Origin of the sequence: Mesorhizobium sp. B2-3-11, from assembly GCF_006442215.1 — a bacterium.
Classification (GTDB): domain Bacteria; phylum Pseudomonadota; class Alphaproteobacteria; order Rhizobiales; family Rhizobiaceae; genus Mesorhizobium; species Mesorhizobium salmacidum.
Genome location: NZ_VFVS01000019.1, coordinates 56,584 through 113,342 on the forward strand (window position 1 = coordinate 56,584; position 56,759 = coordinate 113,342).

51 protein-coding genes, 1 tRNA gene and 1 pseudogene (2 of these 53 only partly in view) are annotated in these 56,759 nt (G+C 62.9%); 26 read left to right on the forward strand and 27 right to left on the reverse strand.

Going from position 1 to position 56,759, the window contains the following annotated elements; all coding sequences use genetic code 11:
- The 3 genes from FJ960_RS23315 to FJ960_RS23325 form a co-directional block, all read right to left on the reverse strand.
- Positions 1-435 carry the 5' portion of a penicillin-binding protein 1A gene (locus tag FJ960_RS23315; protein ID WP_140506084.1) on the reverse strand. 1,719 nt of this gene lie to the left of the window's left edge, so the window shows 435 of its 2,154 coding nt (coding positions 1-435); the start codon lies at positions 433-435; its stop codon lies off the left edge, out of view.
- A gap of 221 nt (positions 436-656) precedes the next feature.
- Positions 657-1,589, reverse strand: a complete 933-nt coding sequence (locus FJ960_RS23320) for a dimethylarginine dimethylaminohydrolase family protein (RefSeq protein WP_140506082.1) — start codon at positions 1,587-1,589, stop codon at positions 657-659.
- 23 nt (positions 1,590-1,612) lie between these two features.
- Complete coding sequence (locus FJ960_RS23325; RefSeq protein WP_181166638.1) at positions 1,613-3,214, reverse strand: amidohydrolase; 1,602 nt, start codon at positions 3,212-3,214, stop codon at positions 1,613-1,615.
- A gap of 76 nt (positions 3,215-3,290) precedes the next feature.
- On the opposite strand from FJ960_RS23325, the gene FJ960_RS23330 reads away from it, so the two are divergent.
- The 5 genes from FJ960_RS23330 to FJ960_RS23350 all read left to right on the forward strand — a co-directional run bounded on the left by FJ960_RS23330 (position 3,291) and on the right by FJ960_RS23350 (position 8,255).
- Positions 3,291-4,187, forward strand: coding sequence for a LysR substrate-binding domain-containing protein (locus FJ960_RS23330; protein ID WP_140717055.1), 897 nt, complete (start codon positions 3,291-3,293; stop codon positions 4,185-4,187).
- A gap of 122 nt (positions 4,188-4,309) precedes the next feature.
- On the forward strand, positions 4,310-5,404 hold the full coding sequence (locus FJ960_RS23335; RefSeq protein ID WP_140717057.1) for an ABC transporter ATP-binding protein: 1,095 nt from the start codon (positions 4,310-4,312) through the stop codon (positions 5,402-5,404).
- 76 nt (positions 5,405-5,480) lie between these two features.
- The gene (locus FJ960_RS23340) at positions 5,481-6,593 is read left to right on the forward strand and encodes an ABC transporter substrate-binding protein (protein ID WP_140717178.1); all 1,113 of its coding nucleotides are present in this window, start codon (positions 5,481-5,483) and stop codon (positions 6,591-6,593) included.
- A 22-nt stretch (positions 6,594-6,615) separates the two neighbouring features.
- A complete protein-coding gene (locus FJ960_RS23345) occupies positions 6,616-7,449 on the forward strand; it encodes an ABC transporter permease (protein WP_140717059.1) in 834 nt (277 codons plus the stop codon).
- Positions 7,449-8,255, forward strand: a complete 807-nt coding sequence (locus FJ960_RS23350; protein WP_140506075.1) for an ABC transporter permease — start codon at positions 7,449-7,451, stop codon at positions 8,253-8,255. The genes FJ960_RS23345 and FJ960_RS23350 overlap by 1 nt, the downstream gene beginning before the upstream one ends.
- Here the strand turns inward: FJ960_RS23350 and FJ960_RS23355 are convergent.
- Complete coding sequence (locus tag FJ960_RS23355) at positions 8,252-9,040, reverse strand: fumarylacetoacetate hydrolase family protein (protein ID WP_140717061.1); 789 nt, start codon at positions 9,038-9,040, stop codon at positions 8,252-8,254. The two genes, FJ960_RS23350 and FJ960_RS23355, sit on opposite strands and share 4 nt — an antisense overlap.
- 308 nt (positions 9,041-9,348) lie before the next feature.
- Here FJ960_RS23355 and FJ960_RS23360 point away from each other — a divergent pair, with 308 nt between their 5' ends.
- The 10 genes from FJ960_RS23360 to FJ960_RS23405 all read left to right on the forward strand — a co-directional run bounded on the left by FJ960_RS23360 (position 9,349) and on the right by FJ960_RS23405 (position 18,906).
- Positions 9,349-9,756 (forward strand): DUF3168 domain-containing protein, encoded by a 408-nt coding sequence (locus FJ960_RS23360; protein WP_027143935.1) that lies wholly within the window; start codon positions 9,349-9,351, stop codon positions 9,754-9,756.
- 170 nt (positions 9,757-9,926) lie between these two features.
- Complete coding sequence (locus FJ960_RS23365) at positions 9,927-10,226, forward strand: hypothetical protein (protein ID WP_140506072.1); 300 nt, start codon at positions 9,927-9,929, stop codon at positions 10,224-10,226.
- 86 nt (positions 10,227-10,312) lie between these two features.
- On the forward strand, positions 10,313-10,978 hold the full coding sequence (locus tag FJ960_RS23370) for a response regulator transcription factor (RefSeq protein WP_140717063.1): 666 nt from the start codon (positions 10,313-10,315) through the stop codon (positions 10,976-10,978).
- Positions 10,979-11,006: 28 nt separating this feature from the next.
- Entirely contained in the window at positions 11,007-12,395 is a 1,389-nt protein-coding gene (locus FJ960_RS23375) for an ATP-binding protein (RefSeq protein WP_051442678.1), read from the forward strand.
- 184 nt (positions 12,396-12,579) lie between these two features.
- Complete coding sequence (locus FJ960_RS23380; RefSeq protein ID WP_140506068.1) at positions 12,580-13,020, forward strand: hypothetical protein; 441 nt, start codon at positions 12,580-12,582, stop codon at positions 13,018-13,020.
- Positions 13,021-13,144: 124 nt separating this feature from the next.
- Positions 13,145-14,284, forward strand: coding sequence for a c-type cytochrome biogenesis protein CcmI (gene ccmI, locus FJ960_RS23385; RefSeq protein ID WP_140717065.1), 1,140 nt, complete (start codon positions 13,145-13,147; stop codon positions 14,282-14,284).
- Positions 14,285-14,292: 8 nt separating this feature from the next.
- Entirely contained in the window at positions 14,293-14,736 is a 444-nt protein-coding gene (ccmE, locus tag FJ960_RS23390) for a cytochrome c maturation protein CcmE (protein WP_140717067.1), read from the forward strand.
- Between the two features lie 32 nt (positions 14,737-14,768).
- Entirely contained in the window at positions 14,769-16,754 is a 1,986-nt protein-coding gene (locus tag FJ960_RS23395) for a heme lyase CcmF/NrfE family subunit (protein ID WP_140506062.1), read from the forward strand.
- Positions 16,751-17,218 carry a cytochrome c-type biogenesis protein gene (locus FJ960_RS23400; RefSeq protein WP_140506060.1) on the forward strand — a complete coding sequence of 156 codons (468 nt, stop codon included), beginning with the start codon at positions 16,751-16,753 and terminating at the stop codon, positions 17,216-17,218. Before FJ960_RS23395 ends, FJ960_RS23400 begins: the two co-directional genes overlap by 4 nt.
- Before the next feature lie 131 nt (positions 17,219-17,349).
- Entirely contained in the window at positions 17,350-18,906 is a 1,557-nt protein-coding gene (locus FJ960_RS23405) for a Do family serine endopeptidase (RefSeq protein WP_140506059.1), read from the forward strand.
- Between the two features lie 70 nt (positions 18,907-18,976).
- Here FJ960_RS23405 and FJ960_RS30195 read toward each other — a convergent pair whose 3' ends face one another.
- Positions 18,977-19,105 carry a hypothetical protein gene (locus FJ960_RS30195; protein WP_281405565.1) on the reverse strand — a complete coding sequence of 43 codons (129 nt, stop codon included), beginning with the start codon at positions 19,103-19,105 and terminating at the stop codon, positions 18,977-18,979.
- A 154-nt stretch (positions 19,106-19,259) separates the two neighbouring features.
- On the opposite strand from FJ960_RS30195, the gene FJ960_RS23410 reads away from it, so the two are divergent.
- Genes FJ960_RS23410 through FJ960_RS23425 form a run of 4 tightly spaced genes read left to right on the forward strand, consistent with a single transcriptional unit; the run spans position 19,260 to position 24,906 of the window.
- The gene (locus FJ960_RS23410) at positions 19,260-19,934 is read left to right on the forward strand and encodes a response regulator transcription factor (protein WP_023771592.1); all 675 of its coding nucleotides are present in this window, start codon (positions 19,260-19,262) and stop codon (positions 19,932-19,934) included.
- A gap of 8 nt (positions 19,935-19,942) precedes the next feature.
- A complete protein-coding gene (locus FJ960_RS23415) occupies positions 19,943-21,424 on the forward strand; it encodes an ATP-binding protein (protein ID WP_140506057.1) in 1,482 nt (493 codons plus the stop codon).
- On the forward strand, positions 21,424-24,384 hold the full coding sequence (locus FJ960_RS23420; RefSeq protein ID WP_140717069.1) for a bifunctional [glutamine synthetase] adenylyltransferase/[glutamine synthetase]-adenylyl-L-tyrosine phosphorylase: 2,961 nt from the start codon (positions 21,424-21,426) through the stop codon (positions 24,382-24,384). Before FJ960_RS23415 ends, FJ960_RS23420 begins: the two co-directional genes overlap by 1 nt.
- 48 nt (positions 24,385-24,432) lie before the next feature.
- Entirely contained in the window at positions 24,433-24,906 is a 474-nt protein-coding gene (locus tag FJ960_RS23425) for a hypothetical protein (protein ID WP_140717071.1), read from the forward strand.
- 44 nt (positions 24,907-24,950) lie between these two features.
- On the opposite strand, the gene FJ960_RS23430 is transcribed toward FJ960_RS23425, so the two are convergent.
- Together FJ960_RS23430 and pepN are read right to left on the reverse strand one after the other, a co-directional pair.
- Complete coding sequence (locus FJ960_RS23430; protein WP_140717073.1) at positions 24,951-27,272, reverse strand: PAS domain-containing sensor histidine kinase; 2,322 nt, start codon at positions 27,270-27,272, stop codon at positions 24,951-24,953.
- A 206-nt stretch (positions 27,273-27,478) separates the two neighbouring features.
- Entirely contained in the window at positions 27,479-30,124 is a 2,646-nt protein-coding gene (pepN, locus tag FJ960_RS23435) for an aminopeptidase N (RefSeq protein WP_140717075.1), read from the reverse strand.
- Between the two features lie 272 nt (positions 30,125-30,396).
- Here pepN and FJ960_RS23440 point away from each other — a divergent pair, with 272 nt between their 5' ends.
- Positions 30,397-31,362, forward strand: coding sequence for a DMT family transporter (locus FJ960_RS23440; RefSeq protein ID WP_140717088.1), 966 nt, complete (start codon positions 30,397-30,399; stop codon positions 31,360-31,362).
- On the opposite strand, the gene FJ960_RS23445 is transcribed toward FJ960_RS23440, so the two are convergent.
- The 3 genes from FJ960_RS23445 to FJ960_RS23455 form a co-directional block, all read right to left on the reverse strand.
- Positions 31,363-32,175, reverse strand: a complete 813-nt coding sequence (locus tag FJ960_RS23445; RefSeq protein ID WP_140717090.1) for a helix-turn-helix transcriptional regulator — start codon at positions 32,173-32,175, stop codon at positions 31,363-31,365.
- Positions 32,176-32,229: 54 nt separating this feature from the next.
- On the reverse strand, positions 32,230-33,102 hold the full coding sequence (locus FJ960_RS23450; RefSeq protein WP_140717092.1) for a uracil-DNA glycosylase: 873 nt from the start codon (positions 33,100-33,102) through the stop codon (positions 32,230-32,232).
- Positions 33,103-33,190: 88 nt separating this feature from the next.
- The gene (locus FJ960_RS23455; RefSeq protein ID WP_140717094.1) at positions 33,191-33,835 is read right to left on the reverse strand and encodes a hypothetical protein; all 645 of its coding nucleotides are present in this window, start codon (positions 33,833-33,835) and stop codon (positions 33,191-33,193) included.
- Between the two features lie 220 nt (positions 33,836-34,055).
- Between FJ960_RS23455 and FJ960_RS23460 the strand changes: the two genes are divergently transcribed.
- Positions 34,056-35,735 (forward strand): electron transfer flavoprotein-ubiquinone oxidoreductase, encoded by a 1,680-nt coding sequence (locus FJ960_RS23460; protein WP_140717096.1) that lies wholly within the window; start codon positions 34,056-34,058, stop codon positions 35,733-35,735.
- A 104-nt stretch (positions 35,736-35,839) separates the two neighbouring features.
- Positions 35,840-36,436 (forward strand): DUF922 domain-containing protein, encoded by a 597-nt coding sequence (locus tag FJ960_RS23465; protein WP_140717098.1) that lies wholly within the window; start codon positions 35,840-35,842, stop codon positions 36,434-36,436.
- A 180-nt stretch (positions 36,437-36,616) separates the two neighbouring features.
- On the opposite strand, the gene FJ960_RS23470 is transcribed toward FJ960_RS23465, so the two are convergent.
- The 5 genes from FJ960_RS23470 to FJ960_RS23485 all read right to left on the reverse strand — a co-directional run bounded on the left by FJ960_RS23470 (position 36,617) and on the right by FJ960_RS23485 (position 40,300).
- A complete protein-coding gene (locus FJ960_RS23470; protein ID WP_181166639.1) occupies positions 36,617-37,627 on the reverse strand; it encodes an endonuclease/exonuclease/phosphatase family protein in 1,011 nt (336 codons plus the stop codon).
- Positions 37,628-37,774: 147 nt separating this feature from the next.
- Entirely contained in the window at positions 37,775-39,235 is a 1,461-nt protein-coding gene (locus FJ960_RS23475; protein WP_246672913.1) for an AMP nucleosidase, read from the reverse strand.
- Positions 39,236-39,353: 118 nt separating this feature from the next.
- Positions 39,354-39,548, reverse strand: a complete 195-nt coding sequence (locus FJ960_RS23480) for a hypothetical protein (protein ID WP_140717102.1) — start codon at positions 39,546-39,548, stop codon at positions 39,354-39,356.
- 41 nt (positions 39,549-39,589) lie between these two features.
- Complete coding sequence (locus FJ960_RS29575) at positions 39,590-39,745, reverse strand: hypothetical protein (RefSeq protein WP_181165876.1); 156 nt, start codon at positions 39,743-39,745, stop codon at positions 39,590-39,592.
- A 213-nt stretch (positions 39,746-39,958) separates the two neighbouring features.
- Entirely contained in the window at positions 39,959-40,300 is a 342-nt protein-coding gene (locus FJ960_RS23485) for a DUF2147 domain-containing protein (RefSeq protein WP_027143911.1), read from the reverse strand.
- Positions 40,301-40,738: 438 nt separating this feature from the next.
- Between FJ960_RS23485 and FJ960_RS23490 the strand changes: the two genes are divergently transcribed.
- Together FJ960_RS23490 and FJ960_RS23495 are read left to right on the forward strand one after the other, a co-directional pair.
- Positions 40,739-41,005, forward strand: coding sequence for a sel1 repeat family protein (locus tag FJ960_RS23490; RefSeq protein ID WP_140717104.1), 267 nt, complete (start codon positions 40,739-40,741; stop codon positions 41,003-41,005).
- Between the two features lie 433 nt (positions 41,006-41,438).
- Positions 41,439-42,560 (forward strand): branched-chain amino acid ABC transporter substrate-binding protein, encoded by a 1,122-nt coding sequence (locus FJ960_RS23495; RefSeq protein WP_027143910.1) that lies wholly within the window; start codon positions 41,439-41,441, stop codon positions 42,558-42,560.
- A gap of 75 nt (positions 42,561-42,635) precedes the next feature.
- On the opposite strand, the gene FJ960_RS23500 is transcribed toward FJ960_RS23495, so the two are convergent.
- The 7 genes from FJ960_RS23500 to FJ960_RS23530 form a co-directional block, all read right to left on the reverse strand.
- Complete coding sequence (locus tag FJ960_RS23500) at positions 42,636-44,618, reverse strand: acetyl/propionyl/methylcrotonyl-CoA carboxylase subunit alpha (RefSeq protein WP_140717106.1); 1,983 nt, start codon at positions 44,616-44,618, stop codon at positions 42,636-42,638.
- Between the two features lie 49 nt (positions 44,619-44,667).
- Positions 44,668-44,964, reverse strand: a complete 297-nt coding sequence (locus FJ960_RS23505) for a hypothetical protein (protein ID WP_140717108.1) — start codon at positions 44,962-44,964, stop codon at positions 44,668-44,670.
- A 198-nt stretch (positions 44,965-45,162) separates the two neighbouring features.
- The gene (locus tag FJ960_RS23510) at positions 45,163-45,693 is read right to left on the reverse strand and encodes an O-acetyl-ADP-ribose deacetylase (protein WP_140717110.1); all 531 of its coding nucleotides are present in this window, start codon (positions 45,691-45,693) and stop codon (positions 45,163-45,165) included.
- A 2-nt stretch (positions 45,694-45,695) separates the two neighbouring features.
- Positions 45,696-47,303, reverse strand: coding sequence for a carboxyl transferase domain-containing protein (locus FJ960_RS23515; RefSeq protein WP_140717112.1), 1,608 nt, complete (start codon positions 47,301-47,303; stop codon positions 45,696-45,698).
- A gap of 1 nt (position 47,304) precedes the next feature.
- Positions 47,305-48,468 (reverse strand): isovaleryl-CoA dehydrogenase, encoded by a 1,164-nt coding sequence (locus FJ960_RS23520; protein WP_140717114.1) that lies wholly within the window; start codon positions 48,466-48,468, stop codon positions 47,305-47,307.
- A gap of 75 nt (positions 48,469-48,543) precedes the next feature.
- A complete protein-coding gene (locus FJ960_RS23525) occupies positions 48,544-49,191 on the reverse strand; it encodes a TetR/AcrR family transcriptional regulator (protein ID WP_140717116.1) in 648 nt (215 codons plus the stop codon).
- A gap of 65 nt (positions 49,192-49,256) precedes the next feature.
- Positions 49,257-49,541: an acylphosphatase gene (locus FJ960_RS23530; RefSeq protein WP_140717118.1), complete on the reverse strand. Its 285-nt coding sequence runs from the start codon at positions 49,539-49,541 to the stop codon at positions 49,257-49,259.
- Positions 49,542-49,723: 182 nt separating this feature from the next.
- Between FJ960_RS23530 and FJ960_RS23535 the strand changes: the two genes are divergently transcribed.
- Positions 49,724-50,251, forward strand: coding sequence for a MarR family winged helix-turn-helix transcriptional regulator (locus FJ960_RS23535; RefSeq protein WP_140717120.1), 528 nt, complete (start codon positions 49,724-49,726; stop codon positions 50,249-50,251).
- Here the strand turns inward: FJ960_RS23535 and FJ960_RS23540 are convergent.
- The 5 genes and pseudogenes from FJ960_RS23540 to FJ960_RS23570 form a co-directional block, all read right to left on the reverse strand.
- Positions 50,248-51,360 (reverse strand): pyridoxal phosphate-dependent aminotransferase, encoded by a 1,113-nt coding sequence (locus FJ960_RS23540; protein WP_140506017.1) that lies wholly within the window; start codon positions 51,358-51,360, stop codon positions 50,248-50,250. The genes FJ960_RS23535 and FJ960_RS23540 overlap by 4 nt on opposite strands.
- A gap of 351 nt (positions 51,361-51,711) precedes the next feature.
- Positions 51,712-51,912 (reverse strand): annotated as a pseudogene (locus FJ960_RS23550) (porin); the annotation flags it as partial.
- Positions 51,913-52,048: 136 nt separating this feature from the next.
- A tRNA-Ser gene (locus FJ960_RS23555) sits at positions 52,049-52,139 on the reverse strand.
- Between the two features lie 902 nt (positions 52,140-53,041).
- On the reverse strand, positions 53,042-53,932 hold the full coding sequence (locus FJ960_RS23565) for an alpha/beta hydrolase (protein WP_140717122.1): 891 nt from the start codon (positions 53,930-53,932) through the stop codon (positions 53,042-53,044).
- Positions 53,933-54,040: 108 nt separating this feature from the next.
- Complete coding sequence (locus FJ960_RS23570) at positions 54,041-56,071, reverse strand: lytic transglycosylase domain-containing protein (RefSeq protein WP_140717124.1); 2,031 nt, start codon at positions 56,069-56,071, stop codon at positions 54,041-54,043.
- A 350-nt stretch (positions 56,072-56,421) separates the two neighbouring features.
- Between FJ960_RS23570 and dapA the strand changes: the two genes are divergently transcribed.
- Positions 56,422-56,759, forward strand: partial view of a 4-hydroxy-tetrahydrodipicolinate synthase gene (dapA, locus tag FJ960_RS23575; protein WP_140717180.1) — the start only. 544 nt of this gene lie beyond the right edge of the window; 338 of the gene's 882 nt are visible here — the first part of the coding sequence; it begins with the start codon at positions 56,422-56,424; the stop codon falls past the right edge of the window.

Sequence of the window (56,759 nt, forward strand, 5' to 3'; positions counted from 1 at the left end):
GTAATGATCGAAAAACCTGCGATCCTCGGTGGCGAGCACCGCCTTGATGACGTGGTCCGGCATCTCGTCGACCGGCACGGAATCGCGCTGGATGATGCCGCGCTGGCCGATCTCGTTGCCGTACCGGTCAAGGAAGGTGACGGCGAAGTCGCCCTGGGCACGCCAGTCACCGGTGGTGTCCTGGAAAGCGGGTATCGCCAGCGCCAGCATCACCACCATGCCGCCGGCGCCGAGTGTAAAACCTTCGCTCAAAAGTTCGATGAAGCCACGGCGCCAGCCCTTGAGACGGAAGCGCCGCGAGAAGATCGTCGCGGCCTCCCAGAACTGGCGCGCCTTGAACCCGATCTCATAGAGAGAGGAATCGAGCCACGCGTCCAGCGCCAGAAGGCGGGAGGCGATCGGACCTCTTCTCTTGCGTGGTTCAGGGTTGACCATTCAAAAACCCGGCTCGGCTCTGGCCCGACCTGAAAACCGCAAGCGGGCAATTTCAGGGCGGCGACCTGTTGGACTATTCATCCATTTTACCGACACCCACAAGGGCGGCGAGGACACAGCCGCAAGGTTTGTCGATGGAAGGCCAGGTAGCCGGCGGGCCGGTTCCTCGCCCGCCAGATTCTGCGACCGGCGAGCGAGGGGAGATTTGCTTCCCCGAGCTATCAGGCCGCTTCGCGCTTCAGCGCCTGCGCCATGCAATGGATTCCGCCGCCGGTCTTGGAGATTTCGCTCATGTCGACGGCCGCCACCTCAAAGCCGCGCGCCTTGAGTTTTTCGATCAGTGTCTTGCTGGATGTCGGCGCGATCACCCGGTCCTTGCCCAGCGACATGAAGTTGCAGCCTAGCGCCATCGTGTCCTGGAAGGGGACGTCGATGATCTCGTGACCCTTGCCCTTCAGCCAGTCGACGATGCCGGGCTCGGTGCAGGCGAGGCAGACGGCAGTGAGCTTTTCGGCGATCGGCACCACCATCAGGTCGATGTGGACGTAATATTCGTCGATGAATGCGATGCGCGTCTCCCAGCCTTCCTTCTCGAACCAGGCCTGCACCTGGCGGGCGCCTTCCTCCTGCGTGCGCGCGCCGCCGCAGCCGATCAGCACCACGCCGTCCTCGATGACGTTGAAGTCGCCGCCCTCGAAGGTGCCTGCGGTCACCATGTCGTAGATCGGGATGCCGAGCTTTTCATAGGTGCGGATGGCCGCGTAGTTTTCGCCGCGCCGCCACCAATTGGCCATGGCGGTGATGATCGCGCCATAAGGCGTCATGACGCTGGAATCACGGGAATAGACCTGCATCGGCAGTTCCGGCATCGGCTCGTGCCAATGGATGTTGACGCCGAAATGCTCGTAAGCCGCGACCAGATCCTTATGCTGCGCCTGCGCGATCTGGACGTTGCAGGGCGCCTCGCGCAGATGTTTTCGCGAGAGCGAGCTGGTCGACAGGTGACGCAGGAAATTCGGCGAGCCGAGCAGCACGTCGGTCAACACGTCGGTCTCGTTGGCGAAACCCCAAACGGTCAGCGGCTTGGTGCCGCCGGAGGGATTGCGGCGCTGCAGCGAAAACGGCTCGGCGATGATGCGGTCATGAACGGTCATGCGGTTCTCCTCGTTGCTTGTTCTCAAGAATTGGTCGGTCGCGCATTGTTTGGTATCCACCAGTCGCGCCCGCGCGGCGTGGTGACATATTCCGGCCAGCGGAAATTGATCGGCGGCTCGTAGTCGCAGAGCGGGGCGATCCAGTTGGAGCCGCCAACGCCGCCGCCGGTACGGGTGGTGAACTCGCTCATCGCCTCCTCGCGGGCGATTTTGTCCTCGAGCAGGCGCAGCGCCGCCAGCGCGACCGTCTTGGCAGCGCAGATGACCATCGGATCGATCGTCGCGGGAATGCCGCCCAGCGCATTCATCACCCATGCCGGAAAAGCGTGGCCGTTTGCCGAGCGGAGCGCTGGGCGAGCGACATAGAAGCGCGCGGTCGGCGCGTGCCAGCTCATGTCGGTGTAGTCGTCGGAAGTCGAATTCACCTGCGACGGCGGCAAGTCGCGGCGCAAGATCGCCTCGGCCTCTTGCGGCGAAATCAGCCGTTCCAGTTCGTCGATAAAGGGGTTTTCGGTCGTGGTGCCGCCGGCATTGACCTGGATTTCCCGCGCGATCGTCTTGGCGGCTTCGTCCCAGCGAGGTGGTCCGACAATTGACAGGGCTTCGTAGGCAATCCCGGCCATGGCGTGGTTGGCGAGCCCCGGCCGCGACTTCGACACCCAGTGCCGTTCGTAGCGGCAGCCGCTGATCGCGGCCGCGGCCGCGGCGTTGCGGTCGAGCACCGCCGTCACCTGCTCGGCCATACGAAGCGTCGGCACGCGGATCATGTACTGGATCTCGGCAAGGCCTGCCGGCAGATTGTCGGCCGTGGCCTGGCCAGCCGTCAGGATCGCCTCGCTGATCGACCAGCCGCCCTGGTGCGGGAGCATGGAATCGCGCAACGCCTTGGAGGTCATGAACATGGTCATCAGCGCATCGTTGGCGCCCGGTGCCCTGACCGCCGAATGCGCCTGCGGGATCGGTGCGCCGTCGCCTGCGCGAACCCAATTTTCGGGTTCGTCGCAGACGAAGCGATAGATCATCGCGTAGGCCGCACCGCAATGCGTGTCCCAGCGCGCGGTGTTGCAGAGCGGCAGCATATAGAAGGGATGGAAGGAGATCATGCCGGCAAGGCCGTCATAATAGCCTTTGGCGGCATGGATCGGCTTCGAGCCGCGTACCTTTTCGGCCGGTTCGCCGGTGAAGCGCAGCGTGCCTTGAATACCGTCGCGCTGCATGGCGGCCTTGGTCGCGAGCAGCCCGCCGAGACTTGCTATGCCAAGCCCCGAATGCGGATCGGTATGGCCGCCGGCCTCGTCGCCAAGGCCAGGCCGCGGCTGCCTCACCGTCACGGCGTCCTGGCAGTTGCCGGGCACTGCGTCATATTCGGCATACATGCCGACGGTCGGTCCGGCGCCGTTTGTCCAGTGGGCGCAGAAGGCGGTCGGCATGCCGCCCGAGCCTTCCTCGACCGAAAATCCCTCGCGCTTGAGCCGATCGACATACCAGGCGGCCGATTGGTACTCGCGCCACGCGGTCTCGCCGAAATCGAAGATGGTGCGTGTCCAGGCCGACAGCAGGGGCTGGATGCCGTCGAGGCAGGCAAGCGCGGTCTCTTGCGCCGATGTCGTCACCGGTTTGTCCATGCTCTAAAAGAAAGCAGTGAAGCGGCTCGCCAAAAAGTGATATGTTTTCCCGGTTCGTGCAAATTCGGTTCACCTCTTGAGAATTCCATCCACACAGGCGCTGCGCGCCCTCGACAGTTTCGCCAGGCATGGCAGCGTCTGGCGCGCAGCCGACGAACTGCACCTGACGCGCAGCGCGGTAAGCCATCAGCTGCGGCTGCTAGAACGCGACCTTGGCTTCGATCTGCTGGAACGCATCGGCAAGGGCGTGGCGCTCACCCCGCGTGGCCAGCGCTATGCCAGCGACGTGCGCAAGGCGCTGACAGTGCTGGGCGATGCGGTCACGCGCGATGCCGGCACTGGCGTCGGCGGCTCGTTCGCCGTCTCTTGTACGCCAGGCTTCGCCTCGCTGTTCTTGTGCACCCATATCGGCGAGTTCCGGCAGATGTATCCCGATGTGGCGCTGCGCATCCTGACGCCCAGGCGGCTCGACGACGTCAGCAATGCCGATGCCGACGCCTTCATCGCGTTTGGCGTCGGCAACTGGCCGAACCGCATGGCCGAACTGTTGTGCGAAATCTCGTTCACGCCGCTTTGCAGCCCGACGCTGCTCAACAAGGTCGGCGGCTTTTCCCGGCCGGCGGACGTGCTGCGCGCCAATCTGCTCCATCTCGACGACACCGAGGACTGGGCACGCTGGCTGGCGCTGTCCAAGGTCGAAAACCCGGACACCGAAGGCGGTATCTTCTTTTCCGACATGAACCTCGTCTTCTCCGCGGCGATCGCCGGCCAGGGGATTGCCATGGGTGACGAACTGACCAGCCGCCGCGCGCTGAGCGAAGGCCGTCTGGTCAGGCCGTTCGACATCGCGATCAAGTCGCCGCGCTCCTATTTCCTGGTCTCCGAGCACGCCAAGGCCTCGCACCCGGTCCTGGAAGCGTTCGCGGGATGGCTGAGGTCGACGCTCTCCGAGAACCGCATTCAGCCTCATTGAGGGGCAGGGTGGCGTCGGCCCGCCATAGATGAATGAAATTTGCCGATCAGGCGAAAACTATTCGGTTGCGGTGAGCTTCGGCCCTGCCTACGATTTGGCTTAACGGTAAGGATAGAGGCAGGATGCAGCAACCCGGCCGGGCCGCAGAGATCAAGGCAATCGGGATCGGCAAGAGCTTCGGCTCGTTCCGTGCGCTGGACAATCTGACGCTCGATATTGGTCGCGGCGAGTTCCTGACGCTGCTTGGCCCTTCCGGATCCGGCAAGACCACCTTCCTGATGATCCTGGCCGGCTTCGTGCAGCCGACCGAGGGCAGGCTTTTCAGCGACGGCGCCGACATCACCGACCGCCCGGCCGAGCAGCGTGCCGCCGGCATGGTGTTCCAGGGCTATGCATTGTTCCCGCATATGAGCGTCGAGGCCAACATCGCCTTCCCGCTCAAGGTCCGCAAGAAATCGGCCACCGAGATCAAGAAGCGCGTCGGTGAGATGATCGAGCGCGTCGGTCTGATCGGGCACGAGAAGAAATTGCCGTCGCAACTTTCCGGCGGCCAGCAGCAGCGCGTCGCACTTGCCCGCGCGCTGGTGTTCGAGCCGGGCGTGCTTTTGCTCGACGAGCCGTTTTCAGCGCTGGACAAGAGCCTGCGCGGCCAGATGCAGGCCGAGATGAAGCGCCTGCACCAGGAGACCGGCACCACCTTCGTCTTCGTCACCCACGACCAGAGCGAGGCCTTGGCGCTGTCGTCTCGCGTCGCCATCTTCAACCATGGCAAACTGCTGCAGGTCGGGGCGCCGGACGAGGTCTACGATCGGCCGGCCAATCGCTTCGTCGCCGAATTTCTGGGCGAGATCAACATGCTGCCGCTGAAAGGCGTGCGCAGCGCCGATGACGGGGCCACCGGCCTTTGCGAGGACCGCGCCGTCAGCCTGCGCGGCAATTCGGCGACTGTCGGTGCCAACGCCATCCTGGCAATCCGGCCCGAACACATGTCGATAGCGCGCGAGGCCGCCGCCGGAGAGAACGGCATTGCCGCGACGGCGATCGCCTCGACCTATCTGGGGGCGGCAACCAAGCTCGACCTCACCACCCGCCAGGGTGCCAAAGTAACCGTCTCGGTGCCCAACGAGGTCGCGGCGGCTGCTCTCAGCAAGGGCAATTCCGTCTGGCTGACATGGCCGGCGGAAAAGGGTTTCCTCCTTCCGGACGGAGGACAATGAGCGCCAGTGGGGCCTGATCCGCCGCACCGGCTTCCGTAATTAAAATCAACAAAAACAAAGGGGAACTGACATGAACATGAACGACACCAAAAAACAGGCCATCGAAACGCTGTCCGAAAGGACGAGACGCGGCGAGATTTCGCGCCGCCAGTTCACACAGTTGGCGGCGCTCGTGCTCGCTGGCACGCCAATGCTGCTGCGTTCGAGCGGCGCATTCGCCGCTGCGAAGGAACTTGTGCTGGTCAACTGGGGCGGCGACGCCATCACGGCCTATGACGCGGCCTATGGCCAGGCTTTCACCAAGGAAACCGGCATCACCGTCAAGATGGACGGCTCGGGCCCGACCGAAGGCGCGATCGCCGCGCAGTTTAAAAGCGGCGCCCCGACCTGGGACCTGGTCGACGTCGACCCGTTCTCGGCCATTACGCTCGGCGCGCAAGGCATGCTCGAGCCGATCGACTACAACATCGTCGACAAGAAGAAGATGCGGCCGGGCTTCGGCTGGGACTATGCCGCCTCGACCTATTTCTTCTCCTATGTCATCGCCTACGATTCCGAGAAATACGGCAAGGATGCACCGACCGGCATGGCCGATTTCTTCGATGTGAAGAAATTCCCGGGCAAGCGTTCCCTCTACAAATGGGGCGTCTCGAGCTGGGAAGCGGCCCTTCTGGCCGACGGTATCGCGCCGGCTTCGCTCTATCCGCTCGACTTGAAGCGGGCGCACGACAAGATATCAGCCTTCAAGGAAAACGTCGTCGCCTATTGGGGCGGCGGCGCCGAGAGCCAGAGCGTGCTGCTCAATGGCGAAGCCTCGATGGCGATCGTCTGGTCGACGCGCGCCTCGTTGATCGAGCAGGATTCCGGCGGCAAGATCAAGTTCATCTGGGACCAGGGCCTGATCTCGCCCGGCGCGCTGGCCGTGCTCAAGAACAACCCCGGCGGCAAGGATGCTGCGATGAAGTTCATCGCCAGCGCACAGGATCCGGAAAAGCAGTTGGTGATGTTCGACAAGCTCGGCCAGGGTCCGGCCAATCCGGCGGCCGATTCGCTGATCCCTGCCGACAAGAGGCGCATCAACCCCGTCGATCCCGAGAACATGAAGAAGCAGATCGCACTCGACATGGATTGGTACGCGAAGAACTACGGTGCGGCACTCGACGAATACACCAAGATCATCTCCGCCTGATCGGCGGCGATGCTGAACTGACATGAGAGGCGTTCTCTCCGACAGGATGGGCGCGGCGCTGTTGATGGCGCCGCTGCTCCTGTTTCTCAGCCTTGCCTATGCCTGGCCGTTTCTCGGCGTGGTGAAGTGGAGCTTCACCTTGCCGACGCCCGGGCTTGGCCAATACAAGGCGTTGCTCACCGACGATCTGGTGCAGTCGGTGTTCATCCGCACGCTGCGCATCGCCGCCATTGTCACAGTTGTGTCAGTCGCCGCCGCCTATGCCATCACGGTGGTCTGGGTGCGCGGCAGCCCGGCGCAGCGCCTCATCGCCGAATTCTGTATCCTGGTGCCGTTCTGGATCTCGGTGCTGACGCGAGCCTTCGGCTGGGTGGCGCTGCTGTCCAATCGCGGCCTGATCAACACCTGGCTGCAGTCGATCGGTTTCATCTCCGAACCGCTGACTTTGGTGCGCAACGAGTTCGGCGTCATTGTCGGTATGACCCATTTCCTCATTCCGTTCGCCGTCTTTCCGCTGGCTTCGGCCATGCGCAGCCTGGACGACCGTGTGCTGCTGGCAGCGCGCGGCCTCGGCTCCAGCCGCATGCGCACCTTCTGGACGGTGTTCGTGCCGATGACGCGCTCCGGTATTATCGGCTCCGCGATGATCGTGTTCGTCTTCTCGCTCGGCTTCTTCGTAACGCCGGCGATTCTCGGTGGCGGCCGCAGCGTCATGATCGCCGAGCTGATCTATCTCAGGATATTCCAGAGCCCGGACTGGGGGCTGGGAGCTGCGATCAGCGTAGTGCTGGTGCTGTTCGTCGGCGCGCTGATGGCGCTCTTGTTCCGTTATGTCAGACCGAAGCAGCTTATCTGATGCCGACTTATCGCCCCGGTCCTGTCTCGCTGGTTATCGCCGCCCTGGTGGCGCTGTTCCTGCTTATGCCGCTGCTCGCCGTCATTCCGGTATCGCTGACGCCTAGCCGCATGCTGGCGATGCCGACGGGTGAATTGTCGCTGCGCCATTATCGGTCGTTGATTGAGGATCCGCGCTGGCTCCAGTCGATTCTGCTTTCGATCCGCATCGGCATTGTCAGCAGCGCCATTTCAACTGTACTGGCGCTTTGTTTCAGCCTTGGTGTATGGATGTTCCAGCCGCGCTTTACGGCAGCCCTGGTCGGCTTTGTGCTTTTGCCGATGGTGGTGCCACCCGTGGTTTCGGCGATCACGCTCTACTTCCTGCTCACCTCGATCTCCGGCGTCAGTTCCTTCTTCGGCTACGACACCTGGCTCGGCGTTGCCATGGCGCATTCGGTGATGACGGTGCCGTTCGCGACCGTGCTGATCCTGGTCTCGCTCAGCCAGCTCGACCGCCGCATCGACCTTGCCGCGCGCGGCCTTGGCGCAAGCGTGGGGGAACGCGCCACGCGCATCATCATGCCTAACATCAAGTTCGGCATCGTCACCGCGGCACTGCTCTCCTTCGTGCTCTCCTGGGAAGAGATCGGCGTCACCCTGTTCATCACCTCGGTCAATGCCATCACGCTGCCGCGCCTGATGTGGATGGGCCTGCGCGACAACATCGACCCGGCGATCGCGGCGCTTTCGGTGATTTTGATCATCATCACGGTGCTGGTTCTGGCGGTGAGGAGCCTCGCGGTCAGGCAGCGCGGCGAGCATTAGACAAACCGCACCGAGACTTTGCCAAACCTGCCCAGATCGCCGATCACTTCGTCACCGGCCTCGACGCGTATCGGCGTCAAGCAAGTGCCGGTGATCACCACCTGGCCCGGCTGAAGCGCTATACCGAGACCCGACAGCTCATTGACCAGCCATGTGAGCGCAATACGGGGATCGCCGAGGACAGCCGCGCCGGTTCCGTCGTGCCGCGACTTGCCCGAAACAAGACCGGTCACCGGGTACTCCGCGAGATTCACGTCGCGCCATTCGTCTTGCGTGGGCTGGCCGATGACAAAGAGATTGGCGCAGGCATTGTCCGCTATCAGCTGCGGCGCGCCGACGGCGCAGAAATCGTCATAGCGTGAATCCGGTATTTCGATTGCCGGGTGCAAGGTCGCCACGGCATCCATCACTTCAGCGATTTCATAAGGTGCCGGGCGAGGTGGGACCTGGCGGCCGAATCGGAAAGCGAATTCGACCTCGGCGACCCGCATCTTGCTTGTCGCCAGCGAGACGGTGCCGCCAACCTCGACCGCTTTCTCTGCCAGCAGGCGCCCGGCCATAGGGCCGTCGACATTGATATGCCTTTGACCGGCAAGGCTGGTTGCCGCGATCTTCCAGCCGAAAAGCGGGGCCGCCGAACGATCCATGACATGGGCCTGGATGGCATAGCCTTCGGCCCGCGTCTTCGGCCGCAGCTCCTCAGGTATGGTGGCGAGATGGGTGCCCTTGTCCCAATGACTTACCAGCAGATGCGACGCGGCCCTGGCCTTTTCTGGATCGAGCATGGTCAACTCCCGAAAATCGGGAACATGCCCTCTGTCCGGCCACGCCTGCAAGGAACATTCCATCGTAGGCACCAGCCTATATATGGCAAGACCACGTGACCACGCTCATGATTCATTTGCGAGGCTCTACCGCGCCGGCTGACGAGATTGTCGGCAAGTCGTATTTTCGAGATCATAGGCGTTCATCATTCCGATGACGAATCGCCATCGTCTTTGCGTGGCGAACCGCTATATCTGCGAAGGGATGCGGACACGGACAGGCTTTGGGAAAGCATTGCCAGTCGCGCAACGGCTTGAGGAAATGGACGATGACCGCGCCCGGTGATTTGCAGCAGGCCCTGTTCCTCAGGTTGAAAAGCGATGCTTCGCTGTCGGCGCTGCTGGGCGGCGCCGGACTGCTCGAGCGGCCAACCGACAACGTCGCCTTTCCCTATGTGACTTCAGGACAGACCTCGGCCTTCGACTGGCATACTGGCGCTGAGAACAACGATGACCAACTGATCACGCTGCATGTCTGGTCGAAGGCCCATGGTGAAGCCGAAACGCTTGCCATCATGGCTGCCATCGAAGCACGCCTTGCCGACGCGGTGCTGGTGATCGGCCCGCGTGGCCAGACGCGGCTGTCGCTGGAATTCAGCGAGGCGCGTTATGATGAGGAACTGCTTGTCCATCATGGTCTGCTGCGATTCCGAGCGCTGACGCAGGAAAACGCCTGACGCGCTTTCAATCTCACCGAAACGGAGTCTAAACTGGTTTTCGCGGGTTTCACTGGTGGGGCGGTGAAATCCAGATTGTCTGTCTCGCGTTGCAGGGGTGTGGCGAGCATGGTTTCAGGGCCGTTCACCGTTCATTTCACGTTCAGCACCGACGCGTTAGAACGCCGGTCATGAAAACGCTTCGCTCCCATTTCCGAACCGCGACCCTGGCGCTTGGTGCCGCCGGGCTGTTTGCGTCGCAGGCAATGGCGATACCGGTGATCGGGCCCGACCAGCCCAGCCCGATCGTCCTGGCCGCATCCGACTGTTATGCGATCGGTCAGCAGGTGGCCCAGCAGAATGGCGGAACACTCGCCAAGGCTTCGGCGTCGACGCGTGGTGGCCAGCCGGTCTGCGTCATCGTCGTGCTCGTGCCCGGCAAGGACGGGCAGCGTCCGCGCCGCTCCGAAATCGTCGTTCCACAGAACTGACGCAGTCTTCCCTTCCTACAGGGCTCCGTTTCCCAGGCCGGCGGAATCGGCCTATATCTGAAACCTCAACAGGCATTGGTCCCCGCATGCGCGTACTCGTTGTCGAGGATGACAAGGATCTCAACCGGCAGATTTCGGATGCGCTGGTCGATGCCGGCTATGTCGTCGACCGTGCCTTCGACGGCGAGGAAGGCCATTTCCTCGGCGACACAGAGCCTTACGATGCCGTCGTCCTCGACATCGGCCTGCCGCAGATGGACGGCATCAGCGTGGTCGAGCGCTGGCGTCGCGGCGGCCGCAAGATGCCGGTGCTGATCCTGACCGCGCGTGACCGCTGGAGCGACAAGGTGTCCGGCATCGATGCCGGTGCCGACGATTACGTCACCAAACCGTTCCACATCGAGGAGGTGCTGGCGCGGGTCAGGGCCCTGATCCGCCGCGCCGCCGGCCACGCCTCGTCGGAACTGACCTGTGGGCCGCTGCGTCTCGACACCAAGGCTTCGAAGGCCGATGTCGCCGGCATGCCGCTGAAATTGACCTCGCACGAATTCCGGCTGCTTGCCTATCTGATGCACCACATGGGCGAGGTCGTTTCGCGCACCGAACTGGTCGAGCATCTCTACGACCAGGATTTCGATCGCGACTCCAATACCATCGAAGTCTTTGTCGGGCGGCTGCGCAAGAAGATGGGCATCGACATGATCGAAACCGTGCGCGGCATGGGCTACCGCATGCGTGAGCCGGAGGCGTAAGGCGGAACCGCTCGCTACCAACTCAACCGTGGGCAGACGGCTTTCGCTGCGCGCTTGGCCGCGTTCGCTGACGTTCCGCGTCATCGCCTTCTCCACCGTGTGGGCGATCCTGACCCTGGTCGTCATCTTCACCCTGATCACCACGCTCTACCGCCAGGCCAGCGAGCGGGGCTTCGACAGTTTGCTGTCGGCGCATTTGTTCAACCTGATCGGCTCCATCGGCATTTCCGACAGCGGTGCGCTGACCGGTTCCCCCGATCTTGGCGACCTCCGTTTCTCGGAACCGAATTCGGGCTGGTACTGGTCCGTCGAGCCCGCCTCGGAAGGCGTGCATGGCGATCTTCATTCTTCGTCCATGACCCGGACCATCCCGTCGCCCGACGTGGCGGATGTTCCCTTCAACGCCAATTTCCAGCGCAGCTATGCCGCGCAAGGCATTAATGGCGAGGAACTGGTAGTGTTCGAGAGCGAATTCGTTCTCGATGCCAAGAACCGCGCCGCGCGCTTCCGCGTCATGGGCAACAAGACCGAGTTGGAGCAGGAAATAGGAACCTTCCAGCGCCGCTTGCTGACCTATCTCAGCCTGTTCGGCATCGGCATGATCGCCATCAACGCCATCGCCATCCTGCTCGGGCTGCAGCCGCTGCGCAGGGTCCGGAACGCACTTGCCATGGTGCGCGAGGGCACCGCGCAGAGGCTCGACGGCCGCTTCCCGGCCGAGATCGAACCATTAGCCAACGAAACCAACGCGTTGATTGAAAACAACAAACGCATTGTCGAGCGCTCGCGGACGCAGGTCGGCAATCTCGCCCATTCGCTGAAGACACCGCTTGCCGTTCTGCTCAACGAGGGCCGGGCGCTTGGCGGCGCCAAGGGACAGTTGATCGCCGAGCAGGCCGCGTCCATGCAAAAGCAGATCGACCATTATTTGCAGCGCGCCCGCGTCGCGGCGCAGCGCGACAGCGTCGTCTACCGCACGCCGGTGGCACCGCTGGTGCAGCGCATGGTGCGCGTATTGCAGAAGCTCAACCCGCAGACCAGTCTGTCGCTGTCGTTGCCCGCGGCCGAGCTCATCTTTGCCGGCGAACGCGAGGACCTCGAGGAACTGCTTGGCAACCTTCTCGAAAATGCGATGAAGTGGGCAAAGAGCGCGGTGTCGGTTACGGTTGCGCCCTTGGCCAGCAGCGGTGACAACCTGTTCGAGATCAGCATCGACGACGACGGCCCTGGCATTCCCGAAGACAAGGCGCGCGAAGCCATGAAGCGTGGACGCCGCCTGGACGAGACAAAGCCTGGAACGGGTCTGGGCCTCGCCATCGTCGCCGACCTCGTCAACGAATATGGAGGCGGGCTGGTGCTGGAACGGTCCGGCATGGGTGGATTAAAGGCAGTGGTGCGATTGCGGAGCCTTCAGTGACGTTTCCCCAGGCCAATCGACACCGACGGGCGGCCCATGCTATGGCGGCATATCGATTGACCTCGGACTGGCCGGCGGCGGCCAAATTTCCGGCAAATATCAACACTATGGCCACGCCCACTTCTCAGATGATGCTCCCCGCGCATCCATGGCAGGCTCCAACTCAGGAATACCGGTTGTTGGCATGAAGATTCGCGTCGCGCTTGTTTCCGCCTTGCTGGCCGTATCGGGCTGCACCACCTTGAGCGGCAAGGGCCCGACCGTGCCGGCGACACCGGCCTCGACGCCTCCGGCCAGCGGCAAGGTTGTCACCAAGTCCATCATTTCCGCCATGGGCGGTGGTCTCATTGGCGGGTCGATCGGCAATGGCCTGAACGATACCGAAAAGCGCAGCGCGCTCGAGGCCGAATACAAGGCGCTTGAATATACGACGAGCGGCCAGAAGGTGGCGTGGAAGGGCGATCAGGCGTCGCGCCATGGCGAGGTGGTTCCAGCCCAGCCTTACCGCGTTGGTTCGCAGGATTGCCGCCAGTACACGCAGACGGTATTCACCGGCAGCGCCAGTGTCACGGCGCACGGAACGGCCTGCCGCAATGCCGACGGCAGTTGGACGCCATTGACCTAGCCAACCGGGTCCGGTTGCGATCCGGTCAGTTGATGTCGATCAAGGACATTCGGCGTGCCTGCCGTCAAAGCGTCGCAGGATGCCTGTGTTGGCAGGGCAGGGCTCTGCCGTTATTGGAAGAACCATGCTGTTCTGGGTCATAGCCGCAATTCTCACGCTGGGCGCTAGCCTGGCGGTGCTTTTGCCGCTGGCCGGGGCCTCCAAGGGCGCGCCATCGAGCGGCGATCACGATCTGGAAGTCTATCGCGACCAATTGGCCGAACTCGACCGCGACGCCGCACGTGGCCTGATCGGGCCCGCTGAAGCGGCCGAGGCGCGCGCCGAGATCGCCCGCCGCATCCTTCGCCTGGGCAATGCTGATCCGGCCGGCGAGACGTCCGGCAGGTCGGCATCGGTCACGGCACGACTTGTTGCGACCGTCGCCGTGCTGGCGGTGCCGTTGGTCAGTTGGGGGCTCTACAGCCAGATCGGCTCGCCTGACCTGCCGTCGCAGCCGCTCAGCGACCGGCTGGCCAAGAACCCCGCCGACAGTTCGGTCGATGAGCTGGTAGCGCGCGCCGAAGCCCATCTTGCTGCCAATCCTTCCGATGGGAGAGGCTGGGACGTGCTGGCGCCGGTCTATCTGCGCATGCAGCGCTTTGCCGACGCCGCGGCGGCCTACCGCAACGCCATACGCCTCGACGGCGACAGCGCCATCCGCCAGGCCGGCCTCGGCGAGGCGATCGCCGGTGCCGCGGGCGGTATTGTTTCGGCCGATGCCCAGGATGCCTTCGAGGCGGCCTTGAAGCTTGACCCGGCCAATGCGAAAGCCAGCTTCTATCTGGCCATGGCGTTGGCGCAGGAGGGCCGCGGCAAGGAAGCGGCCGCGGCCTGGCAGGCGATGCTTGGTACGCTGCCGCCGGATTCGCCATGGCGCGGCGCAGTCGAACAGGCATTGGCCAAATCCGGCGGCCCCGAAGTCGCTCCCGGCGCGGCCGCGAAAGGCCCTGATGCCGCCGGTGTCGATGCGGCATCCTCCATGTCGCCGCAGGACAGGGAAGCCATGATCAACACCATGGTCGCCGGCCTCGACGACAAACTTCGTCAAAATCCGCGCGACCCGGAAGGATGGATGCGGCTGGTTCGTTCCTATGTCGTGCTGGGCAAGACCGATCAGGCGCGCGATGCGCTGGGCCGCGCCATTGCGGTCTTTGGGGCCGACAGTGACGAAGCCAGGAAATTCACCGCCTTTGCCGCCTCGCTCGGCTTGACGGCGACGGAGTAGAACTTGACATGACGCGCAAGCAGAAACGATTGTCGGTGATTGTGGGCGGCTTGGCTTTCCTCGCCGCCGCCACCGGCCTGACCTTCTACGCGCTTGGCCAGAAGGCGTCCTATTTCTACATGCCGGCCGATCTGACCTCGGCCAGTGTGCAGCCCGGCCAGCGCATCAGGCTCGGCGGTTTGGTCGAAAAAGGCACTATCCAGCGTGGCGAGGGCGCGACGGTTGCCTTTTCGGTCACCGATACCCACAAATCGGTCAAGGTTACCTATACCGGCATTCTGCCCGATCTTTTCCGCGAAGAGCAGGGTGTCATCACCGAGGGCACCTTCGGCACCGACGGTGTCTTTGTCGCCGACAGCGTCCTGGCCAAGCATGATGAGCGCTACATGCCCAAGGAAGTTGCCGACGGGCTGAAGGCCAAGGGTGTCTGGCAGGAGAGCAAGAGTGAGTAACTCTGGCGGGAGAGCAAGGGTGAGTAGCGGGAATGGTTGAAACCGGACATTTCGCCCTGGTTCTGGCGTTCGCGCTTTCGCTGGTGCAGACCGTCGTGCCGCTGTTTGGCGCGCGGTTGAATAACCAGCGCCTGATGGCAGTCGGCGGTCCGGTCGCGGTGACCGGTTTTGCCCTGACGGCGCTGTCGTTCGCCGCACTTGCGAGCGCTTATGCAAGCTCCGATTTCTCGCTGGCGACCGTCTGGGAGAACTCGCATTCGCTGCAGCCGCTGATTTACAAGATCACCGGAACCTGGGGCAACCATGAGGGCTCGATGCTGCTCTGGGTGCTGATCCTGACCTTCTTCGGCGCGCTTGTCGCCGCTTTCGGCTCCAACCTGCCGGCGACGCTGCGTGCCAACGTCCTTGCGGTGCAGGGCGCCATTGGCGCTACCTTTTTCCTGTTCATCCTGGCGACGTCCAATCCTTTCATCCGGCTCAATCCGGCGCCCATCGAAGGCCGTGATCTCAACCCGATCCTGCAGGATCTTGGCCTCGCCATTCATCCGCCGCTGCTTTATCTCGGCTATGTCGGCTTCTCGATCTGCTTTTCCTTCTCGGTCGCGGCCCTCATCGAGGGGCGCATCGATGCCTCCTGGGCGCGCTGGGTGCGGCCATGGACGCTGGTCGCCTGGATGTTTCTGACCGGCGGCATCGCGATGGGATCGTACTGGGCCTATTACGAGCTCGGCTGGGGCGGTTTCTGGTTCTGGGATCCGGTCGAAAACGCTTCCTTCATGCCGTGGCTGGCGGGCACCGCGCTGCTGCATTCGGCCATCGTCATGGAAAAGCGCTCAGCGTTGAAGATCTGGACGCTGCTGCTTGCCATTTTGACCTTCTCGCTGTCGCTGCTTGGCACCTTCCTGGTGCGTTCGGGCGTCCTGACTTCCGTCCACGCCTTTGCCACCGATCCGACGCGCGGCGTCTTCATCCTGTGCATCCTGACGTTGTTCATCGGCGGCTCGCTGGCACTGTTTGCGCTGCGCGCCTCGAAATTGACGGCAGGCGGCCTGTTCCATCCGATTTCGCGCGAAGGGGCGCTCGTCCTCAACAATCTGTTCCTGACCACGGCGACCGCCACCGTGCTGGTCGGTACGCTCTATCCGTTGGCGGTCGAGGCTTTTTCGGCCGACAAGATTTCGGTCGGAGCGCCATTCTTCAACCTCACCTTCGCCCCGCTCATGGTGCCGCTGCTGGTGATGGTTCCCTTTGGGCCGCTGCTGGCCTGGAAACGCGGCGATGTCTTTGGCGTCGCGCAGCGTCTGATGGTGGCGTTTGCGGCCGCCCTTCTGGCAACGCTGGTCACGGCCTTGTTCATCGACGGCGCTTCGGTGCTTGCCGCGCTTGGCGTCGGCCTTGCCGTCTGGCTGATCCTTGGCGCGCTGACCGACCTCGCCGTCAAGGCGGGGTTAGGCAATGCCGCCGCGCCGATCATGGTCAGGCGCCTGGTTGGTTTGCCGCGCTCGGTCTTCGGGACCGCTTTCGCGCATCTTGGCCTCGGCCTGACCGTGCTCGGCATCGTCGGCACGCTCTGCTTCGGCACGGAGAAGATACTGTCCATGCATGCCGGTGAAATCGTCGAAATCTCCGGCCGCACGGTGCGTTTCGTCGGGCTCTACCCCGCGCAGGGACCGAACTACAGCGAGGATCGCGGCCGCTTCGAGCTGATCGGCGTCAGCGGCAGCCCAATCGGCGAAATCAGCTCCGCCAAGCGTTTCTATCCCGTGCGACAGATGACGACGACGGAGTCCGGCATCAAGACCATCGGCCTCTCCCAGCTCTACCTTTCGCTCGGCGACGAGGGCAAGGACGGCTCGGTCGTGGTGCGTCTGTGGTGGAAGCCGCTGGTGACGCTGATCTGGGGCGGCGGCCTGGTGATGATGGCGGGTGCGGCCATGTCGCTGATGGACAGACGCCTGCGTGTCGGCGCGCCATCGCGCCGTCGCAAGCAGGCGGTGGCGCCGGCGGGCCTGCCATGAGGGCGAGGTTTTCACTGACATCGATTGTCCTGCTGCTGGCGTTGCTCTTCGTCGGCACGGCGCTGGCGGTGAAGCCCGACGAGATGCTGGCCGACACGGCACTCGAGGCGCGGGCGCGGGCGCTGTCGGAAGGCTTGCGCTGCATGGTCTGCCAGAATCAGTCGATCGACGAATCCGACGCCGACCTTGCTCGCGACCTGCGTATCCTGGTGCGACAACGCCTTGTTGCCGGCGATACCGACCAGCAGGTGATGGATTATGTGGTTTCCCGCTACGGCGAGTTCGTGCTGCTGAAGCCGCGTTTCGACCTGCGCAACGCGTTGCTGTGGGGCACGCCGGTTCTGTTGCTGCTGGTGGGAGGCGTATTTATCGCTCTAAGCGCGCGATCGCACCGGACGCTGGCGACGAAATCCCTGTCAGCCGACGAGCAGGCGGCATTAGACGCGATCCTGCACCGCGACTGACAGCCCAGTCGCGCGCTAACATTACCAAAGTTTCATGTGCCGGAAATGGCGTCGTAATGTGCGCCGCTCTAATTCTCGTTTCTTGAGGATGCCGATCAAGGCGCGTCCGTTTGAAAGAGGATAAGAGATCCATGAATATTGCCCCCAATTCATATTCCCTCACCCGCAAGCGTCTTCTGGCTGCCGTCGCGTCCGTCGCTGTCGCCGGCGCGATCGGATTTGGCGCGCTGACCAGTGGAACCAGCCCCGTTCTGGCTGACGCCGTGCGTGTCGAGGCTCCGCAGGTCCCGAGCTTCGCCGATGTCGTTGAGCGCGTTTCGCCAGCCGTGGTCAGTGTCAAGGTCAAGGCCAAGCTGCAACCGACAGCCGATGACGGTTCCGACGATCAGGGCGGTTTCGACAATCTTCCCAACAATCCGCAGCTGCGCCGCTTCTTCAAGGAATTCCGTGGCTTTGGTGACCAGGACCAGGGTGGTCAGAACGACGAAGGTCACCGCCGCTTCGGCCACCGCGACCGCAACAACGATCAGCCGCGCCCGGTGGCGCAGGGCTCCGGCTTCTTCATTTCCGAAGACGGTTATCTCGTCACCAACAACCACGTCGTCGAAGAAGGCACCGCCTTCACCGTGGTGACCAATGACGGCAAGGAACTCGACGCCAAGCTGGTCGGCACCGATCCGCGCACCGATCTCGCCGTGCTCAAGGTCGATGGCGGCGGCAAATTCACCTATGTCGACTTCGCCGACGATTCCAAGGTTCGCGTCGGCGACTGGGTCGTGGCTGTCGGCAACCCGTTCGGCCTCGGCGGCACCGTTACCGCCGGCATCGTTTCGGCGCGCGGCCGCGATATCGGCGCCGGCCCCTATGACGATTTCCTCCAGATCGATGCCTCGGTCAACCGCGGCAATTCGGGCGGCCCGACCTTCAATCTCAACGGCCAGGTGGTCGGCATCAACACCGCCATCTTCTCGCCCTCGGGCGGCAGCGTCGGCATAGCCTTCGACATTCCTGCCTCGACCGCCAAGCAGGTCGTCGGAGACCTGATGAAGAATGGCGCGGTCCAGCGCGGCTGGCTCGGTGTCGAAATCCAGCCGGTCACCTCCGACATCGCCGAATCGCTCGGTCTGAAGTCCAACAATGGCGCCCTGGTTTCGAGCGCCCAGGATGATGGCCCCGGCAAGAAGGCCGGCATTACCGCAGGTGATGTCATCACCCAGGTCGATGGCAAGGACGTTGCCTCGCCGAAGGAACTCGCCCGCCTGATCGGCGCCTATTCGCCGGGCAAGTCGGTTGACGTCACCGTGTGGCGTGACGGCAAGGGCCAGACGGTCAAGGTCGATCTCGGCAAGCTGCCCGCCAGCGACAAGCAGGCGTCGGGCGACCAGCAGCAGCAACCCGCCGCTCCGGCAAAGCCGGACACGCTGGCCGATCTCGGCCTCACCGTCACCAAGTCCGAAAACGGCAAGGGTCTGGTGGTGACCGACGTCGACCCAGACAGCGCAGCCGCCGATCGCGGCATCCAGCCGGGCGACGTCATCACCGCGGTCAACTCGGCGGAGGTCAACGGCACCGAAGACGTCACCAAGGCCATGGCCGATGCGGTCAAATCCGGACGCAAGTCGGTGCTGATGCAGATCTCCCGCGACGACAACAACCGCTTCGTCGCGCTGCCGGTGGCCAAGGGCTGAGACGACTTTTCCAATGCGGCGGTTTCAACACCCCCGAGTCGCCGCATGGGAAAGCAAGAAGGAGAGCCCGTTAGTCAGTCATCGCGCTCTTCTTCAGCGGCAGCGGGCTTCCCATCGCCTGCTGCCGCGCCCGCATATGACTGCCCATCACGCCCTCGTGCCCGAAGCCGATTGGTTCGGTGGTTGCGGGTACCGACATGACCGGGAACCGGCATGTCCTGCGTAACGACGCCACGGAACAAAGATTTTATCGCGCGCGCTCTCGATCCTCTTGATCGCGATGTGCTTTGGCAAAGGCTAAAATGCAGATGCCTGCTACTCAACCTTCCAGCGAAATCGCGTATAACGGCCCTATGAAGATTCTCGTCATAGAAGACGATCGCGAGGCTGCGGATTATCTGCAGAAAGCCTTTACGGAAGCGGGTCATACCGCGCATGTCGCGGGTGACGGCGAGACCGGCTTCGCGCTTGCCGATGCGGGTGATTATGACGTGATGGTCATCGATCGGATGATGCCGCGCCGCGACGGCCTATCGGTCATTGCCGCTCTCCGCTCCAGGGGCAACACCACGCCGGTGCTCATCCTGTCGGCGCTGGGCGAGGTCGATGACCGGGTCACCGGCCTGCGCGCCGGCGGCGACGACTATCTCACCAAGCCCTATGCCTTTTCCGAACTTCTGGCGCGCGTCGAGGTGCTGAACCGACGCGCCAGCGCCAAGGAGGCCGAGACCGTCTACCGGGTTGGCGACCTTGAACTCGACAGGCTGTCGCATTCTGTCCGCCGGGCGGCGCGCGAGATCACGCTGCAGCCACGCGAATTCCGTCTGCTCGAATATCTTATGCGCCATGCCGGCCAGGTGGTGACGCGCACCATGCTGCTCGAAAATGTCTGGGATTATCATTTCGATCCGCAGACCAATGTCATCGATGTCCACGTCTCGCGGCTGCGCGGCAAGATCGAAAAGGGTTTCGACAAACCCATCCTGCACACGGTTCGCGGCGCCGGCTACATGCTGAAGGGCGGCTAGGCGGCAGCATGGCGCTTTCCGTGCCCGCCATCATGAAGACGACGGCCGCACGGCTTTCGGCGCTGTATCTCCTGCTCTTCGCACTCTGCGCGGTGCTGCTCGTCCTCTACATGACTTCGCTCTCGGCGCGCATGTTGACCGCGCAGACGCAGGAGACCATCAACGACGAAGTGCTCGGCCTTGCCCGCGCCTATCAGCGCGGAGGCCTGCCGGTATTGGTCCGCGTGGTAGAGGCCCGCTCGCGCCAGCCCGGCGCCAACCTCTATCTGATCGCCGATGCCAACGGCCAGATCCTGACAGGCAATGTGCAGAGTCTTGAACCTGGTGTGATCGACACCGAGGGCTGGACGACCGAGCCGTTCTCCTACAAGCGTTTCGGCGAGGGTGAGCTTGATCGTCTGCGCAGCGGAACGTCGGACCAGGCGACGCCTCCTTCAACTGGCGATAATGCGCCGCCGCAGGCCGAAGGCGAAAAGGGTCACAACGCCATTGCCCTGGTGCTGCGGCTGCCGAACCAGATGATCATGCTGGTCGGCCGCGATCTCGGCGAACCGGAGCGGTTCCGTGCCGTCATACGCCGTTCGCTGGTGCTGGCGCTCGGCATGATGGGGGTGGGCGGCATCCTGATCTGGTTCTTTGTTGGCCGCGCGGCATTGAAGCGTATCGACGGGGTTTCCGAGGCAAGCCGGCGCATTATGGGCGGTGATCTCAGCGGCCGGTTGCCGGTGACCGGCGCCGGTGACGAGTTCGACCGGCTATCGGAAAACCTCAATGTCATGCTGGCCAGGATCTCCACGCTCAACGAAGGCCTGAAGCAGGTATCCGACAACATCGCGCATGACCTGAAGACGCCGCTGACCCGGCTGCGCAACCGGGCCGAAGCGACGCTTTCCGGCAAGCAGAAAACATCGGACTATCGGCAGGCGCTGGAAGGCACCATAGCCGAGTCCGACCAGCTGATAAAAACCTTCAACGCCATCCTGATGATCTCCCGGCTGGAGGCTGGGTATTCTTCCGAGCACACCAACCGCGTCGATCTGGCGGCGGCCGTGCGTGATGTGGTCGAACTCTACGAGCCCGTGGCCGAGGAGGCTGGCGTTGCGCTGGACGCCGAAGTGAACGATGGTTTTGTCGTTGACGGCAACCGCGAACTGATCGGCCAGGCGCTTTCCAACATCGTCGACAATGCGATCAAGTACTCAACCGATTCCACATCCAAGCCGGCGGTCCGTGTGGCGCTCGAACGCACGCATGGCGAGATCAGGCTTTCCGTCGCCGACAACGGCCAGGGCATTCCCGACGAAGCCGATCGCGCCCGGGCGACCGAACGGTTCGTACGGCTGGAGAAGAGCCGTTCGCAGCCCGGTTCCGGCCTTGGCCTCAGTCTCGCCAAGGCGGTCATGACATTCCACTACGGCCGGCTTGACCTGTTGCCTGGCAATCCGGGACTATCCGTGGTCATGAGTTTCCCCGCGCGGGAGGATCACTAATGGCTGCCATTGCCAAGCGGAGCAAGACAGACTGGTTGGTGAGCCTGGAAACCCCGCTTGCTCCGCTCGACGAGGGCCGGGCACGGCAGGAACTGTCCGAAATCGCGGACGCAGCGCGCGAAGAAGGGTTGACGCGGGCGGCCAAATTCCTGGCCGGCAAGGGGACGGCGCAGGATTTCCTGGCCGCCGTCTTTGACCTTTCGCCGTTCCTGCGCGATACGGCGCGCCGCCGGCCGCAAATCCTGGACGGCCTCTTCGACTTGCCGGTCGAGACCCGCCTGAAGGCGATCACCGCCGCGATCGACCAGGCGCCGCTGGCGGAAATGGTCTCGGAATCCGGCCTGATGATGGAGCTGCGCCGGCATAAGGCCGAGGCGCATTTCCTGATCGCACTCGCCGATCTTTCGGGCGAAGCTGAAACCTCGCTGACTGTAAGGCGGTTGAGCGATCTCGCCGACGCCTGCATCCGCGCGGCCGTCGATTTCCTGCTGCGTGACGCGCATGGCCAGGGCAAGCTCAAACTGCCCGACCTCGACAGTCCGTCGCATCAATCGGGCTGGATCCTGCTCGGCATGGGCAAGCTCGGCGCGCATGAGCTGAATTTCTCCTCCGATATCGACCTCGTCGTGTTCTTCGATCCGGAAGCGCCCGCAGTGGTCGATCCACTCGACGCCACCGACCTGTTTTCACGCCTGACGCGGCGGCTGGTGCGCATCCTGCAGGATCGCACCGAGCACGGCTATGTCTTCCGCACCGATCTGAGATTGCGTCCCGATCCCGGCTCGACGCCGCTCGCGATCCCCGTTGAAGCCGCGCTACGCTACTACGAAGCGCGCGGCCAGAACTGGGAACGCGCCGCGATGATCAAGGCGCGCCCGGTGGCCGGCGATCTCGCCGCTGGCGATGCCTTTCTCAAGGAACTCCAGCCCTATATCTGGCGCAAATACATGGACTACGCGGCTATTGCCGACGTCCATTCGATCAAGCGCCAGATTCATGCCCATAAGGGGCATGGCGAGATCGCCGTGAAGGGGCACAATGTCAAGCTTGGGCGCGGCGGCATCCGCGAGATCGAGTTCTTCGTCCAGACCCAGCAGCTCATCGCCGGCGGCCGCTTCCCGGAGCTGCGCGGCCGCGAAACCGTGCCGATGCTCGGTCAGCTCGCGGCTCGGGGTTGGATCACATCAGATGCGCGTGACGCGCTCGCCCGCCAGTACTGGTTCCTGCGTCGCGTCGAACACGCTATCCAGATGGTGGCCGACGAGCAGACGCACACGCTGCCGGAAGACGATGAAGGGCTGGAGCGCATCGCCCGCATGCTGGGCTTTGCCGACGCGGTCGTGTTTGCCGGGGCGTTCCGTGCCTCGCTGCAGCAGGTCGAGCGCCACTATGCCGCGCTGTTCGAAACAGCACCCGAGCTTTCGGCCGGCATCGGCAACCTGGTCTTCACCGGTGACGTCGACGACCCGGACACGCTGCGGACCTTGCACGGCCTCGGTTTTCAGAGGCCAAGCGATATCTGCCGTGTCATCCGCGGCTGGCATTTCGGGCGCTATCGCGTCACCCGGTCGGCGGAGGCTCGCGAGCGGCTGACGGAACTGACACCGGCACTGCTCAAGGCCTTTGGCCAGACGCGCCGGGCCGATGAGGCGCTGGTCCGTTTCGACGAATTCCTCGCCGGCCTGCCGGCCGGCATCCAGTTGTTCTCGTTGTTGCAGTCGAACCCCGCCTTGCTCAGGCTGATGGCGACGATCATGGGCGCGGCACCCCGGCTGGCGGCAATCATCACCCGCCGGCCGCATGTCTTCGACGGCTTGCTCGACCCGGCATTGCTGACCGAGCTTCCCGACCGCGTCTATCTCTCGGCGCGGCTGTCGGCCTTCCTCGAAGGCGACAGGGCCTATGAGGACGTGCTCGACCGGCTGCGCATATTTGCTTCCGAGCAGAAATTCCTGATCGGTGTGAGGCTGCTCGCCGGTTCGATCGATCCGGCCCGCGCCGGCCGCGCCTTCTCCGATCTGGCGGACCTGACCATCGCGGCTGCGTTGCAAGCGGTGACCGCCGAATTCGCGGTGCGCCACGGCACGATCGCCGGTGGCGTGGTTTCGCTGCTCGGCATGGGCAAGCTCGGCAGCCGCGAATTGACCGCCGGATCGGATGTCGATCTTATTCTGCTTTACGACCACGATGCGGATGCCGAGGACTCCGACGGTGAAAAGCCGCTGGCGCCTTCGCATTACTACACCCGCATGACGCAGCGGCTGATATCGGCTGTATCGGCGCCGACGGCGGAAGGGGTGCTCTACGAGCTCGACCTGCGTTTGCGGCCGTCCGGCAACAAGGGACCGGTCGCCACCCACATCGATGCCTTCAAGAAATACCAGCGCCAGGAGGCTTGGACCTGGGAGCACATGGCCCTGTCGCGGGCGCGGCCGATTGCTGGTGACCCCAGCCTGTGCGGCGAGGTCGAGGCGGAAGTTGTCGCGTTGCTCAGCCAGCCGCGCGATGCGGCGAAGGTGAGGGCGGAGGCGTCGGACATGCGTGCCATGATCGAGCAGGAAAAGGCGTCACGCGACCTCTGGGACATCAAGCTGATCCCGGGCGGTCTGATCGATCTCGAATTCATCGCCCAGGTGGCTGTCATCACCGGGCAGGTCGAGGCCGGGCCACGCGCCACCGGTACGGCCGAGATCCTGTCTCGCCTGACGCCACATTTCGCCAATGCCGGGATCAGGCAGGACCTTGGCGATGCTTACGCCCTCTATCTGGCGCTGACCCAGATGACGCGGCTGTGCCTTACCGGACCCTTCGAACGTGACGACGTTCCGCCGGGGCTTTCGGATCTGCTTCTGGCGGTCACCGACCTGCCGGATTTCGGTGTGCTGGAGGCACACCTCAAGGAGACGTCGCAAAAGGTCAGGAAGGATTTCGACCTTTTGCTTCGTGCCGGGGCTTCGTGATCAACGAGCTCGGCCGCATCGGGGGTGACGATGCAACAGGAGAAAACCATGAGAAAGACAACCAAGCTCGCAATTGCCTTCATCGCCCTGGCTGGAGCTGTCGGCGGCGGCGCCTATGCCGAGAATGTCGACAGCGCAACCATGCGTGAGCGCACCATGATGCGGCTCGACAAGGCGATGAAGGACAATAACGGCACTATCACCTTCGACCAGTTCTCCGATGTCATGGACGCGCAGCTCAAGAAGCTCGTGGCTGACAATGGCGGCAAACTGACTGTCGCTCAACTCGCCGACGCACTGGAGAAGGCGCGCTTCGAACGTATGGCAAGGCGCATCATCGCCCGTTACGACAGCAAGGGCGACGGCACGCTGACATCAGATGACATCAGCGGCCGCGAAAAGAAGCTTTTCGCGATACTCGACAAGAACAATGACGGAAAGATCGAGAACCGCGAGCTGCCGAAGAGCGGGCGCTTTGGCCGTCATCGTCAAGGAGACGACGACGAAAACGGCATGCAGTGAGGCTGGCTGACGCAGGCTCCGGGCCGTCAGCCGGAGCCTGCCGCTCAGGCCGCGGCTTTGACCGCAGGCGGAGCCTTCTTCACCGGAATGCGCACCGACACGATCGTGCCGACGCCTTCGGTGGAACGGATCTTCAGTGCGCCGCCTTGCAACTCGGCCAGCGAGCGGGAAATGGCAAGACCAAGTCCGGAGCCGGCATGGTTCTTGGAAAACTGGTTCTGCACCTGCTCGAAGGGGCGCCCGAGCTTGCCGAGCGCTTCCTTCGGGATACCGCAGCCATTGTCCTCGATCGTCAGCACCAGTGCGCCTGACGTGTTGCGGGCCCTGACCGATATGTGGCCGCCTTGGCCGGTGAATTTCACCGCGTTGGACAGGAGGTTGATGACGATCTGCTTGATCGCCCGGCGATCGGCGAACAGCGTCAGCGCGTCGGCGATACGCGTTTCCACGGTGATCGCCTTCTGCGCCGCCTGCAGCGACACGACACGCACGGTTTCGCTGATCAGCGGACCGAGATCGATCTGTTCCTGGTCCAGCGAGAACTGGCCGGCCTCGATCTTGGACATATCGAGAATGTCATTGATGACGCCGAGCAGGTATTTGCCGCTGCTGTTGATGTCGGTGGCGTACTCCTCGTAGCGCTCCGACCCCAGCGGGCCGAACAGCCTTTGTTCCATCAGTTCGGAGAAGCCAATGATGGCATTGAGCGGCGTGCGCAGTTCATGCGACATGTTGGCTAGGAATTCGGATTTGGCCCGGTTCGCCGCTTCGGCGCGCTCGGTTTCCTTCATGTATTTGCGGTTGAGGTCGACCAGTTCGCGCGACCGTTCCTCTTCGGCCCGCCGTGCGAGGCTGAGATCATGGATCGTCGCCATCAGCCGGCGCTCGCTGTCGACCAGCTTTTCCTGATGCAGCTTGATCTGGGTGATGTCGGACCCGACCGAGACGATGCCACCGTCTCTGGTCCTGAGTTCGTTGACCTGCAGCCAGCGGCCGTCGGACAGCTGCCGCTCGAACGTGGCGCCGCCCTGCGGGCCATTGGTGTTGGCAAGCCGGCGCTCCGAAGCAAAGGCCAGCATCCGCTCTTCCAGCGACACGCGCGTCACACCTGGCATCACGTCGCGATCCGAGAGCCCGTTGTCCTGCTGGTATTTGGAATTGCACATGATCAGGTTCTGAGCCGAATCCCACAACACGAAGGATTCATTGATATTTTCGATCGCGGTCCTGAGGCGAAGATCGGCCGCTTCGGAGCGCAGCGCCAGATGCCGTTGCTCGGTGACGTCGACCGCGATGCCGATCAGCTGGATCTCCGGCGCTTCCGGATCCATGACTTGGGCCCGGGCGCGCATCCACACCCACTGGCCATCGGCATGCCGCATCCGGAACACCTGGTCGATGTGATCGATCTCGCGTGCGACGATCCTGTTGGCGAGCTCGAACAGGTCGCCGTCCTCGGGATGAATGATCTCGTCGACCTCGCCGAACGATAGCATCGTCTCGCAGGGTTCGTAGCCGAGCATGTCGTACATCGAGCGCGACCAGTACATCTTGCCGCGCACCATGTCCCAGTCCCACAGGCCGCAGCGGCCGCGAACCAGCGCCATGTCGATACGCTGATGCGCTTCGAGATAGATGCGGTCGGCAGCCTGCGCGCGCGCCGCCTGTCCGAAATAGGCATAGAGGATGATGATCAGCACTCCGGCCGTCAGCACGAACAGGGTGACGTTGAGCGAGACGGTCTTGCGCCACGTGTCGAAGACCGCTTCCTGCGGCACCAGAGCCGCGGCGGCTCCCTTCCTGTCCTTGGACAGGCTGACCGCCGCGTACCAGTCCTCACCGCCGATGTTGACCTCCATGACACCGGCGCGATCGCCGAACATGAACAGGGGTTGGCCGCCCTGGACGAGGCCGTCGAGCGAATGGCCTTGCCAGGGCACGGAACGTGGTGTCACCGCGGTGATCTTGAAGGCACTGTCGGTGATGACGAGCACATGGCTGCGGCCCATCGCGCCTTGGCGGCTGGTGGTCTCCAGCAGGTCCTGGGTGGCGCCCGGCAGCGTGTCCGATGTCGTGGCGAGCGAGCTGGCGAGCTGCGCGGCGCCCAGCGTCAGGATCGCCTTGGCATCGCGCTCGATGTCGTCGCGCTCGTTCATGAGCGAGAGCACGCGCAGCGCCGCGATGACGAGGAGGAAGATGACGATGAGGGCTGGTATCGACCGGCGCAAAAGCGGTTCAGCCGCCAGAAGACGCTTGTAGGCTGGTTCGGCGATGAGCCGCGTATTCCCGGCAAGGCCGTCGCTGCGCGTCTCGCGACGCGCAAAAGCTATCCCTCCGGGCGCGCCCCACGCGTCCGCCTTCGCCATAAATGGCACTCCCCGATTTCCAGTATGCCGCATTTCTATGTGCTGGTGATCCGGCAACACCGCACTTCCGAATCGCCATTAAAGAATCAAAGGTGATTCGCCTTGTCCAGTGCTCCGGCGAAAAAAGATTAAAAATCGACTAAAATACCGGACTTTGGCGGTGAGGCGGCTTGGCTTTCTCTCGTACGGGACAAGGCAGGGGACGCCTATGCCAGTGTGCGCTCGACAATGTCGCGCAGGTCCGCCGACAGGTTTTCGGTATTGGCGATCGAAACCAGTGCTTCCCTGGCCTTGGCTTGCCGGCCCGGTTCGAGAGAACGCCAGGACCTGAGCGCCGTCGCCAGCCTAGCCGCCACTTGCGGGTTGCGCTTTTCGACCTCGAGCACCGTCTGCGCTAAGAAACGGTAACCTTCGCCGTCGGGGCGATGGAAGCCGGTCTGGTTGGCGCTTGAGAATGTGCCGATCAGCGAGCGCACCCGGTTCGGGTTGCCCATCGAAAACCCCGGATGAGCGGTCAGGGACCGAACCGTGTCGACAGCCTGCGGCCCCGGCACGCTGGCCTGGATCTGGAACCATTTGTCCATGACCAGCGGGTCGGATGCATATGTCTTTTCGAAAGCCGCCAGCGCCTTTTTCGCCTCTGGCGATCCGTGGTGACGATGCGCGAGAACGGCCAATGCGGCCGCGCGGTCGGTCATGTTGGTCGCGCACTGGAAATGCCCGGCCGCCAATGCCGCCCCGCCAGGCAGCAGCGAGAGATAATCCAACAGAATGTTGCGCAAGGCGCGTCGTCCCGCGCTCGCCGCGTCGGGGCTGAAGGCGTTCTTGTCGGCAAGGCTGTCGTAGAGGCCGGAAAATGCCTCGCCATTGGCCGTGCCGATCGCCAGCGCAAGCGCGTGGCGGGCGGTATGGATGGCGTCGGGATCGATGTTCTTACCGATGTCACGCGCGATGTCGGCGTCGCCAGGCAGCGCCAGGGCAAGGGCCCGATAGGCCGGCTCCAGTGTCTCGTCGCTGGCGATGCTGCCGGCAAGCTCGGTCAGCCGTGGGGCGAAGTCCGGCTGCTTGCCGCCGAGGATCTGGCGGAAGGCAGCGATCAGCGCATCGGTGAGCAGCGTGTTGAAGGCCTGCCAGCGCGAGAAGGCGTCGCTGTCATGGCGGGCGAGGAAGAACTGGTCGGCAGCCTTCTGCTCGACCGATAGCGTCACCGGTGCCGAAAAGCCGCGGTTGAGTGACACCGCCGGTCGTTCGGCAACGCCAGAAAAACGCACCGTGTGGCGGCGCTTGCGGATATGGATGACGCCGTCCTCGACGCTGGCGCCCTCGACGCCGCTATATCGAACCGGCTTGCCGCCGGCGCCGATCAGGCCGAAGGCGAGCGGGATATGCATCAGCCGCTTGCGGCTTTCCGACGGTGTCGGCGGCACCGACTGCTCGATCTCGAGCGTGAATTCCTGTGCGGCCGGATTGTGCGTCGAACTCACCGTCAGGTTGGGTGTACCAGCCTGGTGATACCAGAGCGCGAATTGCGAAAGGTCGCGGCCGGACGCCTCCTCGAACACTTTGATGAAGTCCTCGATGGTCGCGGCTTCGCCGTCGTGGCGTTCGAAATAGAGGTCCATGCCGGCGCGAAAGACGTCGGCCCCGAGAATGGTGCGGATCATGCGCACCACTTCGGAGCCCTTTTCGTAGACGGTCGCCGTATAGAAATTGTTGATCTCGCGGTAGCGGCGCGGCCGCACCGGGTGCGCCAGCGGTCCCTGGTCCTCGGGAAACTGGTGGGCACGCAGCGTGCGCACTTCGGCGATGCGCTTGACCGCGCGCGAGCGCTGGTCGGCGGAGAAATCATGATCGCGGAAGACCGTCAGCCCTTCCTTCAGGCAAAGCTGGAACCAGTCGCGGCAAGTGATTCTATTGCCTGTCCAATTGTGGAAATACTCATGCGCGATGATCGCCTCTATATTGGCGAAATCGGCGTCGGTCGCCGTCTCCTGGTCGGCCAGCACGTATTTGTCGTTGAAGATGTTGAGGCCCTTGTTCTCCATCGCGCCCATGTTGAAGTCAGACACGGCGACGATGTTGAAGACGTCGAGGTCGTACTCGCGGCCAAACGCCTCCTCGTCCCATCGCATGGACCGCTTCAGCGCGTCCATCGCGTAGCCGGCGAGCGCCTCCTTGCCGGGCTCGACATAGATACCGAGCTCGACCTTGCGGCCGGACATGGTCACGAAACTGTCGGCGACCTGCCCGAGATTCCCGGCCACCAGAGCGAACAGGTAGGACGGCTTGGGGAAGGGGTCGTGCCAGCCGGCGTAGTGCCAGCCATCGGCGAGATCGCCGTTTTCGACCGGATTGCCGTTGGACAGGAGCAGCGGCGCCTCGTCGCGCCGCGCCTCGATCCGCACCGTGTAGACCGACAGGATATCGGGGCGATCCAGGAAGTAGGTGATGCGGCGAAAACCCTCCGCCTCGCACTGCGTGCAGTAAACATTGTTCGAACGGTAAAGGCCCATAAGAGCCTCATTGCTGGCCGGCGCCAGTTCGGTTTCGATCAGCAGTTGGAAACGACGTGCGGCCGGCGGCTTGAGCAGGGTCAGTTGGTCCGGGCTCGCCAGCAGATCAGCCGGTCTCACCGTCTTGCCGTCGATCTCGACGCGCTTGAGCGTCAACCCATCGCCGTCGAGCACCAGCGGAGCCGATTTCGATATCCCCTCGCGGCGCTCTACGGTCAGTATCGCGGCGACGACGGTGGCCTGTGGCGAAAGACGGAAGTCAAGGTTGGTTTCCGGAATGAGGTAGTCGCTGGGGCGATAGTCCTCGAGTTTGAAGACCTGGCCTGTGTCGGTGCGCATTCCCTGGCTTTTCCTGTCTTTTCCGGGGACCGGACATGTTTTGGCTGGTCCAAAAAATTCAAAGTCCGCGCTCTTTACACGAAACACACCCTCGACAAAACTGCGGCAGAGCCTAATTCAGGCCTTCCTTTCATCATAGCGAGGGCAGTCATGACCGCCGTCACACCGAAATTCGGAATGGGCGCTTTCGTTCGGCGCCCCGATAATTTCCCGTTCTGCCATTTCGAGACCCGCAACGTGCCCTCGGCGGCGGGCAGAGACGCATTGCCAAAGTGACATCCGGGGCGGAGGCGCAACCAGAAACCACCGGCGGCCACGGTACGCTCAGGGGCATCGTGCTGAAGATCGTCTCCGTGGCGGTTTTTGTCGGCATGCAAACCTGTATCAAGGCGGCGGGCGACGTGCCTGCCGGGCAGATCGTCTTCTTCCGTTCCTTCTTCGCCATCTTCCCGATCATTGCCTTCCTGGCATTGAAAAGACATCTGGCCACGGCGTTCGTCACGAAACGTCCATTCAACCACGTCGCGCGTGGCGTCGTCGGCGTCGGTGCCATGGGGCTCGGCTTTTTCGCGCTCACCAGGTTGCCGTTGCCGGAGGCGATCACCCTGAACTATGCACAGCCGCTGCTGGTCGTGGTGTTCTCCTCGGTGTTCCTTGGCGAGACGATCCGTGTTTATCGCTGGAGTGCCGTCGCGATCGGCCTCATCGGCGTGCTCATCATTTCCTGGCCGGAACTGACGCTGCTCAATTCGGATCAAGGGCTGGACGACCAGGAGGTCCTGGGCGTCATGGCCGCGCTGGCGGCCGCGGCAATCTCGGCTGTCGCCATGTTGCTCGTGCGCAATCTCGTGCAGACAGAGAAGACGGCCACCATCGTGCTGTGGTTCTCGTCAACGGCGAGCGTGCTCTCGCTGCTGACGCTGCCCTTCGGCTGGCAATCGCTGACGCCGGCGCAAGCAGCACTGCTCATCATGGCCGGCTTTTGTGGCGGCCTCGGCCAGATTCTGATGACCGCGGCCTATCGCCATGCCGAAGCCTCGGTCGTGGCGCCTTTCGAATACACTTCGATGATCCTTGGCGTCGTCGTCGGCTATTTCGTTTTCGGCGACGTGACCTCGTCCGGCACGCTGGTCGGTGGTGTGATCGTGGTGGCCGCCGGCATCTTCATCATCTGGCGCGAACGGCAACTGGGTCTGGAGCGCACCCGCACCCGCAAGGCGGCCCTGCCGCAGGGATGATCACGACCGTTCCGTCCGCTCTTTCGCCAACCGCACCAACACCGCTCTTGTCTGTTCGTCGGCCGGGAAGAACGACTCGATCGCCAGTTCAGAAAGCGTCACATCCAGCGGTGTGCCGAACACGGTAATGGTGCTGATGAAGGAAAGCACCGTGTCGCCATGGGCAAGCCTGAGCGGGTGCACGATGGCATTCGGCTCGATCGGCGCCGGCCGGCTGCTCTTCAGGCCGGAGGGGTAGCCGCGAAGCTCTTGCTCCAATGCGATCAGCTCCGGGTCGCCGGCGGCATCGTTCTGATGCTTCAGCCGTTCGAGCAGGTGGATGCGCCATTCCTGGAGATTCACGATACGCGGCGCGACACCACCTGGGTGCAGGCTGAGCCGCAGCACATTGACGGGTGGCTGGAGCAATGAGGGCTCGGAAACATCGGCCAGGAATGGCCCGATTGCCGCGTTGGCCTTAACCAGGTTCCAATGCCGGTCCATCGCCAATGCCGGAAACGGCTCATGCCCCTTGAGCACCATCTCGACCGCCGCCATTGCCGGCGCCAGTGTCGTATCGGTGAGCGGCCGTTCGCTGAAGCTCGGCGCGAAGCCCGCGGCCAGCAGCAATTGATTGCGTTGCCGCAGTGGGATCGCAAGCTGCTCGGCCAGATGCAGCACCATGTCGCGCGAGGGTGCGGCGCGACCGCTTTCGACGAAAGAGAGATGCCGCTGCGAAATTTCGGCTTCCATGGCGAGGCCGAGCTGGCTCATGCGGCGCCGCGTGCGCCATTCGCGGATGAGACTGCCGGCGGAGGTTTGAGGCGTTGTCATGGGAGGATGGTTAAGCCTCGGGCCAAAGCATTTCAATTACCTGCGAGGTCATCGCTAGGAGAGCGCCCGCAGCTTCGCCTTCACCTCGAGAAAATCCCGCCACGCGAGCTTCTTGTGTGCGGGCGTCCGCAAGAGATAGGCCGGGTGCAATGTCGGCATGGCCGGAATAGCAATGCCGGACGCCGTGGTGTGGACGCGCCAGTTGCCGCGCAGCCGCAGGATTCCTTCCGAGGTGTTGAGCAAGGTCTTGGCCGACGGACCGCCGAGATTGATCAGCACCTTGGGATTGACCAGCTCGATCTGACGCTCGATGAACGGTCGGCAGATCTCGGTCTCGTGCGGCGTCGGCGTGCGGTTGCCAGGCGGCCGCCAGGGAATGACATTGGCGATGTAGACCGAGCCTCGGTCGAGCCCGATCGCGGCCAGCATGCGGTCGAGCAGGCGGCCCGAGCGGCCGACGAAGGGCAATCCTTCAATGTCCTCGTCGCGGCCGGGGGCTTCACCGACCAGCATGACAGCGGCTTGCGGGTTGCCGTCGGCGAATACCAGGTTCTTGGCGGTGGCCTTGAGATTGCAGCCCTCGAAAGCGGCCATGTGCTGGCGCAGCTCGTCCAGGGATGCCGCCGCGTTCGCCAGTTGGCGCGCCAGCGCCGCCTGCGCCTCGTCGGGCACGGCCGAGGTCGACGGGCGCGGGGCCGGAGCATCCGGCACGGCGCGCCCATCGAGCCGCGGCGGAGCCGCGGGCGGCTGCTCTGGTGCGCTGCTTTCGCGTGGCGTCGCCGTCGGCATGCGCTGCGCCGGCTTCGGCGCGGCCTCCGCGAACCGGTTTACCGGCGCATCCTCCAAAGCCTCGTCAACACCCGCGCTGGCATAGAAGGCGAGCAGATCGGCGAAATCGACCGGATGGTTGGGAGAGGCGGCAGTCATGGCCGCACCATCGTCCGGGCGGCGCCAATTTGCAACCTCGGGAAGGCCGTGGCGGCAGCCAATCCCGCTGCCAAGGAGACGTCGCGGTCTAGCCAGTGGGTATGCGTGGATCCTGCACGAGATAGAAGGTCCATCGCGGCGTGTAGTCGGTCATCAGGAATTCGAAGCGGGCGATCTTCAGCGGATCGACCTTGCCGTTCTTGAACAGCAGCCGATCATAGGGTTCGAACTCGCGATCGAAATCGGCGAAATTGCTCGACCAGATATTGTCAGGTGTCTTGTTGCGCTGGTCGAACGAAAGCCCGTCTCCGAACACGCTTGGCTGGTCCAGTATTTCCTGCAGCTCGAACTGGAATTCAATCCAGCCCTGGCCGCTGTTGTTGAGCACGTCTATGCGCATATACATGATGCCGTTGGCGAACTCCCCCGCCTTGCCGAATGTCTGGATCGGCTTTGTGGTGCGGATGGTCAGCGTCACAGGTGTCGCCGAATTCAGCTCTTCGGTGATAACAAGCGGATCGTCCTTGGTTCCGATGCCGGAGGCCCCGGTGATGCGGAAACCGCCAAGCTCGTCGGAGAATGAGTACGCGCCTGTCGACCAGACCTTCACTTCATCGGCGACGGCATGATCCGGCGCCAAAGCCAGAAGGGCCAAAGTAATCGCCCGGCAGGCCCGGCCGGGCGTTGATGGAAAGCGCGTCGAAGAGAAGCCGCCTGGCCCGGGAATGCGCATGGCGGGAAGTATGGCCGATAAGCAAGCCGTCGAACAATAAAAAACGCAAGTTTGGCGGGTCGCGCCGCGCGGAAGCGGCTTGCCTGCCGCGGAATGCGCGACTTTTTGGCCAAATCCGCATTGTCACGTATGCGCCGGTTTCCTGTCGCCAAATGATGCGCTATGCAGCGCAAGAGCCAGCAAGATACGCCAACGGCGGCAAGCCAGTGCGGAGGGGTTGATGAGCGATATCGAACGCGAAAGCATGGAATTCGACGTGGTCATCGTCGGTGCCGGACCGGCCGGCCTTGCCGCGGCCATCCGCCTCAAGCAGGTCAATCCCGAGCTCTCGGTCGTCGTGCTGGAAAAGGGCGGCGAGGTCGGCGCCCATATCCTATCGGGTGCCGTCGTCGATCCGATCGGCATCGACCGGCTGTTGCCCGGCTGGCGCGAGGAGGATGGTCATCCCTTCAAGACGCCGGTCACGGCGGACCATTTCCTGGTGCTCGGCCCCGCCGGCTCGTTCCGCCTACCCAACATCCTCATGCCGCCGCTGATGAACAACCACGGCAACTATATCGTCTCGCTGGGGAACGTCTGCCGTTGGCTGGCCGGCAAGGCCGAGGCGCTTGGCGTCGAGATCTATCCAGGCTTTGCCGCGACCGGCCTGCTCTACAATGAAGAAGGTGCCGTCACCGGCGTCGTTACCGGAGACATGGGCGTCGAGAAGGATGGCACGCACGGTCCGGGCTTCGCGCCGGGCATGGCGCTGATGGGCAGGTATGTGCTGATCGGCGAGGGCGCGCGCGGTTCGCTCGCCAAGCAGTTGATCGCCAGATACAAACTCTCCGATGGCCGCGAGCCGGGCAAATACGGCATCGGCCTCAAGGAACTCTGGCAGGTCAAGCCGGAGAACCATCGGCCCGGTCTGGTGCAGCATTCCTTCGGCTGGCCGCTCGACATGAAGACCGGCGGCGGTTCGTTCCTCTATCATCTGGAGGACAACCAGGTGGCTGTCGGCTTCGTCCTCCACCTCAACTACAAGAACCCTTATCTGTCGCCCTTCGAGGAATTCCAGCGCTTCAAGACCCATCCGGCGATCGCAGGCACATTCGAGGGCGCCAAGCGCCTGGGCTACGGTGCGCGCGCCATAACGGAAGGTGGTTGGCAGTCGGTGCCGAAACTGTCGTTCCCGGGCGGCGCGCTGATCGGATGCGCGGCGGGCTTCGTCAATGTGCCGCGCATCAAGGGTTCCCATAATGCCGTGCTGTCCGGCATGCTGGCGGCCGATCATGTCGCCGAGGCGATCGGCGCCGGCCGTGCCAATGACGAGCTTTCCGCCTACGAAGAAGCCTGGCGCGCGACCGACATCGGCAAGGACCTGAAGAAGGTGCGCAACGTCAAGCCGCTATGGTCGCGCTTCGGCACTGTCATAGGCGTCAGCCTCGGCGGCCTCGATATGTGGCTGAACACGCTGTTCGGCGTCTCGCCCTTCGGCACGCTGAAGCATGGCAAGGCCGACTATGCCACGCTCGAGCCTGCCGCCCAGCACAAGAAGATCGCTTATCCGAAGCCGGATGGCGTGCTCACCTTCGACCGTCTCTCCTCGGTGTTCCTGTCCAATACCAATCACGAGGAAAACGAGCCGGTGCACCTCATCGTCGGCGACATGGCGCTGCAGCAACGGTCCGAGCACGATGTCTTTGCCGGACCTTCCACGCGCTATTGTCCGGCGGGCGTCTATGAGTGGGTGGACAAGGATGGCAACGCCGCCGCCGATCCGCAAGCCAAGGACGTGCGCTTCGTCATCAATGCGCAGAACTGCGTCCACTGCAAGACCTGCGACATCAAGGACCCGAACCAGAACATCAACTGGGTGCCGCCGCAGGGCGGTGAAGGACCGGTCTACCAGGGTATGTGAGCGGCGGCGGACCTCGTCTGTCGCCGCAGGGGCGGCCGTTTCAACCAAGCCCGTTGAAGCGCCGCTCGGAGTATGGTCTCATGGCTTCCGGAGAGGAGGCGGACATGCGCCCGAGGAATCTGACTATGATCGCCGCAGCCGGCATGCTGGTCTGCGCATCGGCTGCTTCGGCCGACACAAAGCTCACCGTGCATATCCGCAGCTATGACGTTGCCGGCAGGACCGGCGCCGCCCTTGTCGAGGCGATGGACCGATTGGGGCCCAAGCACGGCTATATGGCGCGCGCCATCGCCGAAACCGGCTACACCACGCACTGGGATCTCGATGTCGCCCGTCAGGATGGGACCTGTCGCCTGCGCCAGGCCAACGGGACGCTCGACGTGACCTACACTTTCCCACGGCGGCTCTCGCCAACAGATCCAGGCCTGCGCAAGCGCTGGGACCGGTTCATGGCCGGCGTGCGCAAACATGAGCATACGCACGGCCGCATTGCGGCGCGGATGATGCGGGCCACCGAAACCGCGCTTGTCGGGCTGAAGCGTCCCGACAACTGGTTCTGTGCGGGCACGCACGTCGAAGCGAGGCGGCGGATCAACGCCATCTATGCCGAATACGAAGCCAGGCAGAATGCGTTCGATGCGCGCGAGCATCGTGATGGCGGCCATGTCGAGCACCTGGTCGACGCGCTGACCAGACCTTGAAGGCGTCGTTGGCGTCTAGAGCAAAGTGCGTGGCGGTTTTCCCGGGCAAAGCGCGCAGCGCTTTCCTTGGGAAGTGCGTCGAAATGTCGAAATAAAGAGTTAGAGCGGTTCGGTGATTCTAACAACACTGAACCGCGCTTGCCCATTCGCGATGGTGCCCCGTCTTGGGACGGCGAAGCATCAGCCGCGCGGCTTACCTTGGAGATCGTGTGCCGCGAGCGCGCTCTCGTGCTCGTCATGCGGTTGCTTGTCGCCCGTGCGGACGGAGAACTCGACCAGCACCGGCAGATGGTCGGAGCCGGTATCCTCCAGCCGCGTCGAAGACAGGATGGTCAGCCCGCCCTTGCTGAACACCTGGTCGATCGGCAGGCCTGCATAGCGGCGCAGGAAATCGGGCAGTGTCCGGTGAATCCAGGTCGGGCCGGCTGAAGGCATGAGTGTCAGCCCGCCGAGAGCCGCGACCCGCCGCACCGCGGCACTCCAAGGCACGGCGTTGCAATCCCCGGCCAGGATCGCTGTCTCGCCGAGCTCGGCCAGTGGCTGCGCCAGTTCGCCAATCTGCCAGTATTGCTCCTTCGGCCAGGGCCAGGTCAAATGGATCGCGGCGACATCGACATCGCTCCCGCCAAAGTCGATGGTGGCGGTCGCCATCGCGCCGCGCGGCTCGCAACGCGGCGCGGTGTCGGCGACAAACGGCCGGCGCGACAGCAGCGCAACGCCGAACATGCGGTTCGGGTAAGGGCAGAGGATCCGGTAGGGATAGGCGCTGGCGATGTAGCCAAGCTCGGTCGTCCACATCGCCGACACCTCGTCGAGCGTGATCACGTCCGGATTGGTGCGGCCGATCAGTGAGAGCACTTTCTTCGGCGTTGGATTGTTGAAGCGAAGGTTCATCTGCAGCAGGCTGTAGACGATCTGGTCGGCGGGCTTGGCAACCGCCGGCTGCGGCCACAGCCTTGGCAATGCGCTTGCTGTCGTGACCAGGCAGGCGACCGCGAAGAGCAGTGCCGCGGCCGCTTGCAGCCGGTAGGAACTTGCAAGCAGCGGCAGCGCCAAAAGCGCCATCAGCACGCTGAGGTGAATGCGAAAATGCGAGAAGGAATCGAAAGCGGGGTGCAACGCGCCGAAAAACCCTGCCAACAAAGCGGCCGACAATGCCGTCATCGCCAGGAATGCCAGCCCAGCCATCATGTTCAAGCGCGCGCCTGTTGTCATTGAGGTCTTGTCTGCGAGGTCGTGTCCGCTGAATGCCGCCTGTCGATCAGTTCGATTTGCTTATCGGCCAAATTGCGGCCGAGCAAGACGACGAATTGCCTCGCCGAGCCTTCAAGCGACCGCCTACTGGAATGCTGTCTCCGAAAAGCTCCGGAGCTTGCGCGAATGCAGCCGCTCCATCGGCATCTCGGCCAGCTTTTCCATCGCCCTGATGCCGATGGTCAGGTGTTGCGCCACCTGGCGTTTGTAGAACTCTGTCGCCATGCCAGGCAATTTCAACTCGCCATGCAGCGGCTTGTCGGAAACGCACAGCAGCGTGCCGTAGGGGACGCGGAAGCGGAAGCCATTGGCGGCGATCGTCGCCGATTCCATATCGAGGGCGATAGCGCGCGACTGCGACAGGCGCTGCACCGGTCCGCGCTGGTCGCGCAGTTCCCAGTTTCGGTTGTCGATGGTGGCGACGGTGCCCGTGCGCATGATGCGCTTCAGATCATAACCCGACAGGCCGGTGACCTCGGCTACTGCTTCCTGTAGCGCAACCTGGATCTCGGCCAACGGCGGGATCGGCACCCACACCGGCAGATCGTCGTCCAGCACGTGGTCTTCGCGCACATAGGCATGCGCGAGCACATAATCGCCCAGCGCCTGGGTGTTGCGCAGCCCGGCGCAGTGACCAAGCATCACCCAGGCATGTGGCCGAAGCACGGCAATATGGTCGGTAATGGTCTTGGCGTTGGAAGGACCCACGCCGATATTGACCATGGTGATGCCACCATGGTTCGGCTTCTTCAGATGGTAAGCCGGCATCTGCGGCAGGCGCTGTGGCGCTACGCCTTCACTGGGAGCGCTCTGCCCGGACCGGGTGATAACGTTGCCAGGTTCGACAAATTCCGTGTAGCCTTCACCACCGTTTTCCATCAGGTCGCGGGCGCGGGCGACGAACTCGTCGATATAGAACTGATAGTTGGTGAACAGCACGAAATTCTGGAAATGCTGCGGGCTGGTTGCAGTGTAGTGCGTCATGCGGTGCAGTGAATAGTCGATGCGCTGCGCCGTGAACGGCGCCAGCGGCCGGGGCTCGCCGAAGGCGACCTCGAACGTACCGTTGGCGATCTGATCGTCGGTGCCGTCGAGATCCGGCACGTCGAACAGGTCGCGGATCGGCCGCTTGATACGTTCGGCATCAGCGCCGTCGACATAGGTGCCTTCCAGGAAAGCGAAATGCAGCGGGATCGGCGTGGTCGATTCCGAGACGGTCACCGACACGCCGTGATTGCGCATGATCAGCCGAAGCTGCTCGATGAGGTAGGTCTCGAACAGGTCCGGCTGGGTAACCGTGGTGGCGAAATGACCGGGCGTCGGCATGTGGCCATAGGCCTGGCGAGAGTCGACCTGGGTGAACGAACTCGTGGTGACGCCAATCTCGGGGTAGAAGGCCCGGTAGCGCTTGCTGCTGTCGCCGCCGGCGGCAAGGGCCGCGAAGGAATCGCGCAGGAACTTGGTGTTGCGGTCGTAGAGCACCTGCAGCGCGGCAACGGCCTTTTCGGCGTTGTCGAAGCTCTGCCGGCCAAAAGGCTCGGGCATGACGACAGATTCGATGGCTTGGGGATAGATTCGCTTTTCCATAACCCAATATAGAGACTTGGGCGACCGGTTGGGAGGGGTGTCGCCGCCGAAGGCGCCCAAAGCGCCCCTTTTTTCTTCAACCCCGCTGCAGGCTGACCAGCAGAACGAACCCGACGCCAGACTTTCTGAGCGCCGGCGCCTCGATCGTCGAGCCGGCATCGGCGCGCATCATCGGTACCGCCAGGACCGGGGCGGCCAGAACCATCAGGATAAGCGCCGCCCGCGGCAGGAGCCGGAGGGTCTTGAGAGTGTTGGCGGCGATGCGGTTCATGATGTCTGCGCTTTTCTTTTCGAGGTCCGGGCTATTTGGTTTCAGTGGCGAAGGTTGGTCGGGCAGGCGAGATGGCAGAGCCTGGAGGCTTCGTCCCAGGAGCGGGGGGAACGGCCCGCTTCGGCGACGAGAATGGCGAAGAACATTCCAAACAGGCTCATCAGCAGGCAGACGATGGTGAAGCGGCGAGCAAGCATTGGGTCTGTGTCTCCTTCAACACGCATGAGAATGCCCTGACGCCGCTGAACCGGCTCTGATGCCGGCGTTCATCTGCGGTTCAAATTGATTGACGCGACGTTGGCTGGGTCGCCGCCGGCCCCGGACGGCGATCGGGTGCGACAGTCAGCGCATCGGTAAAACGAAAACGGGGCCCGCCGGGCCCCGTTTTGAGATCACTGGGAAATGGTCGATCAGAGCTTGTGCCAAGTCTGGCTCTTGCAGATCAGTCCGCCGAGCACGCAGCCGCTCATCTTGAGCGAGGCGCCCGATAATGTCGCCTTGCCCGAATAGGTCTTGTCGTTTGCCGGGTCGGTGATGTTGCCGGTATATTTGTTGTCGCCGGCCGCCTTGAGCGAGCCGATGGTCTTGCCGGCATATTTGCCGGACTTGAGCGTGATGGAAAATGAACCGCCGCCTGAAATGGCCGCCGTGTCGCCTGCCTGCGTTTTCCAGTTGCCCTCTATCGGATCGGCCCACGCCGCGCCGCTCAGGATCAAAGTGGCCGCCAGGGCCAGGCTCACTTTTCGAAACATGTCTTCCTCCCTCTGGATAGCCGGCCGGATGCTCCGCCTCGCCGGTCTGCCGCTTACGCAAACGTAAGCTAATCCAGCTTCCGTCAAAACAAAAGCGGTGCCGCTACGGAAGACTTTGGCATTTTGAAAGCGCCTAAATTCGCTCTGTCGGCGCGGAAATGAAAACGATCGGCTCGTCGCGTTTGTTTCCCGTGGTTAGCGGAGTGTTGATTGCGGCCGTGAAAATTTTCGTCAAATTTGGCGAAAACCAGCCGAATTGCTGGCCCCGTATCCTTAACGAATTTCTGTGTTTACCTCTTGTTTTAGCTTTGTTTTCCTCAAATTAAGCACGCCATTTAACGACGGATTCAAGCCTGCGCGGCATTCTCGAAAGCATCGAAAGAGCGGCCCGGACAAGACAAACGGAGGCAGCTCTCGGGAGCCAGACAGGGGACTAAAATGGCAGGTTTTGAAATGCTTGAAGCAGGCTTCGGCGCCATGGGGGCAACTGCCCAGGCCGACATTCTTTTCGAACTGGGCATGATGTATGCGACCGGCCGCGATTGCGAGACCGACGTCGTTGCCGCCCACAAATGGTTCAACATCGCCGCCATCAAGGGTTCGGTCCGCGCCGCCGAGCTGCGCTCGGAACTCTCGGCGGCCATGTCGAAGGTCGAGATCGCCAAGGCGCTGCGCGAAGCCCGCGAATGGATGACCATGCACTGAGTTCCGCCAGACGGGAACGCTCCGGCCAAGACCGCTGAAAAGACGGTCGGGCCAACAGGGATAGGCTGCGCAGACAGCCAGGCCACAGGCCAACAACAAAAAGGATGCGGCAGGCCGACAGGTCCAAGCCGCCCGACGAACCATGATCCCGAAAGTGGAATCGGGGCCTCGGCAAGATCATGGCCAACAGGAAGACAGGGTAGGTGGGTTGGGTTCACAGCGCGGGGGCGCCGGGGAAACGGCCTGACAGGCAAAAAAGCCACGACCAGCCGGAACAAGGCTGGCGTGGCTTTTTTGCTTGAATGAGGCCAGGCAGGCCCAATCGAGTGGCGCCAATGCGCCTAGACAGGTCCGATGAAGGATGAAATTGTCCCGCCTCTCTGGAAGAAGCGCGGCCGGAGCGGCCGCGCGTGAGTGGAGGAGTTCTATTGTCATGAAAAAAATGAGTATTTTGAGCGCGGCCATTTTCGGCCTGATGATGAGCGCGCCGGTCGCATTCGCCGACGACATCACCGTCTCGGTGGTCGGCCCGATGACCGGACAACTCGCGACCATCGGCGATCAGTTCAAGCAGGGCGCACAAGCCGCCGCCGATGCCATCAACGCCGCGGGCGGCGTCAACGGCTCGATGATCAAGCTCGACATCGAGGACGACCAGTGCGATCCAAAGCAGGCCGTGTCGGTCGCCAACCGCATCGTTGCCAACGGCGTCAAGTTCATCGACGGTCATGCCTGCTCGGGTTCGAGCATCCCGGCCTCGGCGGTCTACGCAGAAGCCGGTGCGCTGATGATGAGCCCGGCGTCCTCGAACCCGGTGCTGACCGACGCCGCGGCAAAGGCCGGCTGGCCGACGATCATGCGTCTCTATACGCGTGACGACGCGCAGGGGGCTTTCATCGGCCCTTGGATCGCCAAGAAGTATGCCGGAAAGAAAGTCGTCATCCTGCACGACAAGAGCGCCTACGGTCAGGGCGTGGCTGACGCTGTCAGGGCAACCATGAATACTGGTGGCCTCAAGGAAGTCTACTATGACGCCATCAACCCCGGCGAGAAGGACTATTCGGCGCTTGTCACCAAGCTGAAGGATCTCAAGGCCGATGTCGTTTATTTCGGCGGCTACCATCCTGAGGCCGGGCTGATCCTGCGTCAGTCGGCGGAGCAAAACCTAAAGTTCCAGCTGATCATGCCGGATTCGATCGCCTCGCCGGAGTTCTGGCAGGTTGCCGGCCCGGCCGGCGAGGGCACCATGTTCGTGTTCCCGTCGGATCCGCAGGCAAAGCCGGAAGCCAAGGCGGCCGTCGAGAAGATCAAGGCGGGCGGCTTCGTGCCGGAAGGCTTCACGCTGTTCTCCTACGCCGTGGTCCAGGCTTTCGCCGAAGGCATCAAGCGTGCCGGCGGCGACGATCCGGCCAAGGTTGCCGAAGCGTTGAAGAACGGCACGCCGATCAGCACCGTTGTCGGCGACGTCACCTTCGACGAGAAGGGCGACCTCAAGAATGCCAGCTACGACATCAACCAGTGGCACGACGGCAAGTACGCGCCGATCGCGCAGTAATCGCTTTGACAGCCCAGGAAATGGCCGGGTTCGCCCCGGCCATTTCTGTTTGCGGCCCGCGATGCGCTCCTGCTATCAACTGGTGGCTGAGTTCGACGCGCTCTGTTCCTCGACGAACCGCACCAGCACCGTCCCGTCAGTGACCTGCGCCCCTTCCCCGGCGATCTCGGCGATCACGCCATCATGCGGGGCGGCGATGGTGTGCTCCATCTTCATCGCCTCGAGGATCAGCAGAATTTGCCCCTTGATCACAGCGTCGCCTTTCACCACGCGCACAAGCTTGACGAGACCCGGCATCGGCGCGCGCAGGCTGCCGGAGGCGGCAGCTGCTTCATCGCTCCTGGCCAGGGGATCCGGCACGGTGAAAGCATATCCCGCAGCGCCTTCGAACACCGTGATGTGGGCGGGCCAGCGGGCGAGGCGGGGAACGGCGCGAAGATCATGCGAATTGGTGCTATCGTAAGGCGCATCGAGCGCCACCTGAAAGCGTCCGTCCGGCCGCATTGAAACCTTTGCCTGAATTTGCTCGTCGCCGAACTTCAGCCGCATGCGCCGCACCACGCCGTGGAAATGCGCATAGCCGGCAAGCGACGACCACGGGTCGTCCGACGACGGCAATGCTCCGGCACCCGAGGCCGCCAGGATGGCAGCCGAGATGATTTCGCCGGTCGGCGGCGCGACCGCCGTCAGCGCTTCCTGGTGTCGGCCGATCAGGCCGGTATCGACGTCGCCTGCTGCAAAATCCGGATCGGCCGCAAGAGCGGCAAGAAAAGCGGTGTTGACGGTGGAGCCGGCAATCTCGGTTTGCGCGAGCGCTGTGCGGAGCGCTTCCAGCGCCGCCTGTCTGTCCCCGGCATGGACGACCAGCTTCGCGATCATGGGGTCGTAATAGGGCGAAATCGCATCGCCAGCCCGCACGCCAGTCTCAATGCGCATCGCGGCTCCTTCTGGGGCAACGCCCGGGAATTTCAGGTGGTGCAGCGTGCCCGTCGCCGGCAGAAAGCCCTTGGCCGCGTCCTCGGCATAGATGCGCGCCTCGAAAGCATGGCCAGAAAGCGCGATCTCGCTTTGTGTCTTCGGCAGTTTTTCGCCGCTGGCGACCCGCAACTGCCACTCGACCAGATCGGTGCCGGTGACCATCTCGGTGACTGGATGCTCGACCTGCAGGCGGGTGTTCATTTCCATGAACCAGAAGCGGTCGGCCTTGAGGCCTTGCGAGGCGTCGACGATGAACTCGATGGTGCCGGCGCCGGAATAGTTGATTGCCTTGGCTGCCTTCACCGCCGCTTCCGTCATCGCCTTGCGCAAAGCCGGCGTCATGCCGGGGGCGGGGGCCTCCTCGATCACCTTCTGGTGGCGGCGTTGCGCCGAGCAGTCGCGTTCGTAGAAATGCACCGCGTCGCCGAAATTGTCGCCGAACACCTGCACTTCGATATGCCGTGGCTTGTCGACATATTTTTCGACCAGCACACGGTCGTCGCCGAAGGCGGCCTTGGCCTCGCGCCGGGCGCTGGACAGCGCCTCGGAAAAGTCATCGGGATGCTCGACGCGCCGCATGCCCTTGCCGCCGCCGCCGGCACGCGCCTTTATCAGCACGGGATAGCCGATCTCGCGGGCCTTTGAGGCCAGCAGCACGATTTCCTGCGCCTCGCCATGATAACCCGGAACGACCGGAACGCCGGCCTTCTCCATCAGCCGCTTGGCGGCGTCCTTCAGCCCCATGGCGCGGATCGAGGCCGCCGACGGGCCGATGAAAATGAGACCGGCAGTCACCACCTGGTCGACGAAATCGGGGTTTTCCGACAGGAATCCGTAACCGGGATGGATGGCCTGCGCGCCCGTTGCAAGAGCCGCCGCAACGATCCTGTCACCGCGCAGATAACTCTCGCCGACGGGCGAGGGGCCGATATGGACCGCCTCGTCGGCCATCTCGACATGCAGGGATCTCGCATCGGCATCCGAATAGACTGCGACGGTGTGCACGCCGAGCTTGCGCGCTGTGTGGATGACACGGCAAGCGATCTCGCCCCGATTGGCGATCAGGATTTTCGTGAACATGGAGCCTCCCGGATTTGCATCGGGCGGCGCCATTCCGGCAGGCGCCTGTTTATTTGGACGCGGCGATCTCGCAGACGCCGCCGTTTGTCACCTTGTAGTGGTCGCGCGTGGCCAGGCAGGATTTCATGGCCAGTTCCTCTGCCATCTCTTGCGACGGCGCGTTCAGTCGCGCGCCGCAGAGAATGTGGAGAGAAACCACCCTGGAGTACGGCGTGGTGGCATAGGCGGAATGGCCGGTGGCCGCGACATAGGCCTGGTAGGCCCTGGTGCATGGTGACTCCGGATCGCCATTCAAAGTCGGCGGGAAACGCTTGTCCCCCCCGCTTCCCGCCAGCGAGCCGGCCACGCTCGCGCCATGTGCCGCGGTTGGCAGTAATGCTGAAAGTATTAGAGTAGACACATTCCGTTAGTATTTCAGTTTCATTTGTACCCCATCCCTGTTTAAAAGTGCAAGATGAGAAATTACGAATATTATACAACGCGGCCAGATCTGCAGGGGAGGCTCTTGTTTTGGTGAACGCATGAGCGGCGTGGCTTATAAAGTTCATTCTTCACCCAATGTTGCAAGAATACGTCGGTATAATTCCGTCATGGCTTCGTCGAAGCAGCAGAAAACGACGGTTTCGGGAAGTGCGTTCTGCTTGATGAAGTCATTGACCTCAGTAGCGGCGACATTGGTCGCTTCGTCTTTCGGATAGTGGTACACACCGGTCGAAATGGCCGGGAATGCCACCGAGCGGCAGTCATTGGCGACTGCTAGTTCAAGCGAACGCCGGTAACAGGAGGCCAGCAATTCGGCTTCGCCCTTGCCGCCGCCCTGCCAGACGGGCCCGACAGTATGGATGATGTGTCGAGCCGGCAGTTTATAACCCTTGGTGATCTTGGCATCGCCGGTCTTGCAGCCATTGAGCATGCGACATTCGAATTCGAGCTCCGGCCCAGCGGCGCGGTGAATGGCTCCATCGACCCCGCCGCCACCGAGCAGCGAGGAGTTGGCAGCATTGACGATGGCATCGACCGCCAGCTTGGTGATGTCGCCGGTGTGAACGCTGATCCGGTCGCCCATAGCGCTCATCATCACATCCTGAACACGCCGAAGCGTGTCTCCTCGATCTCGGCGTTGAGCGCGGCCGACAGGCTGAGCGCCAGCACCTCGCGTGTCCTGGCCGGATCGATGATGCCGTCATCCCAGAGCCTTGCCGAGGAATAGAGCGGATGGCCTTCATGCTCGTATTTCATCAGGATCGGCTTCTTGAATTTCGCCTCCTCCTCGGCGCTCCATTCCCCGCCCTTGCGCTCGATGCCCTCGCGCTTGACCATGGCGAGTACGGCTGCCGCCTGCTCGCCGCCCATCACCGAGATGCGGGCGTTGGGCCACATCCACAGGAAGCGAGGTGAGTAGGCGCGGCCGCACATGCCGTAATTGCCGGCCCCGAACGAACCGCCGATAATGACGGTCACCTTGGGCACCCTGGCGGTCGCCACCGCCATCACCAGCTTGGCGCCGTCCTTGGCGATGCCGCCCGCCTCGTATTTCCTGCCGACCATGAAGCCGGTGATGTTCTGCAGGAAAACCAGCGGGATCTTGCGCTGGCAGCACAATTCGATGAAGTGCGCGCCCTTCAGCGCGCTCTCGGAAAACAGCACGCCATTGTTGGCGATGATGCCGACCGGCATGCCGTGGAGATGGGCAAAGCCGGTGATCAGCGTCGTGCCGTAGTTCTGCTTGAATTCATCGAATTCGGAGCCGTCGACAACGCGCGCGATCACTTCGCGCACGTCATAGGGCTGGCGCAGATCGGTCGGGACGATGCCGTAGAGTTCATCTGCCGGGTGAAGCGGCGGATGAGCTTTCTGTAAGCTCAGGCTTACAGCCTTGTTCCGATTCAGGTTCTTGATGATGCGCCGGCAGATGGCAAGCGCGTGTTCGTCGTCCAGCGCGTAGTGATCGGCGACACCGGACAGCTTGGTGTGAACATCCGCGCCACCCAATTCTTCGGCGCTGACGTCCTCGCCGGTGGCCGCCTTTACCAGCGGCGGTCCGCCGAGGAAGATGGTCGCCTGGTTGCGCACCATGATCGTCTCGTCCGACATCGCCGGCACATAGGCGCCGCCAGCCGTGCAGGAACCCATGACGCAGGCGATCTGCGGGATGCCGGCAGCCGACATGTTGGCCTGGTTGTAGAAGATGCGGCCGAAATGCTCGCGGTCGGGAAAGACCTCGTCCTGGTTTGGCAGATTGGCGCCGCCGCTGTCGACCAGATAGACGCAAGGCAGATTGTTCTGAAGCGCGATCTCCTGCGCGCGCAGATGCTTTTTCACCGTCAGCGGATAATAGGTGCCTCCCTTCACTGTGGCGTCGTTGACGACGACCATCACCTCGGTACCCTCGACGCGGCCGATGCCGGCGATCAGGCCGGCCGACGAGATCTCCTCGCCATACATGGACCACGCCGCGAACTGGCCGATCTCGAGGAAGGGCGAGCCGGTGTCCAGCAATTGCGCCAGGCGTTCGCGCGGCAGCAGCTTGCCACGGCCGACGTGGCGTTCGCGCGCCTCGTCCGAGCCGCCGCGCTCGACGGCCGCGGCCTTTTCAGCGATGTCGGCAACCAGCGCCCGCATGCGCTCGGCATTGGCGCGGAAGGTTTCGGAGGAGGGCGAAATCTGGGTCTGGAGGACAGCCACGCTACACCCCCTCCGCCATGATCTCGCGGCCGATCAGCCAGCGGCGGATTTCGCTGGTGCCGGCGCCGATCTCGTACAGCTTGGCGTCGCGCAAAAGCCGGCCGGTCGGATAGTCGTTGATATAGCCGTTTCCACCAAGCAGTTGAATGGCGTCGAGCGCCATCTGCGTCGCTCTCTCGGCGGCAAACAGCACGCAGCCGGCGGCATCCTTGCGGGTGGTCTGGCCGCGGTCGCAAGCGGCTGCGACGGCGTAGACGTAAGCGCGCGCGGCATTCAGCGCCGTATACATATCGGCAAGCTTGCCTTGTACCAGTTGGAATTCCCCAATCGGCTGGCCGAACTGCTTGCGTTCGTGAACATAGGAGATCGCCACGTCGAGGCACGCCGCCATCAAGCCGATCGGGCCGCCGGCAAGCACGGCGCGTTCATAGTCGAGGCCAGACATCAGCACCTCGACGCCGCGTCCTTCCTCGTGCAGCACATTGTCGAACGGCACCTCGACATCCGAGAAAACCAGTTCGCCGGTGTTGGATCCCCGCATGCCGAGCTTGTCGAGTTTCTGCGCCACCGAAAATCCCGGCATCGCCTTTTCGACGATGAAGGCGGTGATGCCGCGCGATTCCTTTTCCGGGTCGGTCTTGGCGTAGACAACCAGCGTTTCGGCGTCCGGGCCGTTGGTGATCCACATCTTGGTGCCGTTGAGCACATAGCCGTCATTGCGCTTTTCGGCGCGCAATTTGAGCGACACCACGTCGGAGCCGGCGCCGGGCTCCGACATGGCGAGCGCGCCGACGTGCTCGCCCGAACATAGCGGCGGCAGGTATTTTTCCTTCTGTGCCGGCGTTGCCCAGCGGTTGATCTGGTTGACGCAGAGATTGGAGTGGGCGCCATAGGAGAGGCCGACCGATGCCGAGGCCCGCGAGATTTCCTCGACCGCGATCACATGGGCTAGATAGCCCATGCCGCTGCCGCCGAAATCGGGATCGGCGGTTATGCCGAGCAGGCCGAGCGCGCCGAGTTCTCGCCACAGATGCGCCGGGAATTCGTTCTCCCGGTCGATGTCGGCGGCGATCGGCGCAATCCTGTCCTGCGCGAAACGCCGGACCAGATCGCGCAGGGCCTCGACGTCCTCGTCATGCCCGAAGCTGAGCGTGTTCGTGTACATGCCATTCCTCCTGCAGCATGACCCCCCGAAAATCGACTTCGTCTTTCGGCAAGGATCATGCGCGAAATTAAAGTGCTACAACATACTTTGCGCATCCGAAGGGACGCGCGGCGCTGTAGTATCGGTAGCCATCCTCGCGCCGAGTAGGCGCATTGTCATCGAAAGGTATGTCTCCGTGACCTCGGCGATGGACAATCGCTCGCCCGGCCGGAACCAAACGATGACGCCGGTCATCATCTGGATCAGCGCCATGGCCGTCAGGCCGGTGTCCTCGATGCTGAAAATACCAGCCTCGGCGCCATCGCGCAGGATCGAACGCAGTTCCTTTTCGTAGGCCGTGCGCAGGCGCAGGATCTGTGTCAGCCTGTCGGGCGACAGGCTGCGCAATTCCATGTTCGATACATGCGTGGCGTGGCGGCGCCCGATATGAAAGGCGATGTGGTTGTGCACATAGGCGGCAAGCTGCCGAGCCGGATCCGCGCCGGCCGGCCTGGAGTGCTCCCAAGCTTCGCGAAGCCCTTGCATATGGTCGCGCATCAGCGTGAACAGCAGGTCTTCCTTGGTCGGGAAATAGCGGTAGAGCGCGGCTGCCTGCACGCCGACCTCGGCGGCCAATTGGCGCATCGACATCGCTTCATAGCCATAGCGCGCAATCAGGTTGACCGCCGCCTCGCGGACTGCCGCTTCGGTTCGCTCGCCGTCTGATCCTGTGGTGCGTGCCATCATCGCCTCGTCGACGGCAGATAATAAAACGAACGTTCAATTAATTCAAGGGAGAAGAAATCCGTCTACGTCATGATCCTGAAATCTTCAGGCGTGGTCCAGGTCTCCAGCTCGTCCAGCTCGATCCCCGAGACAGCAGCGCCGGGCGGGCCTTGCCGAAGCCGTTCGATCATGGCCGCGACAGCCGCGTCGGCGCCGGTAAGCCATGCCGTAACCGAGCCGTCTCTTTCGTTGCGCACCCAGCCCAGCAGCTCGAGCCTTGTCGCTTCGCCTCGCGCCCAGATCCTGTAGCCGACGCCTTGGACCTTGCCATATATGCGCGCCTGCACTGCCCTTTTCCGGTCTTTCATGGCTCGCTCCCTTGCATAGAGTGTGGCGCAGCGCCGAACGAAGGCAACTGGCTTGAGGTCTATCCAATCGAGAACCTGGATTCTTTGCGGAAAATGGATGACTCGATCTAGTAAATGATTGACTAAGTCAATTTGATAGCGACCGTCTCTATGGCCTGGTAATTTCGCGGGAGGCACCTGGCATGCGCGATCGGAATGGCTTGGTCCGCGATATCCGCCACTTCAACCGGTTCTACACCGGCCTGATCGGGTTGCTCGACGAGACGTTGATGCACAGCGCCTATACCCTGACCGAGGCGCGGGTGCTGTTCGAGATCGGCCACCGCCCTCGCCATAGCGCCACCAATCCCGGCGGCAAGACAGGTTTTCTGGCGCGAGCGTTTCGGCTCGATGTCGAACCAGTGGCCTCCGCAGTCGCCCGGGACCTCCAGGTGGATCCTGCCTATGTCGCGAGAATTCTTCGCAGATTCTCTGCCGCCGGCCTGACTGAAATGTGCACCGGTCCCGCACCTTTGCGGCCGCGCGTCCTATCGCTCACCGCGCGCGGCCAGGCCGCGCTTGCCGCACTTCATGCGGCCACGGATTGTGATCTTGCCCGCCTGACCGCGGGGCTGAATGACAGGGAAGCCGCGGAGTTGTCTGATGTGCTGACGCGTGTCAGGCATCTGCTCGGCGCAGCGATGCCTCCCGAGCACCGCGAAGCGCCCTAGTTTCCGCGCGCCGCTGCCAATGCGCCGGGCAATTCCTCGGCGAAGATATCCAGTTCGTGGTCGAGACCGACACTGACGCGGATGCAGCGGTCGAGCCCTGGCGCCATCGGCTTGCGGATGAAGACGTCGCGCGACAACAATCCCTGCAGCACTTTCAGAGCGAAAGCACCGTCATGGCCGCTGTCGATGGTGACGAAATTGGTCGCCGAGGCGAGCGGCTTCAACCCATTCTGTTCGGCAATATCAGCGATGCGCCGCCGTCCGGCGGCCACCCGGGCCACCACCGTCTCGAGATAGACCTGATCGGCGAGCGCCTCGACGCCGGCGATCTGCGCCATGCGGCTGACGCCGTAGTGGTTGCGGATCTTCTCGAAATCGCTGATCACTTGCGTCTCGGCCAACGCATAGCCGCACCGTATGCCGGCAAGTCCGTAGGCCTTCGAAAAGGTTCGCATGCGGATGACGTTTGGCCGGGAGATGTTGATCGGCGGCAGGGCCGAGGCCGGCCCCAGTTCGCCATAGGCCTCGTCGAGCACCAGCATGGTGCTTTCCGGCAAGGCTTGTATGAAGCCGATGACCTCGTCGGCTTCCCACCAGCTGCCCATCGGATTGTCCGGGTTGGACAGATAGACCAGTGGCGCCTTCTCCCTGACGACCGCCGCGAGCAGACCGTCCAGGTTTTCGCGGTCGTTCTCGTAACGGACGGTCACCAGCCGGCCGCCGACACCGGCAATGTGGAAGTTGAAGGTCGGATAGGCGCCGAGCGAGGTGACCACCGCATCGCCAGGCGCCACATACATGCGCGCCACCAGGCTGAGCAGGCCGTCGATGCCTTCGCCGACAACGACGTTCTCGACCGCCACATTGTGATGAGCGGCCGCCGCGACTTTCAGGTCGTAATTGTCCGGGTCACAATACATCCACTGGTCGCGCGCGACACTCTCCATGCGGGCGATGACGCGCGGCGAGGGGCCAAAGCTGCTTTCATTGGCACCGATGCGGGCACGGAAAGCGCGCCCGCGCTCTCGTTCCTGCGCTTCGGGGCCGACAAACGGCACCGTCGACGGGAGTGCGGCGATGAGCGGCGAGAGGGCAGGGCGCGTTGGCATGTCGAAAGCTCGCTTGGAAGGAGCCTTCTTGCTAGCGTGACCGGATGGTTGGCGCAAGGTCGCCACGTCCGCACCCGCGACACTGGATTCCTTCGCCTCTTTTTGATAGCGAGACTCTATGAACAATCGTCTCCCGCCCGCCTGGTCCAAGGACGTCAAGCCTGGCCCCACGCCGAAGCCAAGATCGCCGCAAGCCAATCCGCAGACGGCAAATTCGCTCTCACGTACACAGGCCGACGAGGCGCTGCTGAAACAGGCATATGCCCTCCAGCAAGCCAAACGCCTCAACGAGGCTCAGGACCTGTGCCTTCAAGTTCTGTCGCGCACGCCAAACCACCCCCTCGCTCTTTAGATGTCATAACGGACGTAGCCGCCGATGCGCAGGCAGGTTTCGGTGCCGGGGATGTAGAAGTAGCCAGCGCCATAGACGTCGCAAATCTTGACGTATTCAGCGGGTTCCGGTTCGGCGACGACGACGGCGTCGGCGGCGCGCGCACCGGAAACTGCGATCAGGGCCGCAGCGGAGCCGAGAAAAAGGCTCTTGATGTTCATTTTCTGACCTCCAGTCAGAATCGAACGAATTGGCGGCTGGCAGAGGGATAGCCGGAACCGCCAGGACCAGCAGCGTCAAATTATCTAATTGTTATTGCTGGAAATCTTGGCATCGACAGAGCTGTGCGAAGCAGGATGGCGGAGAGGATGGGATTCGAACCCACGAGAAGCTTTTGACCTCTACTCCCTTAGCAGGGGAGCGCCTTCGACCACTCGGCCACCTCTCCGTTGAGCCGCTGGATAAAGAAAAGCGGCGGCACAATCAACAAGCCCGCGTCATTAATATGGAAAAATAAGAGCGTAGCGGATCACGGCTTTGCTCGACGCGGCGGATCTGCGGCAATTCCCTGGCTGGCGACTCGCGACCTCGCCACGATTCCGTCCTCCGATCGCCGGATTCGGCTGGAAACAAGCGGTTGCGGCGGCCCCGATGGTTAACGAGAGCTTTCTGAGTGAGGCCAAATCGCGTCATTTGTGCAACAATGCTGTGGGATAGCAGCCGAACTGTCCTTTCGCCGGTACGATCGTTGTTGAACGCCGCTGGCTCACGCTGGAATGTCGGTTTCGGTGGAGTGGGGCCCAACCAAGAAGTGCTTCGACAGTAAGTCACCGCCCATGAAATTTGCTGGTGTCCCAGCCGGGACGGTAAAACTTGACATTCGCATGTCTGACCTGGACGCGCCGGATTTTGCGCACGGCGGCGGTAGGGTGGCGTATTCTGGAGAGGCCCTGCCTTACGGCGCCTTTTCATACCGAGGACCCTGTCCCCCATCGCCGGATACTGCCAATTCACCGTCAAGGCACTAGACGTCAACGGTAAAACTGTCGGGACGGCGAAGGCAAGAAAGCGCTTTCCGTAGGGCACAGTATCAGAGCATGATGCCGAAAAGTGTGAGGCGGTTTCGGCCGACATCATGCTCTATCTCTTTGATTAGAGGAGGAATTGGATTTCAGGTCGAGTTGACCTGAAATCTGGAGGCTCCAACGGAGCGCTGGTCTTATCGAAACGCTAAGCAGACTTTCGTGGGGTGCCCCGCGAAAGTCTGCTTAGATTCTCGTGTTATTCGCAGGTTGTGATCGCAAAACCGTGGGACACTTTTGCAGAACCTGCTTAGCCTTGACTAGCTGATCAATGGCCGTTCTCAGCCCGATCGAGGAAGGAAGCAATCTCTTCCGGCAAAATGCCGGTTTCCAGGAAGGGCGCGTGTCCCTGGCCGTCGGCCGTGATCGCCTCCATGCCGGGATGGCGCTTTTTCATCTCTTCAAGCGTGGCGTCGGAGAGAAGCTTTGAATTGCCGCCTCGTATGGCAAGCAACGGCACGGTGACCAGCGCGTCGAACCGAGGCCACAGATCCGGCAGCGGCTTGGTGACGTCGACGCCGGCCAGCGTGTCGATCAGGGCCGGGTCGAAATCCGGCAACAGCCCCTGATCCGTCTCACGGTAGAGCGCCCCAACCATCCGCGTCCAGTCGCCCTCGGTTAGCGCTGGAAAATCCTGGCCGTGAACGCTGCGCTGGGCAGCCATCGCCTCGGCGAGGGTTTTCGGCTTCGGTGCGCGTTCGAGATAGGACTGGATGTGAGCGAGACCCGCGGGTTCGATCACTGGCCCGATGTCGTTGAGCACGATGGCTTTCAGCGCCGCCGGCTGCATCGCGCCAAGCACATGGATGATCAGCCCGCCGCGCGAGGTGCCGATGAAGGCCGCCTGTTCGATGCCGAGCGCCGCCAGCCCGGCAAGGACGTCGCCGGCTTCGATGCCGACATTATAGTGGCTGACATCGGGATCGTAGGCCGACTGCCCGCGTCCGCGGTAGTCGAAAGCGACGACCTTACGCGCAAGGGCGGATCGCGTCGAGAGATGGAGCGCAAGCTCGTGAAAATCCCGCGCGTTACGTGTCAAGCCAGGCAGACAGACGACCGGCCAATGTGCGGAATTCGCTTCGCCATAGACGCGCGCGTGAAGTCTCAGCCCATCTGGCGCCGCATAGAAGAAGTCGGAGAAATCTGGATTGCTCGACATGGGACGGGCTCTTTAGCCGAAGGATCGTCCACGACTGCTACAGACGGAGCGCCGGAGGGTCAAACGGGAAAGGCTCCTCCTTCTCCTCGCAAGGCGAGGGCAAGAGCCTCAGCCGCGCCCGTTCACGAGATCGCCGACGATGTCGTACTTGCCGGAAATACGCATCTTGTAGACCTCGTAATTCTCCATCACGCGCTGCACGTAACTTCTTGTTTCCGTGTAGGGAATCCGCTCGATCCAGTCCACCACCGCATCGATGTCCTTGCCGCGCGGGTCACCGTATTTCGCCACCCACTGGCTGGCTCGGGTCGGGCCGGCATTGTAGCCCGCGAAGGTCAATACGTACGAGCCATTGAAGCGATCGAGCTGTTCGCCGAGGAACGCCGACCCAAGCGTTGCATTGTAGCCGGCGTCGGTAGTCAGCCTGGTCTGCGAAAACTGTAATCCGGCCTTCTTCGCCAATTGCTTGGCGGTTCCCGGCATCAGCTGCAGCAGTCCGCGTGCGCCGGCACTGGATACGGCGCCGATATTGAATTCGCTTTCCTGGCGGGCGATCGCATAGGCCAGCGCCTTGCCCGAACCGGAAATATTGGCCGAATCGGGGATGACGCCGAGCGGATGCGACAGCGCGCCGACATCGATGCCGCGCGCCCCGGCGATCTTGCCGATTTTCAGCGCCATGAAATGGTTGTCCTGCTTTTCGGCAAGGACAGCGAGCAGCGCCAGTTCACCCGGGCTGGTCAACTGCCCGGCAAGGTCGCGATAGAGCGTTTCGGCATAACGGTCGTAGCCTGCCTCCTGCAGGCGCTTGATGGCCGAGACGGCCTCGCGGCCGGCAAAGTTCTGCCGGTCGGCGGCACTTGGCTGGGGATAGACGATGTTGAGCGCCTGCCGGCCGACGCGTTCGGCGGCTAGCTGGCCGTAAAACGTCGTGCCGTAGGTCGCCGCACGCCCAAGATAGTCCTTGGCATTGCCGGGGCCACCGACTTCCGCCGCGCGGCCGAGCCAGTAATAGGCGCGCGACAGGGTCATCGGCCCTTGGGCAAGGTCGGCGATACGCGCGAAATGCGTCGCCGCGAGCTTGGGATCGTTCAGGCCGCGCAACGCATACCAGCCGGCATGGAATTCGGCTTCCGCCGCATTGGCCGCGCTTTCGGCGGCATGCGTGGCGACTATTTTGTAGGCGGTCTTCATGTCGCCCTGGTCGACCAGTTCGCGCGACAGCACCCGGCGTTCGACCCACCAGGCATCCGGATCGACCAGGGATTCCCGGTCTGCCGGCGCTTTCATGACAATTGCCGCGGCGCCCGCAAAATCCTTCTGCTTGCGCAGATATTCGGCCTGCGCGAAGAAATAGCCGGCCGAGCGTTGCGCCACCGGCACAGTCTTCAATAGTTTGGCAGCATTCTTGTCGCCCTTGTCGGCCGCCGCCCAGGCGTCGGCAAGCTGCTGGGCGCCGGCGAGGCCGGCGACACGCAAGGCGGAATTCACCCGGTCGGCATAGAACATGCGCTCCATGCGAAAACGGTGATCGGCGGCGGGAACAAGGCTGCCGAACTCCTTGATCAGAGCCGTCTCGTCCTTGGCTTCCAGGATCGCGGTGCGCCAGAACGGCGACAGCACCGATCGCGCCGCCTTGGCGTTGCCCGACGACACATAGGCGCGCGCGAGAACCATCACGCCTTCGACTGTCTGCGGCTGGCTGCCGTCGAATGCCTTGACGACGACATCCGCCGCCGGGTTCTCGCGATAGAGTGCGCGCTCGCTGTTCTTGCGCAATGCAACGGTGCCCGGCCAGTTGGGCAGCATCTTCGCGGCCGTGGCGATGTCGCCGCTCGGAACCTTGTCGCCCCCGTAGAGCGCGATCGCCCAGGCCAATATGTGCTGGTCGAGCGATTGTGCGGGTAGCGCATCGCGCACACCGCGCGCGCCGGGAATATCGCCAGCCGCCAGCGCATCCAGTCCGCTTTTCAGGAGCGTGACGGCGGGTGAAGGGTCCTGTTGCGCCTTGTCCTGTACACCAGGCATCGGGATGGCCGAGGTGACCCGCACATCGACGCTGCCGCTGATCGCCACGCCGGGCATCAGCGCGGCGATGGCGCCAAGAAGCGCGAACAGGTGGGGCCGACTGGGCGGCATGATTTCGTGTCTTTCCTTAATCCAGCATTTTACCTGCGGGCAAAGAAGCCTTGAAGCCTAAGCTTAGGTCGTGAAGGGCTCGTAAACAAAGGGTTGTCGAGGCCGTTCGAATTACGCCTGCTGGCACCATGGCAATGCTTGCCGCGCAACAATGTCGAGACTATGGTGCGCCGCTTCGCTTTCGGTTAGAAGGCGCGCACGACAAAACACCGATGCATGTCGCCCAAAAGTGGATACCGGTTTTGGGGCAGCGACATGCATAACCGACAAAGTGCATGTCGCCCAAAAGTGGATACCGGTTTTGGGACCACGACATGCGTGAACCAAGAAGTCCCAAGGAGTTGGACGACATGCTGAGAGGCTCGCTTACTGCGCTCGTGACACCGTTCGAAAAGAGCGAGCGTTTCGACGAGAAAGCCTTTCGCGCGTTCGTCGAATGGCAGCTTGGCGAAGGCACCGCGGGCCTTGTCCCGGTAGGCACCACCGGCGAATCCCCGACGCTGTCGCATGACGAGCACCGCCATGTCGTCAAGGTCTGCATCGAGGTGGCCAAGGGCAGGGCGCCTGTCGTCGCCGGCGCTGGCTCCAATAACACCTTGGAAGCGGTAGGTTTGGTGCAATATGCCGAAAAGGCCGGTGCCGATGCAGCCCTGGTCGTCACGCCCTATTACAACAGGCCGACGCAGCG

Excerpts from the sequence above, each read along its gene's own strand:
- FJ960_RS23320 (WP_140506082.1), bottom strand. The coding sequence starts at position 1,589 with ATGACCGTTCATGACCGCATCATCGCCGAGCCGTTTTCGCTGCAGCGC.
- FJ960_RS23325 (WP_181166638.1), bottom strand. The coding sequence starts at position 3,214 with ATGGACAAACCGGTGACGACATCGGCGCAAGAGACCGCGCTTGCCTGC.
- FJ960_RS23335 (WP_140717057.1), top strand. The coding sequence starts at position 4,310 with ATGCAGCAACCCGGCCGGGCCGCAGAGATCAAGGCAATCGGGATCGGC.
- FJ960_RS23340 (WP_140717178.1), top strand. The coding sequence starts at position 5,481 with ATGAACGACACCAAAAAACAGGCCATCGAAACGCTGTCCGAAAGGACG.
- FJ960_RS23345 (WP_140717059.1), top strand. The coding sequence starts at position 6,616 with ATGAGAGGCGTTCTCTCCGACAGGATGGGCGCGGCGCTGTTGATGGCG.
- FJ960_RS23350 (WP_140506075.1), top strand. The coding sequence starts at position 7,449 with ATGCCGACTTATCGCCCCGGTCCTGTCTCGCTGGTTATCGCCGCCCTG.
- FJ960_RS23355 (WP_140717061.1), bottom strand. The coding sequence starts at position 9,040 with ATGCTCGATCCAGAAAAGGCCAGGGCCGCGTCGCATCTGCTGGTAAGT.
- FJ960_RS23360 (WP_027143935.1), top strand. The coding sequence starts at position 9,349 with ATGACCGCGCCCGGTGATTTGCAGCAGGCCCTGTTCCTCAGGTTGAAA.
- FJ960_RS23365 (WP_140506072.1), top strand. The coding sequence starts at position 9,927 with ATGAAAACGCTTCGCTCCCATTTCCGAACCGCGACCCTGGCGCTTGGT.
- FJ960_RS23370 (WP_140717063.1), top strand. The coding sequence starts at position 10,313 with ATGCGCGTACTCGTTGTCGAGGATGACAAGGATCTCAACCGGCAGATT.
- FJ960_RS23380 (WP_140506068.1), top strand. The coding sequence starts at position 12,580 with ATGAAGATTCGCGTCGCGCTTGTTTCCGCCTTGCTGGCCGTATCGGGC.
- ccmI (WP_140717065.1), top strand. The coding sequence starts at position 13,145 with ATGCTGTTCTGGGTCATAGCCGCAATTCTCACGCTGGGCGCTAGCCTG.
- ccmE (WP_140717067.1), top strand. The coding sequence starts at position 14,293 with ATGACGCGCAAGCAGAAACGATTGTCGGTGATTGTGGGCGGCTTGGCT.
- FJ960_RS23395 (WP_140506062.1), top strand. The coding sequence starts at position 14,769 with ATGGTTGAAACCGGACATTTCGCCCTGGTTCTGGCGTTCGCGCTTTCG.
- FJ960_RS23400 (WP_140506060.1), top strand. The coding sequence starts at position 16,751 with ATGAGGGCGAGGTTTTCACTGACATCGATTGTCCTGCTGCTGGCGTTG.
- FJ960_RS23405 (WP_140506059.1), top strand. The coding sequence starts at position 17,350 with ATGAATATTGCCCCCAATTCATATTCCCTCACCCGCAAGCGTCTTCTG.
- FJ960_RS30195 (WP_281405565.1), bottom strand. The coding sequence starts at position 19,105 with ATGTCGGTACCCGCAACCACCGAACCAATCGGCTTCGGGCACGAGGGC.
- FJ960_RS23410 (WP_023771592.1), top strand. The coding sequence starts at position 19,260 with ATGAAGATTCTCGTCATAGAAGACGATCGCGAGGCTGCGGATTATCTG.
- FJ960_RS23415 (WP_140506057.1), top strand. The coding sequence starts at position 19,943 with ATGGCGCTTTCCGTGCCCGCCATCATGAAGACGACGGCCGCACGGCTT.
- FJ960_RS23420 (WP_140717069.1), top strand. The coding sequence starts at position 21,424 with ATGGCTGCCATTGCCAAGCGGAGCAAGACAGACTGGTTGGTGAGCCTG.
- FJ960_RS23425 (WP_140717071.1), top strand. The coding sequence starts at position 24,433 with ATGAGAAAGACAACCAAGCTCGCAATTGCCTTCATCGCCCTGGCTGGA.
- FJ960_RS23430 (WP_140717073.1), bottom strand. The coding sequence starts at position 27,272 with ATGGCGAAGGCGGACGCGTGGGGCGCGCCCGGAGGGATAGCTTTTGCG.
- pepN (WP_140717075.1), bottom strand. The coding sequence starts at position 30,124 with ATGCGCACCGACACAGGCCAGGTCTTCAAACTCGAGGACTATCGCCCC.
- FJ960_RS23445 (WP_140717090.1), bottom strand. The coding sequence starts at position 32,175 with ATGACAACGCCTCAAACCTCCGCCGGCAGTCTCATCCGCGAATGGCGC.
- FJ960_RS23450 (WP_140717092.1), bottom strand. The coding sequence starts at position 33,102 with ATGACTGCCGCCTCTCCCAACCATCCGGTCGATTTCGCCGATCTGCTC.
- FJ960_RS23455 (WP_140717094.1), bottom strand. The coding sequence starts at position 33,835 with ATGCGCATTCCCGGGCCAGGCGGCTTCTCTTCGACGCGCTTTCCATCA.
- FJ960_RS23460 (WP_140717096.1), top strand. The coding sequence starts at position 34,056 with ATGAGCGATATCGAACGCGAAAGCATGGAATTCGACGTGGTCATCGTC.
- FJ960_RS23465 (WP_140717098.1), top strand. The coding sequence starts at position 35,840 with ATGCGCCCGAGGAATCTGACTATGATCGCCGCAGCCGGCATGCTGGTC.
- FJ960_RS23470 (WP_181166639.1), bottom strand. The coding sequence starts at position 37,627 with ATGATGGCTGGGCTGGCATTCCTGGCGATGACGGCATTGTCGGCCGCT.
- FJ960_RS23475 (WP_246672913.1), bottom strand. The coding sequence starts at position 39,235 with ATGCCCGAGCCTTTTGGCCGGCAGAGCTTCGACAACGCCGAAAAGGCC.
- FJ960_RS23480 (WP_140717102.1), bottom strand. The coding sequence starts at position 39,548 with ATGAACCGCATCGCCGCCAACACTCTCAAGACCCTCCGGCTCCTGCCG.
- FJ960_RS29575 (WP_181165876.1), bottom strand. The coding sequence starts at position 39,745 with ATGCTTGCTCGCCGCTTCACCATCGTCTGCCTGCTGATGAGCCTGTTT.
- FJ960_RS23485 (WP_027143911.1), bottom strand. The coding sequence starts at position 40,300 with ATGTTTCGAAAAGTGAGCCTGGCCCTGGCGGCCACTTTGATCCTGAGC.
- FJ960_RS23490 (WP_140717104.1), top strand. The coding sequence starts at position 40,739 with ATGGCAGGTTTTGAAATGCTTGAAGCAGGCTTCGGCGCCATGGGGGCA.
- FJ960_RS23495 (WP_027143910.1), top strand. The coding sequence starts at position 41,439 with ATGAAAAAAATGAGTATTTTGAGCGCGGCCATTTTCGGCCTGATGATG.
- FJ960_RS23500 (WP_140717106.1), bottom strand. The coding sequence starts at position 44,618 with ATGTTCACGAAAATCCTGATCGCCAATCGGGGCGAGATCGCTTGCCGT.
- FJ960_RS23510 (WP_140717110.1), bottom strand. The coding sequence starts at position 45,693 with ATGAGCGCTATGGGCGACCGGATCAGCGTTCACACCGGCGACATCACC.
- FJ960_RS23520 (WP_140717114.1), bottom strand. The coding sequence starts at position 48,468 with ATGTACACGAACACGCTCAGCTTCGGGCATGACGAGGACGTCGAGGCC.
- FJ960_RS23525 (WP_140717116.1), bottom strand. The coding sequence starts at position 49,191 with ATGGCACGCACCACAGGATCAGACGGCGAGCGAACCGAAGCGGCAGTC.
- FJ960_RS23530 (WP_140717118.1), bottom strand. The coding sequence starts at position 49,541 with ATGAAAGACCGGAAAAGGGCAGTGCAGGCGCGCATATATGGCAAGGTC.
- FJ960_RS23535 (WP_140717120.1), top strand. The coding sequence starts at position 49,724 with ATGCGCGATCGGAATGGCTTGGTCCGCGATATCCGCCACTTCAACCGG.
- FJ960_RS23540 (WP_140506017.1), bottom strand. The coding sequence starts at position 51,360 with ATGCCAACGCGCCCTGCCCTCTCGCCGCTCATCGCCGCACTCCCGTCG.
- FJ960_RS23565 (WP_140717122.1), bottom strand. The coding sequence starts at position 53,932 with ATGTCGAGCAATCCAGATTTCTCCGACTTCTTCTATGCGGCGCCAGAT.
- FJ960_RS23570 (WP_140717124.1), bottom strand. The coding sequence starts at position 56,071 with ATGCCGCCCAGTCGGCCCCACCTGTTCGCGCTTCTTGGCGCCATCGCC.